Origin of the sequence: Pseudomonas sp. NPDC089408, from assembly GCF_044749445.1 — a bacterium.
Classification (GTDB): Bacteria; Pseudomonadota; Gammaproteobacteria; order Pseudomonadales; family Pseudomonadaceae; genus Aquipseudomonas.
The window spans coordinates 106,196-163,866 of record NZ_JBIVHY010000001.1; the positions used below are offsets into that span (position 1 = coordinate 106,196).

The 57,671-nt window shown below is 63.2% G+C and carries 46 protein-coding genes and 1 riboswitch (1 of these 47 cut by a window edge); of the genes, 19 read left to right on the forward strand and 27 right to left on the reverse strand.

The genetic code is table 11. From position 1 onward, the window contains the following. Positions 1-383 precede the first annotated feature (383 nt). From hldE to ACIP02_RS00510, 3 genes are all read right to left on the reverse strand, one after another. The gene (hldE, locus tag ACIP02_RS00500; protein WP_400612179.1) at positions 384-1,805 is read right to left on the reverse strand and encodes a bifunctional D-glycero-beta-D-manno-heptose-7-phosphate kinase/D-glycero-beta-D-manno-heptose 1-phosphate adenylyltransferase HldE; all 1,422 of its coding nucleotides are present in this window, start codon (positions 1,803-1,805) and stop codon (positions 384-386) included. Between the two features lie 130 nt (positions 1,806-1,935). Further along, positions 1,936-3,744, reverse strand: coding sequence for a lipid A export permease/ATP-binding protein MsbA (msbA, locus tag ACIP02_RS00505; protein ID WP_400612181.1), 1,809 nt, complete (start codon positions 3,742-3,744; stop codon positions 1,936-1,938). Between the two features lie 15 nt (positions 3,745-3,759). After that, a complete protein-coding gene (locus tag ACIP02_RS00510; RefSeq protein WP_400612183.1) occupies positions 3,760-4,935 on the reverse strand; it encodes an O-antigen ligase family protein in 1,176 nt (391 codons plus the stop codon). 101 nt (positions 4,936-5,036) lie between these two features. On the opposite strand from ACIP02_RS00510, the gene ACIP02_RS00515 reads away from it, so the two are divergent. Beyond that, positions 5,037-5,642, forward strand: coding sequence for a toluene tolerance protein (locus ACIP02_RS00515; protein WP_201205637.1), 606 nt, complete (start codon positions 5,037-5,039; stop codon positions 5,640-5,642). Between the two features lie 3 nt (positions 5,643-5,645). Here ACIP02_RS00515 and ACIP02_RS00520 read toward each other — a convergent pair whose 3' ends face one another. The 9 genes from ACIP02_RS00520 to putP form a co-directional block, all read right to left on the reverse strand. Beyond that, a complete protein-coding gene (locus ACIP02_RS00520) occupies positions 5,646-6,737 on the reverse strand; it encodes a glycosyltransferase (protein ID WP_400612185.1) in 1,092 nt (363 codons plus the stop codon). Between the two features lie 37 nt (positions 6,738-6,774). After that, positions 6,775-7,548: a glycosyltransferase family 2 protein gene (locus tag ACIP02_RS00525; protein ID WP_400612187.1), complete on the reverse strand. Its 774-nt coding sequence runs from the start codon at positions 7,546-7,548 to the stop codon at positions 6,775-6,777. A 64-nt stretch (positions 7,549-7,612) separates the two neighbouring features. After that, positions 7,613-8,569 (reverse strand): glycosyltransferase, encoded by a 957-nt coding sequence (locus ACIP02_RS00530; RefSeq protein WP_400612189.1) that lies wholly within the window; start codon positions 8,567-8,569, stop codon positions 7,613-7,615. A 37-nt stretch (positions 8,570-8,606) separates the two neighbouring features. Beyond that, positions 8,607-10,010: a PIG-L deacetylase family protein gene (locus ACIP02_RS00535; RefSeq protein WP_400612191.1), complete on the reverse strand. Its 1,404-nt coding sequence runs from the start codon at positions 10,008-10,010 to the stop codon at positions 8,607-8,609. Then, positions 10,007-10,903: an antimicrobial resistance protein Mig-14 gene (locus tag ACIP02_RS00540; protein WP_400612193.1), complete on the reverse strand. Its 897-nt coding sequence runs from the start codon at positions 10,901-10,903 to the stop codon at positions 10,007-10,009. The genes ACIP02_RS00535 and ACIP02_RS00540 overlap by 4 nt, the downstream gene beginning before the upstream one ends. Then, on the reverse strand, positions 10,903-12,033 hold the full coding sequence (locus ACIP02_RS00545; protein WP_400612195.1) for a glycosyltransferase: 1,131 nt from the start codon (positions 12,031-12,033) through the stop codon (positions 10,903-10,905). Before ACIP02_RS00545 ends, ACIP02_RS00540 begins: the two co-directional genes overlap by 1 nt. Continuing rightward, on the reverse strand, positions 12,017-13,774 hold the full coding sequence (locus ACIP02_RS00550) for a carbamoyltransferase (RefSeq protein ID WP_400612197.1): 1,758 nt from the start codon (positions 13,772-13,774) through the stop codon (positions 12,017-12,019). The genes ACIP02_RS00545 and ACIP02_RS00550 overlap by 17 nt, the downstream gene beginning before the upstream one ends. A 189-nt stretch (positions 13,775-13,963) precedes the next feature. Beyond that, on the reverse strand, positions 13,964-14,800 hold the full coding sequence (locus ACIP02_RS00555; RefSeq protein ID WP_346645262.1) for a 23S rRNA (adenine(2030)-N(6))-methyltransferase RlmJ: 837 nt from the start codon (positions 14,798-14,800) through the stop codon (positions 13,964-13,966). Positions 14,801-14,986: 186 nt separating this feature from the next. Then, positions 14,987-16,465 carry a sodium/proline symporter PutP gene (gene putP, locus ACIP02_RS00560; protein ID WP_400612200.1) on the reverse strand — a complete coding sequence of 493 codons (1,479 nt, stop codon included), beginning with the start codon at positions 16,463-16,465 and terminating at the stop codon, positions 14,987-14,989. 359 nt (positions 16,466-16,824) lie between these two features. On the opposite strand from putP, the gene putA reads away from it, so the two are divergent. Continuing rightward, positions 16,825-20,778, forward strand: a complete 3,954-nt coding sequence (gene putA, locus ACIP02_RS00565; RefSeq protein ID WP_400612202.1) for a trifunctional transcriptional regulator/proline dehydrogenase/L-glutamate gamma-semialdehyde dehydrogenase — start codon at positions 16,825-16,827, stop codon at positions 20,776-20,778. 433 nt (positions 20,779-21,211) lie between these two features. Here putA and ACIP02_RS00570 read toward each other — a convergent pair whose 3' ends face one another. Beyond that, a complete protein-coding gene (locus tag ACIP02_RS00570; RefSeq protein ID WP_019473937.1) occupies positions 21,212-21,475 on the reverse strand; it encodes a DUF3077 domain-containing protein in 264 nt (87 codons plus the stop codon). Between the two features lie 784 nt (positions 21,476-22,259). On the opposite strand from ACIP02_RS00570, the gene ACIP02_RS00575 reads away from it, so the two are divergent. From ACIP02_RS00575 to yccS, 8 genes are all read left to right on the forward strand, one after another. After that, positions 22,260-22,751, forward strand: coding sequence for a hypothetical protein (locus ACIP02_RS00575; RefSeq protein WP_400612204.1), 492 nt, complete (start codon positions 22,260-22,262; stop codon positions 22,749-22,751). 334 nt (positions 22,752-23,085) lie between these two features. Beyond that, a complete protein-coding gene (locus tag ACIP02_RS00580) occupies positions 23,086-24,888 on the forward strand; it encodes an acyl-CoA dehydrogenase (protein ID WP_400612206.1) in 1,803 nt (600 codons plus the stop codon). Between the two features lie 31 nt (positions 24,889-24,919). After that, entirely contained in the window at positions 24,920-26,362 is a 1,443-nt protein-coding gene (locus ACIP02_RS00585) for a TldD/PmbA family protein (RefSeq protein WP_400612208.1), read from the forward strand. After that, a complete protein-coding gene (locus tag ACIP02_RS00590; RefSeq protein ID WP_400612210.1) occupies positions 26,362-27,681 on the forward strand; it encodes a TldD/PmbA family protein in 1,320 nt (439 codons plus the stop codon). The genes ACIP02_RS00585 and ACIP02_RS00590 overlap by 1 nt, the downstream gene beginning before the upstream one ends. Before the next feature lie 109 nt (positions 27,682-27,790). Next, a complete protein-coding gene (mdtD, locus tag ACIP02_RS00595; protein WP_400612212.1) occupies positions 27,791-29,218 on the forward strand; it encodes a multidrug transporter subunit MdtD in 1,428 nt (475 codons plus the stop codon). A gap of 112 nt (positions 29,219-29,330) precedes the next feature. Next, positions 29,331-30,668 carry an ATP-dependent RNA helicase DbpA gene (gene dbpA / locus ACIP02_RS00600; protein ID WP_400613220.1) on the forward strand — a complete coding sequence of 446 codons (1,338 nt, stop codon included), beginning with the start codon at positions 29,331-29,333 and terminating at the stop codon, positions 30,666-30,668. Between the two features lie 137 nt (positions 30,669-30,805). After that, a complete protein-coding gene (locus ACIP02_RS00605; protein ID WP_400612214.1) occupies positions 30,806-31,987 on the forward strand; it encodes an NAD(P)/FAD-dependent oxidoreductase in 1,182 nt (393 codons plus the stop codon). Between the two features lie 213 nt (positions 31,988-32,200). Then, the gene (yccS, locus tag ACIP02_RS00610) at positions 32,201-34,384 is read left to right on the forward strand and encodes a YccS family putative transporter (RefSeq protein ID WP_400612216.1); all 2,184 of its coding nucleotides are present in this window, start codon (positions 32,201-32,203) and stop codon (positions 34,382-34,384) included. 130 nt (positions 34,385-34,514) lie between these two features. Here yccS and ACIP02_RS00615 read toward each other — a convergent pair whose 3' ends face one another. Continuing rightward, positions 34,515-35,252, reverse strand: a complete 738-nt coding sequence (locus ACIP02_RS00615; RefSeq protein WP_400612218.1) for a substrate-binding periplasmic protein — start codon at positions 35,250-35,252, stop codon at positions 34,515-34,517. Positions 35,253-35,406: 154 nt separating this feature from the next. Here ACIP02_RS00615 and ACIP02_RS00620 point away from each other — a divergent pair, with 154 nt between their 5' ends. Further along, positions 35,407-35,859 (forward strand): GNAT family N-acetyltransferase, encoded by a 453-nt coding sequence (locus ACIP02_RS00620; protein ID WP_400612220.1) that lies wholly within the window; start codon positions 35,407-35,409, stop codon positions 35,857-35,859. 125 nt (positions 35,860-35,984) lie between these two features. Here the strand turns inward: ACIP02_RS00620 and ACIP02_RS00625 are convergent, their stop codons facing one another. The 9 genes from ACIP02_RS00625 to tkt form a co-directional block, all read right to left on the reverse strand. Further along, positions 35,985-36,281 (reverse strand): helix-turn-helix domain-containing protein, encoded by a 297-nt coding sequence (locus ACIP02_RS00625; protein WP_016395304.1) that lies wholly within the window; start codon positions 36,279-36,281, stop codon positions 35,985-35,987. 12 nt (positions 36,282-36,293) lie between these two features. Next, the gene (locus ACIP02_RS00630) at positions 36,294-36,794 is read right to left on the reverse strand and encodes a M48 family metallopeptidase (protein WP_400612223.1); all 501 of its coding nucleotides are present in this window, start codon (positions 36,792-36,794) and stop codon (positions 36,294-36,296) included. Between the two features lie 39 nt (positions 36,795-36,833). After that, positions 36,834-38,960: a putative bifunctional diguanylate cyclase/phosphodiesterase gene (locus ACIP02_RS00635; RefSeq protein WP_400612225.1), complete on the reverse strand. Its 2,127-nt coding sequence runs from the start codon at positions 38,958-38,960 to the stop codon at positions 36,834-36,836. A 214-nt stretch (positions 38,961-39,174) separates the two neighbouring features. Then, positions 39,175-40,239 (reverse strand): class II fructose-bisphosphate aldolase, encoded by a 1,065-nt coding sequence (fba, locus tag ACIP02_RS00640; protein ID WP_201206955.1) that lies wholly within the window; start codon positions 40,237-40,239, stop codon positions 39,175-39,177. A 100-nt stretch (positions 40,240-40,339) separates the two neighbouring features. After that, entirely contained in the window at positions 40,340-40,669 is a 330-nt protein-coding gene (locus ACIP02_RS00645; RefSeq protein WP_400612227.1) for an MliC family protein, read from the reverse strand. Between the two features lie 64 nt (positions 40,670-40,733). Continuing rightward, positions 40,734-40,988: a hypothetical protein gene (locus tag ACIP02_RS00650; protein ID WP_400612229.1), complete on the reverse strand. Its 255-nt coding sequence runs from the start codon at positions 40,986-40,988 to the stop codon at positions 40,734-40,736. Next, a complete protein-coding gene (locus tag ACIP02_RS00655; protein WP_400612231.1) occupies positions 40,988-42,151 on the reverse strand; it encodes a phosphoglycerate kinase in 1,164 nt (387 codons plus the stop codon). The genes ACIP02_RS00650 and ACIP02_RS00655 overlap by 1 nt, the downstream gene beginning before the upstream one ends. 12 nt (positions 42,152-42,163) lie before the next feature. Continuing rightward, complete coding sequence (gene epd, locus ACIP02_RS00660; RefSeq protein WP_400612233.1) at positions 42,164-43,225, reverse strand: erythrose-4-phosphate dehydrogenase; 1,062 nt, start codon at positions 43,223-43,225, stop codon at positions 42,164-42,166. A 150-nt stretch (positions 43,226-43,375) separates the two neighbouring features. Continuing rightward, positions 43,376-45,373, reverse strand: coding sequence for a transketolase (tkt, locus tag ACIP02_RS00665; RefSeq protein WP_400612235.1), 1,998 nt, complete (start codon positions 45,371-45,373; stop codon positions 43,376-43,378). A gap of 250 nt (positions 45,374-45,623) precedes the next feature. Between tkt and ACIP02_RS00670 the strand changes: the two genes are divergently transcribed. From ACIP02_RS00670 to ACIP02_RS00685, 4 genes are all read left to right on the forward strand, one after another. Continuing rightward, the gene (locus tag ACIP02_RS00670; RefSeq protein WP_400612237.1) at positions 45,624-46,616 is read left to right on the forward strand and encodes an ArsR/SmtB family transcription factor; all 993 of its coding nucleotides are present in this window, start codon (positions 45,624-45,626) and stop codon (positions 46,614-46,616) included. An 18-nt stretch (positions 46,617-46,634) separates the two neighbouring features. Continuing rightward, on the forward strand, positions 46,635-47,825 hold the full coding sequence (gene metK, locus ACIP02_RS00675) for a methionine adenosyltransferase (protein WP_400612239.1): 1,191 nt from the start codon (positions 46,635-46,637) through the stop codon (positions 47,823-47,825). A gap of 147 nt (positions 47,826-47,972) precedes the next feature. Then, positions 47,973-49,661 (forward strand): NAD-dependent DNA ligase LigB, encoded by a 1,689-nt coding sequence (gene ligB, locus ACIP02_RS00680; protein WP_400612241.1) that lies wholly within the window; start codon positions 47,973-47,975, stop codon positions 49,659-49,661. 133 nt (positions 49,662-49,794) lie between these two features. Beyond that, a complete protein-coding gene (locus ACIP02_RS00685; protein WP_400612243.1) occupies positions 49,795-50,187 on the forward strand; it encodes a DUF1090 domain-containing protein in 393 nt (130 codons plus the stop codon). 168 nt (positions 50,188-50,355) lie between these two features. Here the strand turns inward: ACIP02_RS00685 and ACIP02_RS00690 are convergent, their stop codons facing one another. Further along, positions 50,356-50,694, reverse strand: coding sequence for a c-type cytochrome (locus ACIP02_RS00690; protein WP_400612245.1), 339 nt, complete (start codon positions 50,692-50,694; stop codon positions 50,356-50,358). A gap of 239 nt (positions 50,695-50,933) precedes the next feature. On the opposite strand from ACIP02_RS00690, the gene ACIP02_RS00695 reads away from it, so the two are divergent. After that, the gene (locus tag ACIP02_RS00695; protein ID WP_400612247.1) at positions 50,934-52,085 is read left to right on the forward strand and encodes a murein transglycosylase A; all 1,152 of its coding nucleotides are present in this window, start codon (positions 50,934-50,936) and stop codon (positions 52,083-52,085) included. A 103-nt stretch (positions 52,086-52,188) separates the two neighbouring features. Here ACIP02_RS00695 and ACIP02_RS00700 read toward each other — a convergent pair whose 3' ends face one another. Continuing rightward, positions 52,189-52,575: an MAPEG family protein gene (locus ACIP02_RS00700; protein WP_400612249.1), complete on the reverse strand. Its 387-nt coding sequence runs from the start codon at positions 52,573-52,575 to the stop codon at positions 52,189-52,191. 28 nt (positions 52,576-52,603) lie between these two features. Next, positions 52,604-53,437 carry an EamA family transporter gene (locus ACIP02_RS00705; protein WP_400612251.1) on the reverse strand — a complete coding sequence of 278 codons (834 nt, stop codon included), beginning with the start codon at positions 53,435-53,437 and terminating at the stop codon, positions 52,604-52,606. 534 nt (positions 53,438-53,971) lie between these two features. Here ACIP02_RS00705 and ACIP02_RS00710 point away from each other — a divergent pair. Continuing rightward, positions 53,972-55,207: a cation:proton antiporter gene (locus tag ACIP02_RS00710; protein ID WP_400612253.1), complete on the forward strand. Its 1,236-nt coding sequence runs from the start codon at positions 53,972-53,974 to the stop codon at positions 55,205-55,207. A gap of 115 nt (positions 55,208-55,322) precedes the next feature. Here the strand turns inward: ACIP02_RS00710 and ACIP02_RS00715 are convergent, their stop codons facing one another. Then, entirely contained in the window at positions 55,323-55,724 is a 402-nt protein-coding gene (locus ACIP02_RS00715; protein WP_009682837.1) for an acyl-CoA thioesterase, read from the reverse strand. Positions 55,725-55,902: 178 nt separating this feature from the next. Then, a riboswitch (S-adenosyl-L-homocysteine riboswitch) is annotated at positions 55,903-55,999 on the forward strand. 20 nt (positions 56,000-56,019) lie between these two features. On the opposite strand from ACIP02_RS00715, the gene ahcY reads away from it, so the two are divergent. Both ahcY and metF read left to right on the forward strand, forming a co-directional pair. Further along, positions 56,020-57,429 carry an adenosylhomocysteinase gene (ahcY, locus tag ACIP02_RS00720; RefSeq protein ID WP_172228723.1) on the forward strand — a complete coding sequence of 470 codons (1,410 nt, stop codon included), beginning with the start codon at positions 56,020-56,022 and terminating at the stop codon, positions 57,427-57,429. 202 nt (positions 57,430-57,631) lie between these two features. Continuing rightward, positions 57,632-57,671 carry the start of a methylenetetrahydrofolate reductase [NAD(P)H] gene (metF, locus tag ACIP02_RS00725; protein WP_400612256.1) on the forward strand. The gene runs 806 nt beyond the window's last position, so the window shows 40 of its 846 coding nt (coding positions 1-40); it begins with the start codon at positions 57,632-57,634; the stop codon falls past the right edge of the window.

The window sequence follows — 57,671 nt, forward strand, 5'->3', positions numbered from 1 at the left end:
CAGCACTTGTAGGAGCGGGTTCACCCGCGAAGAATGCAACTCGGTGCATGGCACCGGCATAGCCGGTGTTCGGGGCTAAAGCCGCTCCTACAGGTATTGCGTAAACCCGAAGCCAACACAGCACTTGTAGGAGCGGGTTCACCCGCGAAGAATGCGACTCGGTGCATGGCACCGGCGTAGCCGGTGTTCGCGGCTGAAGCCGCTCCTACAGGTATTGCGTAAACCCGAAACCAACACAGTATGTAGGAGCGGGTTCACCCGCGAAGAATGCAACTCGGTGCATGGCACCGGCGTAGCCGGTGTTCGCGGCTAAAGCCGCTCCTACAGGTATTGCGTAAGACCGAAGCCTGCGCAGTACCTGTAGAAGCGGCCCCTGGGTTCGCTCAGTGCTTGCGGATCTTCTCGACAATGGCAGTGGTCGAGCTGTTCTCGACCAGCCCCAGCACCTTCACGGTGCCGCCATAGGCCTTGACGATGTCAGCGCCGACCACCTGGTCGATGCCATAGTCACCACCCTTGACCAACACATCCGGCTTGACCTGGCTCAGCAGGTTTTCCGGGGTGCCTTCGGGGAAGCTGATCACCCAGTCCACTGCCCCCAGGCCAGCCAGCACAGCCATGCGCCGGTCAACACTGTTGATCGGCCGGCCCGGCCCCTTCAGGCGGCTGACCGAAGCGTCGTCGTTGACCGCGACGATCAGCCGGTCGCCCTGGGCTCGCGCCTGCTCCAGGTAAGTCACGTGCCCGGCATGCAGGATGTCGAAACAGCCGTTGGTGAAGACGATCTTCTCTTTGTGTGCCCGCGCGTCATCAATGGCCAGCAGTAGCTGCTCAAGGCCCAGCACACCGCGCTCGGAGCCTTCCTCACGCTGGATGGCACGGCGCAGTTCAGGGGCGCTGATGGCAGCGGTACCCAGCTTGCCGACCACGATGCCCGCTGCCAGGTTGGCCAGGGCCACTGCGTGGGGCAAATCCTCGCCCGCGGCAATGGCTGCGGCCAGGGTAGAGATAACCGTATCGCCGGCACCGGTCACATCAAATACTTCACGCGCCCGCGCTGGCAGGTGCAGCGCCGGCTGGCCAACACGCAGTAGGGTCATGCCATGCTCGCCACGGGTGACCAGCAAAGCACCCAGGTCCAGGTCCTGCAGCAGTTGCAGGCCCTTTGCGACCAGTTCGGCCTCATCGGCGCAACGGCCGACAATGGTCTCGAACTCACTGAGGTTAGGCGTGATCAGGCTGGCGCCGCGGTAGATGGAAAAGTCCTTGCCCTTCGGGTCGGCCAGCACCGGAATGCCCTTGGCCCGCGCTGCCTGGATCAGGCTCTGGTGATTCTTCAGTGCACCCTTGCCGTAGTCGGACAGGACCAGCACCTTGACGCCTTCGAGCAGGCTGTCGACTTCAGTGGCGAGCGACAGCGGGTCGGTAGCGAACGGCTCTTCGAAATCGATGCGCAGCAGTTGCTGGTGACGGCTCATGACCCGCAGCTTGACGATGGTCGGCTGGTGCGCGATGCGCTGGAACACCGAGCGCACGCCAGCAGCCTGCAGGCTGTTGGCAAGGCTGTCGGCAGCCTCGTCCTGGCCGGTGACACCGACCAGCGAAGCCGGCGCACCCAGCGCGGCAATGTTCAAGGCAACGTTGGCCGCGCCGCCGGGGCGATCCTCGATCTGATCGACCTTGACCACCGGAACTGGCGCTTCAGGCGAGATACGCGAAGTACCGCCATGCCAGTAGCGGTCGAGCATGACATCGCCGACCACCAGTACCGGGGCTTGATCGAAACGCGGCATGGACAACTTCATGGGCAACCCATATGGAAATAATGAACAGGGGCAGGATATTAGCACAGGGTAGTCGACGGCTTTACGGCCAGATCGTCCCCGGAAAATTCCCGTGACAATCGAGGCCATGACGGCCCCGATCAAGGAGGGTTCAGGTGATATCGGCCTTGGTCGGCTCATCCAGGCCCATGGCATGCAGGCGGGCATAATGGCCATTAGCCGCAAGCAGCTCGGCATGCGTGCCGCGCTCGACCAGACGGCCTTGGTCCATGACCAGGATCTGGTCGGCCTTCTCGATGGTCGACAGGCGGTGGGCGATCACCAGCGTGGTGCGGCCTTGCATCACGTGGTCCAGCGCCGCCTGGATGTGCCGCTCCGACTCGGTATCCAGCGCCGAGGTGGCTTCGTCGAGGATCAGCAGCGGCGCGTTCTTGAGCAGCGCACGGGCAATGGCCAGGCGCTGGCGTTGGCCGCCGGAAAGCAGCACACCGTTTTCACCCACCTCGGTATCGAAGCCCTTCGGCAGACGGTCGACGAACTCCTTGGCATAGGCATCGGCCGCAGCGGCTTCAATGTCTGCGCGCGGGGCGCCAGCCAGGTCGCCATAGGCGATGTTGTTGGCCACGGTGTCGTTGAACAGGGTGACGTGCTGGGTCACCTGCGATACATGCCGACGCAGGTTGCGCAGGCGGTAGTGCTCGATCTCCACGCCGTCGAGCAGGATCTGCCCCTGGTCATGGTGATAGAAGCGCGGGATCAGCGCAGCCAGGGTCGACTTGCCGCTGCCGGAACGGCCAACCAGGGCGATCATCTGCCCAGGTTCGGCGGTGAAGCTGATATCACTCAGCACTTCGCGCTCGGTACCCGGGTAGGTGAAGCTTAGGTTACGTACCTCCAGGCGCCCGTCCACGCGCTCCTTCTCGACCGTCCCCGTGTCCACTTCAGGCGCTTCGTCCAGTTGTTCGAAGATGCTCTCGGCACCAGCCAGGCCCTTCTGGATGGTCGAGCTGACTTCCGACAACTGGCGAATCGGCTTGGGCAACAGACCGGCAGCGGTGATATAGGCAACCAGGTCACCGGCAGTGGACTCGCCACGCAAGAACAGCACGAGGAACATCAATGCGGCCATGGCGCTGTAGATCACCAGCTGCAGCATCGGCGTGTACAGCGAGCCGGTCTTGGTCATGCGCAGCTGCTTGTCGGTGTTGCTCTGGCTGGCCTTGCCGAAACGCTGCTGCTCGTAGGCTTCGCCACCGAAGCTGCGGACCACGCGGTAACCCTGGATGGTTTCCGAGGCCACATGGGTAACGTCGCCCATGGCCACCTGGATCTTCTTGCTCTGCTTGCGGAATTTCTTGCTGGCAACGCTGACCATTACCGCGATCACCGGCAGGATGGCGACCATTACCAGGGTCAGGTGCCAGTTCATCCACAGCAGGTAGGCGAACAGGAACACCACGGTCAGGCCTTCGCGGATCACCACCTTGATGGCGTCGGTGGCGGCACCGGTGACCATGGTCACGTTGAAGGTAATACGCGAAATCAGGTGCCCGGAGTTGTGGTTGTCAAAGTAGCGGTTAGGCAACACCAGCAGCTTGTTGAACAACTCCACGCGCAGGTCGTGCACCAGGCACAGGGAAACCTTGGCCAGGAAGTAGTTGCCGAGGAACGAGCCCAGGCCCTGCCAGGCCGCGATCAGGATGATAAGCAACGGCACTGCCTGCAGCAATTGCAGGTCGCGCAGGTAGGGAACGTTGGGGAACAACACCGCTTCGGGGTTGCTCAGCCCATCGACGAAGTACTTGAGAATGCCGGCCAGCATCGGCTGGGTCGAGGCAAAGATCACAAAACCGACAATGCTCAGCAGGAAAATGCCGACATAGGGTTTCACATAACTCAGCAGCCGGAAGTAGATCTTCAGGCTGGAGGTGTGCTCCGCCGGTCGCGGTGTTTCGGCCATTATCGAGCTCGCTGTTCAGGTTGAACCGGAAATTTTACCACAGGCGCCATTTTCGGCACGCCCCCATGGCAGCATCATGGCAAGGCCCACCGGCAGCCAGCTGATGAACCACTCGGCACGCGGCGTACCGGTGAGGCTGGCGGCATCGAACTGCATGGCCAGGGTCGAATACACCCACAAGCCGAGCAGGATCTTGCCGAACAGGGTGCCACGGGCGCGGACGATTTCAGCCAGGGTGTACAGCCACACGGCCACCCACAGCAGCATCCCCGGCAGCCCCACTTCCAGCGCAACGTGGGTGAACATGTTGTGGGAATGATCAAACTGCAAGCCTGCGGCCTGCACGACGTAAGGGCTACCCATTCCCAACCCCGTCCAGGGGTGCTGCGAAATCATGTTGATGACGGCGCCGAAAATTTCCGGACGGAAGGAGGAGCCTCGCTGCGCGATGACATTGTACATCGCGAAAAACGCCAGCCCGGTGGCGATCACTGCCAGTAGCGAAAACAGCCGGCTGTGCCGGTCGCGGTACCACAATGGCGCAATCACCACGGTGAGCACCAGCGCAAGCACTGCACCCCGGCTCTGGCTGAGGATAACGAACGCCCCCAGGCAAGCCAGCGCCGCCGCCCAGCCTAGCTGCGCGGCACGATGAGAAGGCCGGTCGTAGAGCATCAACAGCACCGCGGCGCCGATCACATAAGCCCCCAGGATCGGGTGTGCAATCTCGCCGATCCCCGTCAGCCGGGCGATCAACGGGAAGCCCTTGAAACCATAGAGGTAAATGATCGACATCAAGGCAGCCAGCGCCAACAGTGCGCTGCCCATGCGCAACAACCGACGTATCTGAGCCTGGCCCAACTGGGCCAGCAGCGGAAACGCCAGCAGGAACACCAGGATATAGAGCATGCGCTTGAGTTCACGACCTGGGTCTTCTGTCGCCGACCAGGCCAGGGTGACCCCGCTCCACACCATCAGTAACAGCACGCTCCCCCACAAGGCCGGCTGGCGCTTCCAGGCCTGCACCAGCACGCGGCGGGCAGACCACGCCAACACCAGCGTCGGCAACCACAGGAACAACACCAGGCCTTGTTGATAAAGCTTGTTGCTCGGCGCCAGGGCAATCGCCGCCAGGAACCAGACCAGACCAAATCCCAACCAGGCCCGCGCCCAGTCTTTTTGATACAACATCCTTCCTCCCCGATGAATCAAACACACCATCCATGGTGCTACCGCATTATTTTCGGCATTATTGCCGGTCATTTTGCTCGCCAGACGACAAGGCTCTATTCATGCAATGCTCCCGGCTCACCCAGGTCGACTTCGACCAGCTGACACTTGGCGCACAGGTGCTAGAGGCAGACAGCCATGGCGCCAAAGTCTACCTGCTCGCAGATGGAAATTTCCTCAAGGTTTTTCGTAGGAAAAGGCTGATTTCATCTGCGCTGCTGCGCCCTTACTCGCAGCGCTTCGTCGATAATGCCGCACGCCTGGCGCAACTGGGCATCCCCACCCTCGAGGTCATCAGCCAGCACAAGCTCGACCTGCCAGGCCGCACAGCCGTGCTCTATCGCCCGCTGCCCGGGCGCACGCTGCTGCAGATGTCACGCGATGAAGGTTTCAGTTGGGACATTTACCTGCCGCGCCTGGTCGAATTGATTCGCCAGCTGCACCGCAGCGGTGTGTACTTCCGTTCGCTGCACCTGGGCAACGTGGTGGTCACCCCCGACCAGCGCCTGGGCCTGATCGACGTGGCTGACATGCGCTTCCTGCGCCCGCCACTGTCGGCGCGCATGATTCGGCGCAATGTGCAGCATATGGTGCGTTACATTGAGCGGGAGAACCTGGGCGACCGGTTCCCCCTCGCTGCATTCGAAGCGGCCCTGCTGGCGCGCTGAACGTCAGTTGCGCAACAGGCTCTGGGAACCGTTGCAGAAGGCTTGCCAGGCCTGTTCCGGCGCCAGTGCCTGGCGCTGCCTCGCGGCCACCGCCGAGGCACTGAGCGCCGCGCAATGCTCGATCGCCTCGGCCCAGGCGCCCTCGTCGGCAACAGGCAGGTAGCCACCGGTGTCCCGCAGCTGCTCGCGAAACACCTGCAGGTCGCTGCACACCACCGGCACATCGGCCATCACCGCCTCTTGCACCACCAGCCCCAGGCCTTCTGAACGCGAAGGCACTAACAACCAGTCAAACGCCCGGTACAGTTGCTGCAGGTCTTCGCGGTATCCGCGCAGATGAACGCGCCCCGCCAGCCCCAGTGCATCGATTCGCGCTTCCAGCACGGCGTGCTGGGGGCCCTCACCAATGATCGCCAGCTGCAAGTCTGGCTGCCGTGCACTGGCCTTGGCGAAGGCCCCGATCAGCATTTCGAAGCCTTTGCTTTCCACCAGGCGCCCTACTGCACCCAGCATCACGGCGGCATCCTGTGGCAACTGCAGCGCCGTTCTGGCCTGCTCCCGGCTGCGCAACGGCTCGACGAACGCCAGCGGGTCAAGCGCCATACGCAAGGTTTGCACCGGCCTGCCCAGATCACGCTCCAGCGACTCGGCCAACGTCTGCGACACCGCCGCAATACTCAGGCGTTCAGGCGCAAGCATGCGCAACAGGCGGATATCGCCGCCGTTCAGCCGCGTCTTGCCATGGAACAGCACCTTGGCCCGCAGCTCGGGAATGCTTTGCAGCAGCGGCAATACCAGGCGTGCAACGCCAATGCCGTCGAGCAGGACGACTTCAGCCCTGGCCTCGGTCAGCGCCTTGCGCAAGCGCATGCGCAGCCACGGCCGCAGCAGGCGCCACAAGTGGCGCCCCTTCAGTGCACGTGACGGCATGTGCCACTCCCGGGTCGAGCCAAGCCCACAGCAGAGCCCGCTTCCCAGCAGTAGCCAGTTACTGATTCGGGCATCGGCACCCGCGTTGGACAGTACCTGCCGATGTACTTTATGGATGGACACATACGGCGTTCCACCCGCCCACATCATATTGACGATGTTCATGGGCCCTCTCCCGCTCAAGTCAGGTGGGACAGCGACTTCATTGAACAAAAATGGTGATACCCATGCCGATCAAGGCACCCGTCACCAGCGTCAATGCCAGCTTGATGCGATCACGTTGACGACGCTTGGCCTTACGTTCCACTTCGATGGGCAAGGTCACGTGATTGCCAAATCCAGTGTGCAATACTGCATCACCCTCCAAGGTGACCGCTGTCAGATTTAACTCAGCGTAGCGTCGGGAAAGCGCCTTCTCTCCAGCATAGGCGGCAAATGGCGCACAGCGCTGGTAATCGCTCAAACGACGCAGGCCGGGGTTCAACGAAAACGCCTGCCATTCCGCCTTTTCCGACAACAATGGGTAGCAAGGCACGCCAGCGATCACCTGGCGATCGCCCAGGTGGATGTACGGGCTGTGCACAGCCAGGTCATGGGCATGACTGCGCAACCACACCTGCAGCAGGTTGGGGCTTGCCTCCAGAATGGCCTGCGAGTCTTCGACAAACCCCTGGCGGTAGAAATGCCAGTCGTCTTCGCAGTGGAAGATGTACGGCGTCTTGACGTGGCTGTACGCCAGGTCGATAGACGGCAACTGGCCCAGCTTGGGCCGGTTGACGAACACCTTGCAGTGCGGTTTCCAGTGCTCCGGCACAGCGCCATACACAGCATCGTCACCGGAGTCTTCGGTGATGAACACCTCGCGGATGGGCGCCGTGTTGTAGCGATCGAAACTCTCAAGGGTGTCTTTGAGCAGATCAAACCGCCCACAACTGGTCACGACGAGCGTGACGTCACTCTCATTTGAAAAGCGCACCGGACTCCCTCCGCATTGCGACTATCGGCTTTCAACCCCGCTCCTGGGCGCGAAAGCACTTATGTTAGATGCCCAGCTTCAAGCGCAGCCGCTGCCATGCTGACAATGGCGGGTGGGGCCTGAGTGCCGGGCGCATGTGGTCGACGATGCTACGTCCAACTGCGCCGAAACTGAAACGGGAAACCGCCAGGTGGCGGCCATTTTCTGCGATCTGCCGCGCCAGTTCAGGTTCCGCACGCAAGCGCCGGAGCTTGTCCTGAAGGGTCGGGATGGTGTCATAGAACACCACGTTGTGCATGTCCTGCAGGCCCAGCGCACGGTTTTCTTCTTCGCCCTGGTCGTACGCCAGCAATACACAGCCACAGGCCATGGCTTCGAAGTTCTTGATCATGTACTCGCCCATGCCGACATCGGCACTGACAAAGAACCGGATACGGTTGAGCGTGTTGCAGTAGTCCTCGCCCGACTTGGTGCGGGTTACCAGCAGGTTCTCGACTTGCCCCAACTCGTCCAGCAGCGCCTTGCGACCGCTGTAGGCCACGCTGTTGACACTGCCGACGAAGGCCAGTTCGATATCGCGCTCGCGCCCTTGGTCGGCCAGCAACTGCTCGTCATAACCCTTGGGCACGAACACCGCATCGAAACCTTCCTGGCGCAGGCGCTCGCTGACCATGTAGCCGGAACTGATCACCCGCGCCCAGGGCAACTGGCGATAATGGGCGCTGAACTTGCCGGTGTACTTGCACGGGATGTAGTTCTGGTAGGCGTCGTGCTCGAGGATGACCAGGTTGGGTACGGTGCGAATGAACGCCACCTGGCGGATTTCCTGCTTGAAGCGCAGGAAGAACACGATGCGGTCATAACGCTCGACCTGCACCTCACGCTTGAAATAGCGGCGCAGGTTGCGCTGGTCTTCGCTGGTCAGCCAGCGCAGATCGCATTCACAGTTGGCCGCGACGCCGTCGTACAGGCGGTCGAGAATCGCCCGCTGCTCTTTCTGTACCAGAAATAGGACTTTCATTACGTTCCTTGGGCGCTCTGCGCCATCGCGGTCAGGTTTACAGCTCACGCCGCCAGAACAGCTCGTGCCGGCGCACCGCCTTGCGGAAGAACTCGTTCTCCCCGTAAGGCGACGGACGGCGCCCGGCCAGCCAGCGTTGCAGCAACCGGCGCAGGCGGCGCTTGAACGGGGCGGCCGGCTGCAGGTCATGCATCATGCCCAGGGCCATGGCCTTGTCACGCTGAGTGGCCAGGTCCAGCACCAGGCTGCACGGGGCCCACGCCTGCGCGGCGCTCAACTGCGGCGGCAAGGCCACGCCATCGCCACTGTCGCCCATCGGCCAGCGGTCGTTGTCATGCAGGTGGTTGGCATAGCAAAGCAGCGTTTTCGGCTGCCAGGCCAGGCCCTGCAGAACCTCAAGCACGGCGGCCTGGGCGCAGATGTGGTCGGGGTGTGGGTCGAGCTGCGGGTGCGGCATCACCAGTACCTCGGGCCTGGCCATTTCCAGCAGCGCGCGCAGGTCGGCCAGCAGGTTGTGCCAGGTGGGGGCGCCATCCTGATCGGCCGGCAGCGGGAATGGATTGAACTGGCGGAACGGGCGGATATCGGCCATGTCGGCTTCACGGGACACCGCAGGCTGGTCGGGCGCCGCCTGCATGGTCGGCAACTGCAGACAGAAGTAGCCCAGCTGCACGCAGCGCGACTCCGGCACACCGGCCCAACGCGGAACGGCGATGCTGTCCCACGCGCGCAGGCGCCCTTTCAGCCGGGCGGCCTCGGCCTTGGCCAGGCCCATCTGCTGATAGTGCTCGGCCTCGATTTCGCCGGCGGTCAGGGTTACCACCCAGGTTTCGTCAGCCTGGCTGTACAGGCCATAAGCGGCCAGCTCGGCGTCGTCAGCATGCGGGGCAATCACCATTACCCGACGCCGCTGCAGCTCGACCGCTGGCGTTATCCACAGGCGCGGCTGGCCTGCCAGCCGGCAATGCCGGCCGCGCAGGCGCAACGTGCCCGCCTGAAGCGAGGCTGCCAGGCCAGTCAGGTTGAGGAAACGCAGGCCATCGACACCACGCTCGAAGGTTTGCCGGTCTGCCTGTTCAACAGCCAGCAGCTCGACCCGCGGGTCGAGGAAACGTCCCAGCCCGCTGCTTTTTACCTGCAGTTCAAGGATCAGGGTTTCATTGCCCTGCAACGTGCAGTCGGCCTTGAGCACGCCATCGTGCAGGCTGGCAGCAACCGGTCGCGCCTGCTCGCCGAAGTCGTAGGCGTAGTCTTCGCCTGGCGCATAGAACAGGTGGTCGGCGAACCAGGCTTCGTGGGCGGCCCAGAGCAGTGGCAACAGCAGCAGTGGCAACCACCACCAGCTGAATACTCCCAAGGCGACCAGCGCGACCAGCCCCGCCAGCAAGCCCAGGCGCTTGTTGCGCCGGTGGCGCCTGAGCAACTGCTGCTTGCGACTCACGCCTGATACACCGGCACGGGGTTGCACCAGCGGTCCTTGTACTCGCGGTCGGCACGGCCGAACGAGAAGCGCAGCGGCTTGTTGCGCGCGCGGGCGTCTTCCCAGGCGGCCTGGGTGTTGAGGAAGCTCAGCACGCTGCCGGGGCTGAAGGCCTTGGTTTCAGGGTCGACACCGCCATTGATGTACTCGACGCTGATCCATTCCGGCGCTTCGACGCGGTACACCAGCTGGATGGCAATCGGCTTGCCGTCCAGCAGCAATACCGAACCGATCAGCAGCTCACGCAAGCGCTGCAGCACATCGGCCATGCGCTCGGCACCGGTGGCCGGGAAGCCCCAGCGGCGCTGGAACAGGTCGCAGTACATGCTGGCGATTTCCTGCGCGCTGAAGTCACTGATCGGGCGCACCACGCCGCCCGCCTCTTCCAGCAGGCGCAGTTCGCGGCGCTGGTTGTAGCGAAACTTCTTCGACAGGTCTTCATGTGCCCGGGCCATGGCCAGCTGTTCCTTCTGCGCCTTCAGGCCGCTGAAACGGCCTTGGTTCAGTTCGGACAGGTAGCGCACGGTATGGCGCAACGGGGCGGCAGCATCGGCCGCCGCCGGCAGGATGATTTCGGCATTGCCGAGGTCGAACAGGGCTTTCTTGCCGGCGCGCTTGAGCACGTCCTTGGACAGCGCCAGGTGGCGGCCCCAGGCCGGAATCGCGGCCTTGAGCTCACCCGCCTGATGCCAGCCCAGGTAACGCACCGGGATCTGCGCCAGGTCGGCCAGTTGCTCGACTACCAGCGGGTGGGTGGCGACGCTGCCGCCAAAGCGGGCCCACGCCTCGGCGTAAGCCTTGGCATCGATGACTTGCCAACCGCGTTCGCGGAAGGCCTGGATACGATTGAGCATCAGGCTTGCCCCACCAGCGCACGCACTTGCGGCAGCTGCCAGAAGGCCTCGCGCACGGCCTGATCAGAGAAGCGCTCGCGCAGGCGCTGCAGCATGAGCTGTGCACACACTTCGCGCTGTTCGGCACTCAGGACAGCCATGTGCTTCAGGCCTTGGGCCAGTTGCTCGGCATCGCCCAGCGGGAACAGCACGCCAACGCCCTCGACCACCTCGCGCGCGCCGCCACAGGCCGTGGCCAGCACCGGCACACCGGCAACCATGGCTTCGAGCAGGACCATGCCGAACGGCTCATGGTCGGAACTCAGGGCAAACACATCGAAGGCCTGGAAGTAACGGCGCGCATCCGGCACCTGGCCAAGGAAGTCCACCTGCCCGGCAATGCCCAGCTCGGAGGCCAGGGCCTTGAGTTTTTCTTCCAGGCGGCCCTTGCCGAGAATCGCCAAGCGCGCACCGGCCGGCAGCCCCGGCAGCGCCTGGGCAAAACCACGCAACAGGGTGGCCTGGTCCTTGTCCGGGTGCAGGCGCCCGACGTTGCCGACGACCCACGCCTGTGCATCCAGGCCCAGCGCCCGGCGCGCCTCGGCACGCGGCACCAGGGCTGCTTGCAGGGCGTCGATGTCGATGCGGTTGTACAGGGTCTGGATGCGCTCGGCCGGCCACTGCGGCAGGCAGCGGCGCATGTCGTCGCGCACCGCGTCCGACACGCCGAGCAGGCTCAGGCGCTTGCTGAACAGGTTGGCGAACAGGCGCCGCCCCTTGCGCTGGTAGTCACCGAAGGCATGGTGCACGCCGACAACCGGCAGGCCGGTACCCAGCAACGCCACATAGATCGGCTTGAAGCGGTGGGCGATGCAGAAGGCGAAATTACGCTCGGCCGCTATCCGCCGCAACGCGCGGATCGCCCCAAGCTTCAGGCCACGCACGGCCTTGGAGCTGAACTCCAGGAACAGCACCTCGTCCGAGGCGCAGCCGGCCGCCACCTGCGGGTCGGCGGCGCCGGTGAGGAACACCGTGGTGACCTGGTAGCCACGCCCCTGGAACAGGCTGGCGTACTGACGGGCGCAATCCAGGAAAGGCCCGTCATAGCCATGGCAGAACTGCAGGATGCGCGGCTCAGAGCGGCTGGTCATAGGCGGCGGCGCCGTCCTTCACGACCAGGATGTCTTCCATGATCAGGTACTGCAGGTCCGAGCCGAAGAACATGTTCAGGGCATCGGTCGGCGAACAGATCATCGGTTCGCCACGGCGGTTCAGCGAGGTGTTCAGCGACACGCCGTTGCCCGTCAGGTCTTCCAGCGCCTTCATCATGTCGTAATAGCGCGGGTTGTACTCGCGCTTGAGCACCTGGGCACGCGAAGTACCGTCCTCGTGGACCACCTCCGGCACGCGGGTTTTCCACTCTTCAGCCACTTCAAAGGTGAAGGTCATGAACGGCGCCGGGTGGTCGACCTTGATCATCTGCGGGGCGACGGTGTCGAGCATCGACGGGCAGAAAGGTCTCCAGCGCTCACGGAACTTGATCTGGTGGTTGATGCGGTCAGCCACGCCTTCGACGCTTGGGCAGCCGATGATCGAACGGCCACCGAGGGCACGCGGGCCGAACTCCATGCGGCCCTGGAACCAGGCCACCGGGTTGCCATCGACCATGATCTGAGCGATCTGCTGCGGCATGTTGTCGAGCTTGCGCCATTTTGGTGCATTCGGGTGACGGGCGCAGGCGGCGATCACGTCTTCGTTGGAGTACGACGGCCCGAGGTAGACGTGTTCCATCTTCTCGACCGGCACACCACGAGCGTGGGAAACATAGGCTGCGGCGCCTACGGCAGTACCGGCGTCGCCGGAGGCCGGCTGCACGAACAGCTCTTTCACATCCGGGCGGGCGATGATCTTCTGGTTGAGCTTGACGTTCAGCGCACAGCCGCCGGCAAAGGCCAGCTTGCCGGTTTCACGCAGGGTGTCGCCCAGGTAGTGGTCGATCATCTGCAGCGCCAGCTTCTCGAACAGCGCCTGCATGCTGGCCGCGTAATGGATGTACGGTTCGTCGGCGATGTCGCCTTCGCGCTTTGGACCCAGCCATTCGATCAGCTTCGGCGAGAAGTAGAAGCCCTTGCCCTTCTCTTTATGACGGCGCAGGCCGATAACGTTGGCGTACTCGGTGTTGATCACCAGCTCACCGTTTTCAAAGCTGGCCAAGCGCGAGAAATCGTATTTGCTGGCATCACCATACGGCGCCATGCCCATGACCTTGAACTCGCCGTCGAGCATCTCGAAGCCGAGGAACTCGGTGATTGCGCCGTACAGGCCACCCAGCGAGTCCGGGTCGAAGAATTCCTTGATCTTGTGGATCTTGCCGTTTTCGCCGTAGCCAAAGAAGGTGGTGGCGTATTCGCCTTTCCCGTCAATGCCGAGGATGGCGGTTTTTTCCTTGAAGCCCGAGCAGTGGTAGGCGCTGGAGGCGTGGGCCAAGTGGTGCTCGACCGGCTCGATCTTGACCTTTTTCGGGTCGAAGCCCAGCTGCTCCAGGCACCAAACGATCTTTTTACGGTAGCGCTTGTAGCGACGGTTGCCCATCAGGATGGCGTCGAGGGCGCGATCCGGGGCGTACCAGTAGCGCTTGGCATAGTGCCAGCGCGCCTTGCCGAACAGGCTGATCGGGGCGAACGGGATGGCTACCACGTCGACGTCGGATGGCTTGATGCCTGCCTGTTCCAGGCAGAACTTCGCCGACTCGTAGGGCATGCGGTTCTTCGCATGCTTGTCACGCACGAAGCGCTCTTCTTCGGCGGCGGCAATCAGCTTGCCGTCAATGTACAGGGCCGCGGAAGGGTCATGGCTAAGGGCGCCGGACAGGCCAAGAATCGTCAATGCCAAGGGATTAGCCTCTTCATTCGGTAGAAATGCGCCAGCGGCCGCTTGGGCGGGTGGCGACTAAAGGGCGGGATTATAACGCAAACATGTAAGAGCGGGTTTACCCGCGAATCAGCCAAACCGGGCAACTATGTCGCCTGATCGGGCGCATTCGCGGGCAAGCCCGCTCCTACACAGGTTTGTAGTGCTTGCTTATTCGGCGATCAGCCAGTCCATGCGGTAGCTACCGGCAGTCTGCGCCAGCTCCTTGGCCAGCCACGGCAACAGCTCTTTCAGCTCTTCTTCCAGCCCCCACGGCGGGTTGGCGATGGCCAGGCCGGAGCCGTTCAGGCCCTGCGGGCTGTCCTGGTGGTGCACATACAGCTCGACCCGCAGCAGCTTCGGGGCGCCGGTGCTGGTCAGGTCCTGGTAATAGCGGGTCAGCGAGCGCTGGTCCTTGATCGGGTACCAGATGGCCGCGACGGTCTGGCGCATGCGGCCAATCGCCTCTTTCATGGCAGTGGTGCAGCGCTTGAGCTCGTCGGCCTGCTCGAACGGCGGGTCGATCAGCATGATCGCGCGCTTTTCCTGTACTGGCAGCAAGGCCCGGGGCACATGCCAGCCTTCGCCCAGGTGCACGGTCACGCGCGGGTCTTTCTTCATGTTCTCTTTGAGCAGCGGCCCGTCTTCGGGGTGCTTCTCGTTGAGCAAGGCGCGGTCCTGCTGGCGCATCAGGCGGCGGGCCAGTTCGGGCGACCCCGGGTAGTAACGCAGCTCGCCGTCGGCGTTCAGGCGCTTGATGATGCGCAGGTAGTCGTCAGCCATGGCCGGCAGGTCATCGCGGTTCCACAGGCGGGCGACGCCTTCCAGGTATTCGCCGGTGCGGCTTGCCTGGTCGCCTTGCAGGTCGTACAGACCAAGCCCTGCGTGGGTATCGATGTAGGCGAACGGCTGCTCCTTGCGCGACATCAGGGCGATGAGGCGGGTCAGCACGATGTGTTTGAGGACGTCGGCGTGGTTGCCGGCGTGGAAGGCGTGACGATAGTTCATGGCAACTCCTGCGAAGGCGGCAAGTTTACCTTGCCTTGCAGGCGGAGTCAGGCCTGGCTGCTGGTCGGTGCTGGCTTCTTCGCGGGTGAACCCGCTCCCACAGAGGCCTGCACAGGTCTCAAACCCAGTGCAGAACCTGTGGGAGCGGGTTCACCCGCGAAGCAGGCGCCGCCGACTCAGCGGGTATTACTTGTCAGCGTGATACGCCGCATCAGCCGTCTCGAAGCGCTGCACCATCGCCTGCGAAGGGCTGCCCAGCTTGCTCACCACGAAAATGGCAATGCTCGCCAGCAGGAAGCCCGGGATGATTTCGTACAGGCCCCAGACATCAATCTGCTTCCACACAATCACGGTCAGTGCACCCACCACGATACCGGCCAGTGCGCCGTTACGGGTCATGCCCTTCCACAGCACTGAAATCAGCACCACCGGACCGAAGGCGGCACCGAAGCCGGCCCAGGCGTAGGCCACCAGGCCCAGCACGCGGTTTTCCGGGTTGGCCGCCATGGCGATAGCGATCAGGGCCACGGCCAGCACCATCAGGCGGCCGACCCACACCAGCTCGCGCTGCGAAGCGTTCTTGCGCAGGAAGGCTTTGTAGAAGTCTTCGGTCAGGGCGCTGGAGCACACCAGCAGCTGGCAGCTGAGGGTGCTCATTACCGCCGCGAGGATGGCCGACAGCAGTACACCGGCGATCCATGGGTTGAAGAGAATCTTCGCCAGCTCGATGAACACACGCTCGTGGTTCTCGGTAACTGGGCCGGCCAGGTCAGGGTTGGCCGAGAAGTAGGCGATACCGAAGAAGCCCACGGCGCAGGTACCGGCCAGGCACAGGATCATCCAGGTCATGGAGATGCGGCGGGCGTTGGCGATCGACTTCACCGAGTCTGCCGCCATGAAGCGCGCCAGGATGTGCGGCTGGCCGAAGTAGCCCAAGCCCCAGCCCATCAGGGAGATGATGCCGATGAAGGTTGCGCCCTTGAGCATGTCGAAGTTGGCAGGGTTGACCGCTTCGATGGCCGCGAAGGTAGTGTCGAAGCCGCCGGTGGAGATCAGCACGATCACCGGAGTCAGGATCAGCGCGAAGATCATCAGCGAGGCCTGCACGGTATCGGTCCAGCTCACCGCCAGGAAACCACCGACGAAGGTGTAGGCAATGGTGGCCGCAGCGCCAGCCCACAGGGCTGTTTCGTATGGCATGCCGAAGGTGCTTTCGAACAGACGGGCACCGGCAACAATGCCGGAAGCGCAGTAGATGGTGAAGAACACCAGGATGACGATCGCCGAAATGATACGCAGCAGGCCGCTGTTGTCTTCGAAACGGCTGGAGAAGTAGTCCGGCAGGGTCAATGCGTCGCCGTTGTGCTCGGTCTGCACCCGCAGGCGACCGGCCACGAACAGCCAGTTCAGGTAGGCACCAACGGTCAGGCCGATGGCGATCCAAGCTTCGGACAGGCCGGAGAAGTAGATGGCGCCCGGCAGGCCCATCAGCAGCCAGCCACTCATGTCGGAGGCGCCGGCAGACAGCGCGGTAACCACGCTACCCAGGCTGCGACCGCCCAGAATGTAATCGGAAAGGTTGTTGGTGGAGCGATAGGCGGCGAAGCCGATCAGCACCATTGCCGCGATGTAGATCACGAAGGTGATCGTTAGAGGATTGCCCATGCGTGTGCCCTGGCGTTTGTTTTTATCTCATGCGCAACCACAGCGATGGCGGTTGCACCCAGGCGACGAATGCTATGCAACAACACAAAGCGGGTGCAACCATTTTTCATTTGCAAGTTGCACCTGCCCGTACACTTTTCCGATAAAGCCGCTTTTTTGCTCCTTTTTGGAGCATAGGCGTCGTTTTTAAGACAAATACGCACCAAAAACGACCCTTTATCAGGTGTGGAAATATCTGTCAGACGAGTTGCACCTCTTACACAAAAAAATGGGGTTGCACCTGGTTGCACCCGAATTGTCCTACAGGCTAATCTTGGCGTCAGCTTAGGCCACAGCCGTGGCAATAACGAGGATAAGAAATGGCGACGACCACCCTTGGGGTCAAACTCGATGACCCTACCCGTGAGCGACTCAAGGCAGCAGCGCAGTCGATTGACCGCACGCCGCACTGGTTGATCAAGCAAGCGATCTTCAACTACCTGGAGAAGCTCGAGGGTGGCGCCACCCTGACCGAACTCAACGGTCATGCCAGCAACCTGGCCGATGATGCCGGCGAAGTTCAGGCCGACCACAGCCATCAGTGCTTCCTCGAATTCGCCGAGAGCATCCTGCCCCAGTCGGTACTGCGCTCGGCGATCACGGCCGCCTATCGCCGCCCTGAGCAGGAAGTGGTGCCGATGCTGCTGGAGCAGGCCCGCCTGAGCGCGCCGCTGGCCGAGGCCACCAACAAGCTGGCCGCCGGCATCGCCGAAAAACTGCGCAACCAGAAGAGCGCTGGCGGCCGCGCCGGCATTGTCCAGGGCCTGCTGCAGGAGTTCTCGCTGTCGTCGCAGGAAGGCGTGGCGCTGATGTGCCTGGCCGAAGCCCTGCTGCGCATTCCCGACAAGGGCACCCGCGACGCACTGATCCGCGACAAGATCAGCACCGGCAACTGGCAGCCGCACCTGGGCAACAGCCCGTCGCTGTTCGTCAACGCCGCCACCTGGGGCCTGCTGCTGACCGGCAAGCTGGTCAGCACCCACAACGAATCCGGCCTCACCTCCTCGCTCACCCGCATCATCGGCAAGAGCGGCGAGCCGATGATCCGCAAGGGCGTCGACATGGCCATGCGCTTGATGGGCGAGCAGTTCGTCACCGGCGAGACCATCGCCGAAGCCCTGGCCAACGCCAGTCGCTTCGAGGCCAAGGGCTTCCGCTATTCCTATGACATGCTGGGTGAAGCGGCACTGACCGAGCATGACGCACAGAAGTACCTGGCGTCCTACGAGCAGGCCATCCACTCGATCGGCAAGGCCTCGCATGGCCGCGGCATCTATGAAGGCCCGGGCATCTCGATCAAGCTGTCCGCGCTGCACCCGCGCTACAGCCGCGCCCAGTACGAGCGCGTGATGGAAGAGCTGTACCCGCGCCTGCTGTCGCTGACCCTGCTGGCCAAGCAGTACGACATCGGCCTGAACATCGACGCCGAGGAAGCCGACCGCCTGGAGCTGTCGCTCGACCTGCTCGAACGCCTGTGCTTCGAGCCGTCGCTGGCCGGCTGGAACGGCATCGGCTTTGTTATCCAGGCCTACCAGAAGCGCTGCCCGTACGTGATCGACTACGTCATCGACCTGGCCAAGCGCAGCCGCCACCGCCTGATGATCCGCCTGGTGAAAGGCGCCTACTGGGACAGCGAAATCAAGCGCGCCCAGGTCGAAGGCCTGGAAGGCTACCCGGTCTACACCCGCAAGGTGTACACCGACGTGTCCTACGTTGCCTGCGCCCGCAAGCTGCTGGCCGTGCCGGAAGCCATCTACCCGCAGTTCGCCACCCACAACGCCCACACCCTGTCGGCCATTTACCACATCGCCGGGCAGAACTATTACCCAGGCCAGTACGAATTCCAGTGCCTGCACGGCATGGGCGAGCCGCTGTACGAGCAAGTGGTCGGCAAGATTGCCGATGGCAAGCTGAACCGCCCTTGCCGCGTCTATGCACCGGTCGGTACCCACGAAACGCTGCTGGCCTACCTGGTGCGCCGCCTGCTGGAAAACGGCGCCAACACCTCGTTCGTCAACCGCATCGCCGACCACTCGATCTCGATCCAGGAACTGGTCGCCGACCCGGTCGCCAGCATTGAGCGTATGGGCACCCAGGAAGGCAGCCTCGGCCTGCCGCACCCGCGCATCCCGCTGCCGCGCGACCTGTATGGCACTGAGCGGGCCAACTCGGCCGGCATCGACATGGCCAACGAACACCGCCTGGCGTCGCTGTCCTGCGCCATGCTGGCCACCGCCCACAACGACTGGAAGGCCGCCCCGCTGCTGGCCTGCGCTGCCAGCGAGTCTGCTGCTGTGCCTGTACTGAACCCGGCAGACCTCCGCGATGTTGTCGGCCATGTGCAGGAAGCCACCGTTGCCGACGTCGACAACGCCATCCAGTGTGCGATCAATGCGGCACCCATCTGGCAGGCTACCCCGCCGGCAGAACGTGCTGCGATCCTGGAGCGCACCGCCGACCTGATGGAGGCTGAGATCCAGCCGCTGATGGGCTTGCTGATCCGCGAAGCAGGTAAAACCTTCGCCAACGCTATCGCCGAAGTACGCGAGGCCGTGGACTTCCTGCGCTACTACGCGGTGCAGGCCCGCAACGACTTCAGCAACGACGCCCACCGCCCGCTGGGCCCGGTGGTGTGCATCAGCCCGTGGAACTTCCCGCTGGCGATCTTCTCCGGTCAGGTGGCCGCAGCCCTGGCCGCCGGTAACCCGGTGCTGGCCAAGCCTGCCGAACAAACGCCGCTGATCGCAGCCCAAGCTGTGCGCCTGCTGCTGGAAGCGGGCATTCCGGAAGGCGTGCTGCAGCTGCTGCCAGGCCGCGGTGAAACCGTCGGTGCCGGCCTGGTCGGTGACGAGCGCGTCAAAGGCGTGATGTTCACCGGTTCCACCGAGGTGGCCCGCCTGCTGCAGCGCAATGTCGCCGGTCGCCTGGACAACCAGGGTCGCCCAATCCCGCTGATCGCCGAAACCGGTGGCCAGAACGCGATGATCGTCGACTCCTCGGCACTGACCGAGCAGGTGGTGATCGACGTGGTGTCGTCGGCCTTCGACAGTGCCGGCCAGCGTTGCTCGGCCCTGCGCGTGCTGTGCCTGCAGGAGGACTCCGCCGACCGCGTGATCGAAATGCTCAAAGGCGCCATGGCCGAAAGCCGCCTGGGTTGCCCGGACCGCCTGGCCGTGGACATTGGCCCGGTGATCGACGCCGAAGCCAAGGCTGGTATCGAGAAGCACATCCAGGGCATGCGCGAGAAAGGCCGTTCGGTCTATCAGGTTGCCATCGCCGATGCGGCCGAGATCAAGCGCGGCACCTTCGTCATGCCGACCCTGATCGAGCTGGACAGCTTCGACGAGCTGAAGCGCGAAATCTTCGGCCCGGTGCTGCACGTGGTGCGCTACAACCGCCGCAACCTCGACCAGCTGATCGAGCAGATCAACAACTCCGGCTACGGCCTGACCCTCGGCGTGCACACCCGCATCGACGAGACCATCGCTAAAGTTGTGGAAACCGCCAACGCCGGCAACATGTACGTCAACCGCAACATCGTCGGTGCAGTAGTAGGCGTGCAGCCGTTCGGTGGTGAAGGCCTGTCCGGCACCGGCCCGAAAGCCGGTGGCCCGCTGTACCTGTACCGCCTGCTGTCGACCCGCCCGGCCGACGCGATCGGCCGCCACTTCCAGCAGCAGGACGGCGAAGGCAAGCCGGACCGTACCCTGCACGAACAGCTGGTCAAGCCACTGCACAGCCTGAAAGCCTGGGCGGAGAGTAACCAGCTGGCCGACCTGGCGGCGCTGTGCAGCCAGTTCGCCGGTCAGTCGCAGAGCGGCATCGCCCGCCTGCTCCCAGGCCCGACTGGAGAGCGCAACAGCTACACCATCCTGCCGCGCGAGCACGTGCTGTGCCTGGCTGACAACGAAGCCGACCTGCTGGCGCAGTTTGCCGCGGTATTGGCTGTTGGCAGCTCGGCAGTATGGGCTGACGGCGAGCCGGGCAAAGCCCTGCGCGCCCGCCTGCCGCGTGAGCTGCAGGCCAAGGTGAAGCTGGTGGCGGACTGGAACAAGGATGAAGTGGCGTTCGACGCCGTGATCCACCATGGCGATTCGGACCAACTGCGTGGCGTTTGCCAACAGGTGGCCAAGCGCGCCGGGGCGATTGTGGGTGTGCACGGGCTGTCCAGCGGGGATCACCAGATTGCGCTGGAGCGACTGGTGATTGAGCGGGCGGTGAGTGTGAATACCGCGGCGGCGGGGGGGAATGCTAGTTTGATGACTATTGGCTGAGGCTGAGGGTTGTTGAGGAAAAGGGAGAGCTTTGGCTCTCCTTTTTTTATGGGTGCATGTCTTGAGATTGGGGTTGGGCTGACAGGTGCTTGCCACAACATTTTCAGCACCTATGAGATCGAGCGCCGCCCGCGCGGCGCTTCGCGGGGCAAGCCCGCTCCCACAGTCTGTTTCGGGCCAGTTACTCCTGCCTCCTCCGCACTCGCACCCTGGGTGCATGGCTGGACATTGCAGAAAAGCAGCGGCGACACCTTCAATATCGAATGGGACAGACAAGGGGGCGCGCGCCAATGGCACAGGCGGGACTGGCCCGAAACAGATGTGGGAGCGGGCTTGCCCCGCGAAGCGCCGCGCGGGCGGCGCTCGATCTCATAGGCGCTGCAAAACTGTCGGCATACACCTGGCAGCCTTCATGCAATCTAAAGCCACCCCCTCACTGCTTCATCCCCAACTCAGCATCATCCATCAGCGCCTTGGCCATCGCACTCAGGTAATGGGCAGCCCAGATCATCATCGGCTTCTCATCCATCAGCCCGGTGATGGTCAACTCGCGCACATAACCCATCAACTCCGAAGACTGCTCGCGGGCGTCTCTGCACGGGATACCGGGCTCGATGCGGAACAACGGGTGGGTACCGTTTTCGCCTTGGTAGAACGTGGTCTTGCCGACGGTGAATTGGGTGTCTTCTGTTGTCATTGTTCAATCCCCTGATGATTCTTGGCTGCCTGGGCCGGCCTCTTCGCGGGTAAACCCGCTCCTACAATGACCACCGCAGGCCCTGGCATGTGATGCCCGTTGTAGGAGCGGGTTTACCCGCGAAAGGGCCAGCCCAAGCGACATATCAACAAAGCCTTACAGCAGGCATCTGCCCCGGCATCGGGCTGTCTTCAGAAAAAGGGGATCGTGGGGTGGATCGGGGACATTCTTCAGCATCATGGTTCACCTGGTAATGAGGGCTACCACACACCTGCTGTCAAACAAGAGGGTGGCAGCTGTACATGGGTTGACAGACCGGTAGGCAAACCAAAACCCGGCGCACACGAGGTGCCCCATGCACAGCTGCCATAAAGGCAAAGCCATGCGGTTTGACCTGGTCGGCCTGTCAAAGCCGGTCACTGATTCGCCAGCGACCACCCGAGACTAGGGCCCTACCCAGAGCACCGCAATGGCTAGAAGGGGGTTGGGAGTATGTTTGGGAAATGGACTACATGGAATAGGCAAATACTTAAAAAAAATGTAGGAAATCCGGCTGAAAAATCTTTGGCCTCGTAAATGTGCGTCTCCTATATCACAAGGTGCAGTAGACCAAGCCATGGATGACTCACCCCCTTAAACCACATCCAAGACGATATCTACCCTACAGTTCCCTGCCTCAAGTAAGAAACTTCCCATAGACATTCAGCGACAATATTGAACACTAAGCTCATTGACCTCTAGCCTCGCGCATAATTTCATATGCCACTCTCAAAGGGTGGTCTTCATGCGCTGGAAGAATTTAATCATCGACGGCAGGGAACGCTGTATGGCGCATCTAAGGCCTACCACCCATTCGTTCGAAATCAGCTCGCGTGTCATCAGCGTAGACTTCACATTTGGATTCCACTGTTTCACAGATAACAAGAACGAAGGTCCGCTTATCACCAACCCTCGCTCGAACGAAAAGCGAAACTTCAGCCAGAGCCGCTACGACTGCTCAAAGCTACTTCCGGAATTCGTTGCTCGCAGGTTCGTCGACGCCAAGGTTCGCGCCCACTTCGCGGGCAGAAACAATCGCCGATATTTTTGCCTGGACACTTTTGATTACGCGATATTTTTCGAAGTACGCAAATTGGCGGGCAAAGAAAACCACCTAAGGGTGAACGTTATATCCGCCTATCAAGTAGATGCTTGGGGGCGGACGAGCATGCCCAAGGGGCAGCTTTTTAATGTTCGCTACATACTGGAAAAGCGAAATGAAGGCTTGATCATCTAAGCAGCTGCGAACTATTCGAACCCCATAAACAAAAAGCCCCAAAACCATTCGTCTTGGGGCTTTTTGCTAAATCTGAATATCGGCCTGGCCTTTCGAATCCCGCTCACTGGCTGGGAGAAATCAGCATCAGCTGGTTCCCGGCATTGCTACCCCCTGATCCAGGGTTCCGGTCTGTAGCAACACCGCAATGTTATCCAAGCGAAGCAACGACGTCAAAGGGATGAACACTCAAAAATGTTTCCGTCTGTTCCTCAACATCAACCTAATCAATCATGGTATCCACCTGTAACTGGCAAAACCTACACTCGCAGCATCCCGCCTCAGGACCGCCCCCATGCCCGAGACCCTACTCAGCCCCCGCAACCTCGCCTTCGAGCTCTATGAAGTCCTCGACGCCGAAGCCCTCACCCAGCGCCCGCGCTTCGCCGAGCACAGCCGTGAAACCTTCGATGCCGCGCTGACCACCGCGCGCACCATCGCCGAAAGGTTCTTCGCCCCGCACAACCGCAAAGCCGATGAAAACGAGCCCCGCTACGTCGATGGCCGCGCCGAGCTGATCCCCGAAGTGAAACCTGCCGTCGATGCCTTCCTCGAAGCCGGTTTCCTCAACGCCAACCGTGACTTCGAGGTGGGTGGCATGCAGTTGCCCAGCCTGGTCTCGCAGGCTTGCTTCGCCCACTTCCAGGCCGCCAACGCCGGCACCACGGCCTACCCGTTCCTGACCATGGGCGCAGCCAATTTGATCGAAAGCTTCGGCAGCGACGAACAGAAGCGCCTGTTCCTGCAGCCCATGATCGAGGGCCGCTACTTTGGCACCATGGCCCTGACCGAACCCCACGCCGGCTCGTCGCTGGCCGATATCCGTACCCGCGCAGAACCGGCAGGCGACGGCAGCTACCGGCTCAAGGGCAACAAGATCTTCATCTCCGGCGGCGACCACGAGTTGTCGGAAAACATCGTGCACATGGTGCTGGCCAAGCTGCCGGACGCACCACCCGGGGTGAAGGGTATATCGCTGTTCATCGTGCCCAAGTACCACGTCAACCCGGACGGCAGCCGTGGCCCGCGCAACGACGTGCTGCTGGCCGGGTTGTTCCACAAGATGGGCTGGCGCGGCACCACTTCCACGGCGCTGAACTTCGGCGACAACGGCCAGTGCGTCGGCTACCTGGTCGGCCAGCCGCACCAGGGCCTGGCCTGTATGTTCCAGATGATGAACGAGGCGCGTATCGGCGTCGGCATGGGCGCGGTGATGCTCGGCTACGCCGGTTACCTGTATTCGCTCGAGTACGCTCGCCAACGCCCGCAGGGCCGGCGGCCAGACAACAAGGACCCGCACAGCCCGGCAGTACCGATCATCGAACACACCGATGTGAAACGCATGCTGCTGGCCCAGAAAGCCTACGTCGAAGGCGCCTTCGACCTTGGCCTGTATGCCGCTCGCCTGTTCGACGACACCCAGACCGTCAGCGATGAAAGCGCTCGCAAACAGGCACAGGAACTGCTCGACCTGCTGACCCCGATCGTCAAGTCCTGGCCCTCGGCGTTCTGCCTCAAGGCCAACGAGCTGGCGATCCAGATCCTCGGCGGCCACGGCTACACCCGCGAATACCCGGTTGAGCAGTACTACCGCGACAACCGCCTGAACCCGATCCACGAAGGCACCGAGGGCATCCAGTCGCTCGACCTGCTCGGCCGCAAGCTGACGCAGAACAACGGCGCCGGCCTAAAGCAACTGATCCGCCTGATTGCCGTCACCGGCGAGCGCGCCAGCCACCACCCCAACCTCGACCCGCTGCGCCAGCCGCTGGAGCAACTGGTCAACCGCCTTCAGGGCGTAACCCTGGCCCTGCTCGGCGACCTGGCCCAAGGCAAAGTCGCTGGCGCCCTGGCTAACTCGGCGCTGTACCTCAAGGCCTTCGGCCACTGCGTAATCGGCTGGCGCTGGCTGGAACAGGCGATACACGCCGAACTCGGACTGCTCAAGGGCAGCCCTGCTGATCGCGACTTCTACCTCGGCAAGCTGCAAGCCGCACGTTATTTCCTGACCTGGGAAGTACCGGGCTGCCATAATGAGCTGGCATTGCTCGAGGCACGCGACGATACCTGCCTCGGCATGCAAGACGGGTGGTTCTAGGGGGAGCCACCGTTTACACGGAGACTTCCGCATGTTCGATTCCAGCGCCCTGCTGCGCCAGCGCTTTGCCGCGCTGCGCAGTACGGCCGAGTTGTTTTCCCTGCGCCATGTGAAGCAGTCGCACCAGGCGCTGTCGGTTCGCCGCAATGTTGCCGAGCCGCCTTTTTTCAGCCAGGACGAAGGCGCCATGCTCACCGTGCGGGTCAATGGCGTGGAGGCCTATGCGGCCACCGCCGACCTGTCCCAGGCGGGCCTGCAGCGCGCCCTGGAGCAAGCCGAGGCACTGGCCCGGCAGATCGCCCGGCACAGCCTGCTGGACCTGAGCGAGCAGCCGGTGACCAGCGCCCGCCACGATCACATTTCGCCCAACTTCGACCACCCCGTGCCCAACCTTGCCGACTGCCTCGGCCTGCTCGCTGCCGAATCGGCCAGCGTACCCAAGGACAGCCGACTGGTGGACTGGCAGGCCAGCCTGGGCCTGACACTGGTCGAGCAGACCTACCTGAATTCGGCCGGCGCCGAACTGCGCCACGCCCAGCGCTTCCTGTTCCCAGGTTTGAGCGTGACCGCCAGCGACGGCCAGGACAGCCAGAGCCGCAGCCTGGGCCGCGATAACTTCGGCCAGCAGGGCGGCTTCGAGGTCATCGAGCGCTGCGGCCTGGTCGGTGCGGCCAGCCGGGTTGCCGACGAGGCACTGCAGCTGCTGCTGGCACCGAACACGCCCAGCGGCCCACGCGATCTGCTGCTGATGCCGGACCAGATGATGCTGCAGATCCACGAATCCATCGGCCACCCGCTGGAAATGGACCGCATCCTCGGCGACGAGCGCAACTACGCAGGCACCAGCTTCGTCAAAGCCAGCGACTTCGGCCACCTGCAATACGGCTCCAGCCTGCTCAACGTGAGCTTCGACCCGACCATCGGCGAAGAGCTGGCCAGCTACAGCTTTGACGACGATGGCACCGCCGCCAGCAAGCAGTTCCTGATCCGCGACGGCCTGCTGCTGCGCCCGCTGGGGGGTGCGCTGTCGCAGTTCCGTTCCGGCCTGGACGGGGTGGCCAACAGCCGCGCCTGCGGCTGGAACCGCGCGCCGATCGACCGCATGGCCAACCTCAACATCGAGCCGGGTGACCAATCCCTTGAGCAACTGATCGGGGGCATCGAGCACGGCATCCTGATGCGCACCAACCGTTCCTGGTCCATCGACGATGCGCGCAACAAGTTCCAGTTCGGCTGTGAATGGGGCCAGTTGATCGAAAACGGCCAGCTCAAGGGCATCGTCAAGAACCCCAACTACCGCGGCATCTCCGCACAGTTCTGGCGCAACCTGGCGGCAGTCGGCGACCGCAGCACCTTCCAGGTACTGGGCACGCCCAACTGCGGCAAGGGCGAACCCAACCAGGTGGTGCGCGTGGGCCATGCCTCGCCAGCCTGCGTGTTCCGCCAGATCGACGTATTCGGAGGAGACGCCTGATGCAACACGCATTCGAAACCCTGGTCGGGGATGTGCGCGCCGCGCTGCAGGTGGGCGAGCAGTTCACCCTCGGCTACAGCGCCGAACAGTCGCAATTCGTGCGTTTCAACCATGCCAAAGTGCGCCAGGCCGGCGAAGTGAGCCAGGCCAGCGCGCAGCTACGGCTGATTCGCGACGGCCGCCAGGCCGAACAGCAAGTGACCTTGAGTGGCGATGCCCAACTGGACCGCCAACGCCTGGCCGATGCGCTAAAACAACTGCGCCAGACCCTGCCGCTGCTGGCCGTCGACCCTTACCTGCGCCTGGACGAAGGCGCCTGGCGCAGCCACAGCCAGCAAGCGCAGCCGCTGCCCGAGCTGAGCGAAGTGCTGGCCCTGCTCGACCGCGAAGCCGGTGACCTTGACCTGGTCGGCATCTACGCCGCCGGCCCGATCTGCCGGGGCTTCGCCAGCTCGTTCCACGCCTTCGGCTGGCACCAGGCCAACAGCTTCAACTTCGACTGGAGCCTGTTCCACGAAAACGGCGAAGCAGTGAAGGCCAATTATGCCGGCCAACTGTGGAGCGCCGACGACTTCACTGCACGCTTGCGCCAGGCACGCGAGCAGCTGGGTTTCCTCGACCTGCCTGCTGTTACCCTCAAGCCCGGCAGCTACCGCGCCTACCTGGCGCCGGCAGCCATGGACGAGATTGCCGGTATGCTGTGCTGGGGCGGTTTCTCGGCTCAGGCCCTGGCCACCGGCAACAGCGCCTTGCAGCGCCTGTACAACGGTGATGCGCGGTTGAGCCCGCTGGTGAGTTTCACCGAGCAGGTCAGTGGCTCGTTGAGCCCGGCGTTTTCCGATGAAGGCTCGCCGCGCCGGGATGTGCCGTTGATTCAGCACGGCCAGGCGCTGCAGCGGCTGATCAGTGCGCGCAGCGCGGCCGAGTTCGAGCTGCTGGCCAATGGTGCTGACAGCTACGAGTCGCCGTGTGCGCTCAGCCTGGCGCCGGGTGGCCTGCCCAGTGAGCAGATCCTGAAGCGCCTGGGCACCGGGCTGTACATCAGCAACCTGTGGTACCTGAATTACTCTGACCTGCCGGCGGCGCGCATGACCGGGCTGACGCGGTTTGCCACCTTCTGGGTGGAAAACGGGCAGATTCAGGGGCCAGTGAGCACCATGCGCTTCGATGACAGCCTGTACAGCTTGCTGGGTAGCCAGTTGGAGGACCTGACCCAGGAGCGCGAGATGATTTTGTCGACCAGCACCTATGGACATCGCAGTACCGGGTCGAGTCATTTGCCGGGGGCGCTGGTCAAAGGCCTGACATTGACATTGTGATTGGACTTGCCGGCCCTTTCGCGGCTAAAGCCGCTCCTACAACGAACGCGTAACCCTTGTAGGAGCGGCTTTAGCCGCGAAGAGGCCGGCACTGACAAACGAGGAAGTCATGCCCGAACGTACCCCGCTGGACCCCGTCACCGCCCGCTGGATCCCCTGGGTGGTGGCGATCGCTTTCTTCATGCAGTCCCTGGACGGCACTATCCTCAACACCGCGCTGCCGGCCATGGCCCGTTCGCTGGCCGAAGACCCGCTGCGCATGCAGGGCGTGATCATCGCCTACATGCTCACCGTGGCCCTGCTGATTCCCGCCTCGGGCTGGATCGCCGACCGCTTCGGCACCAAGCGCATCTTCTTCAGCGCCATCCTGCTGTTCAGCTTCGGCTCGCTGCTGTGCGCCGCCGCCAACAGCCTCGGTTTCCTGATTTTCGCCCGCGTGGTGCAGGGCCTGGGCGGGGCGCTGATGCTGCCGGTCGGGCGGCTGGTGGTGCTGCGCGCCTACCCGCGCAGTGAACTGGTGCGGATCATGAGTTTCATCACTATCCCCGGCCTGCTCGGGCCGCTGCTGGGGCCAACGGTGGGTGGCTGGCTGGTGGAAATCCTCAGCTGGCACTGGATCTTCTTGCTCAACCTGCCGGTCGGCCTGATTGGCTGCTACGCCGTCTGGAAGTTCATCCCTGACCTGCGCGGCACCGAACGCACCCGCTTCGACACCCCCGGTTTCCTGCTGTTTGGCGCGGCGATGGTGCTGATCACCATTGCCATGGAAGGCCTGGGCGAACTGCACCTGCCACACCTGCGGGTGATGTTGCTGCTGTTTGCCGGCATGGCGTGCCTGGCCGCCTACTGGCTGCGCGCCGGGCGCGACCCCGAGCCGCTGTTCTCGCCCAGCCTGTTCCGCGTGCGCACCTTTGCCATCGGCATCCTCGGTAACCTGTTCTCGCGCCTGGGCAGCGGTGCCCTGCCGTTTCTGGTGCCGTTGCTGCTGCAGGTGGCGCTGGGTTACTCGCCGGCCCAGGCCGGCATGAGCATGATCCCGCTGGCGGCGGCGGCGATGCTGGCCAAGTCCGTCGCCAGGCCGCTGATCGAGCGGTTCGGCTACCGCATCATCCTCACCGGCAATACCTTGATGCTGGGCCTGATGCTGGCTAGCCTCGGTCTGGTCGATGAACAAACGCCCTACGCCGTGCTGCTGATTCAGTTGGGCCTGCTCGGCGCGATCAACTCCATGCAATTCACGGCGATGAATACAGTAACGTTGATCGACCTCGACGACGCCAGCGCCAGCAGTGGCAACAGCCTGCTGTCGGTGGTCGCGCAACTGGCATTGAGCCTGGGCGTGGCCTGTGCCGGCGCACTGCTCGGTGGCTTTACCGCAGCGGGCGGCGCCGAGGACGTCGAAACCACGCTGGGCGCGTTCCAGCTGACGTTCGTCACCATCGGCATTATGTCGATGCTGGCCGCGGCCATCTTCCTGCAGCTGGCGCCGACAGACGGAAGGCGTGCCCGTCGTCCGGAAGAGCACGTAGAGTCTTAGGGCGAATAGCCATGAGGCTGGTAGACTGTGCGGCATTTTTAGCTTCGCACCGCAGGCCCGCCTCGTGACCACCGAATCCACCGCCTTTGCCACCTTGCCGCTGTCCACTGCCATGCTGGCCAACCTGGACGCCCTCGGCTATGCCTCGATGACGCCGATCCAGGCCCAGAGCCTGCCGGTCATCCTCAAGGGCCAGGACCTGATCGCCCAGGCCAAGACCGGCAGCGGCAAGACCGCCGCCTTCGGCATCGGCCTGCTCAACCCGATCAACCCGCGCTACTTCGGCTGCCAGGCGCTGGTGCTGTGCCCTACCCGCGAGCTGGCCGACCAGGTGGCCAAGGAACTGCGCCGCCTGGCCCGGGCCGAGGACAATATCAAGATCCTGACCCTGTGCGGCGGCGTATCGCTGGGCCCGCAGATCGCTTCGCTGGAGCACGGTGCGCACATCATCGTCGGCACCCCGGGGCGCATCCAGCAGCACCTGGACAAGGGCACCCTGGTGCTCGACGGCCTGAACACCTTGATCCTCGACGAAGCCGACCGCATGCTCGACATGGGCTTCTTCGACGCCATTGCCAGCATCATCGGCAAGACCCCGTCGCGCCGCCAGACCCTGCTGTTCTCGGCCACCTACCCGGCCGGCATCAAGCAGCTGGCCGCCGACTTCATGCGCAACCCGCAGCAGGTCAAGGTCGAGAGCCTGCACACTGACAACCAGATCGAGCAGCGCTTCATCGAGATCGATGCAGCGCAACGTCTGGATGCCGTTACCCGCGTGCTCGGCCACTACCGCCCGCAGTCGTGCGTCGCGTTCTGCTTCACCAAGCAGCAGTGCGAGGACGTGGTTGCCCACCTGACCGCCAAGGGCATCGTCGCCCAGGCGCTGCACGGTGATCTGGAGCAGCGCGACCGTGACCAGGTGCTGACCATGTTCGCCAACCGCAGCAGCTCGGTGCTGGTGGCTACTGACGTGGCCGCACGCGGCCTGGATATCGATGGCCTGGACATGGTCATCAACGTCGAGCTGGCGCGTGATGCGGAAATCCACGTGCACCGTGTGGGCCGTACTGGCCGTGCCGGCGAGAAAGGCGTTGCAGTCAGCCTGGTGGCCCCGGCTGAAGGGCACCGCGCCCAGGCTATCGAAGCGTTGCAAAAGAGCCCACTGCGCTGGGACCAACTGGACAGCCTGAAGAACAAAGGCGGCGAGCCGCTGCTGCCAGTGATGAGCACCCTGTGCATCGCCGCCGGGCGCAAGGACAAGCTGCGCCCGGGCGATATTCTGGGTGCGCTGACCGGTGATGCCGGTATTCCGGGCAAGCAGGTGGGCAAGATTGCGATCTTTGACTTCCAGGCGTTTGTGGCGGTGGAGCGGGCGCTGGCCAAGCAGGCCATGCAACGCTTGAACAGCGGCAAGATCAAGGGTCGGTCCCTGAAAGTCCGCATCGTCTGACCTATTTTGGGGCCGCTTTGCGGCCCGATCGCGACACAAGGCCGCTCCTACAGGGGATCGCGTATCTCCTGTAGGAGCGGCCTTGTGTCGCGATTGGGCTGCGCAGCAGCCCCCTGCAATCTCGAAGAGGTAACACCGTGCACTCCACCGACGTGATCATCCTCGGCGCCGGCGCCGCCGGCCTGATGTGCGCCCAGCTCAGCGCTCGCCGTGGCCGCCGGGTACTGCTGCTCGACCACGCCAACAAGCCAGGCAAGAAAATCCTCATGTCTGGCGGCGGGCGCTGCAACTTCACCAACCTGTACACCGAGCCAGCCAACTTCCTCTCGCACAACGCACACTTCTGCAAGTCGGCGCTGGCCCGCTACACCCAGTGGGACTTCATCGAACTAGTGTGCAAGCACGGCGTGGCCTACCACGAGAAAAAGCTCGGCCAGCTGTTCTGCGACAACAAGGCCAGCGACATCCTCGACATGCTGCTGGCCGAATGCGACGAGGCCGGCGCCGAGATCCGCATGCATACCAGCATCGAACAGATCGAGAAGACCGAAAACGGCTACCTACTGCAGACCAGCGGTGGCCAGTTCGCCTGCCAGTCGCTGGTGATCGCCACCGGTGGCCTGTCGATCCCGACCCTGGGTGCCACCGGCTTCGGCTACCAGGTGGCCCGCCAGTTCGGCCATACCCTACTGCCAACCCGCGCCGGCCTGGTGCCGTTCACCATCACCGAGCCCCAACTCAAGGCACTGTGCACCGAGTTGTCGGGCACCTCGCTGGATTGCACCGCCAGCTGCAACGGCACCCGCTTCCGCGAGAACCTGCTGTTTACCCACCGCGGCCTGAGCGGCCCGGCGATTCTGCAGATTTCGTCGTTCTGGGAAGCCGGCGACACGGTCGAAATCAACTTGCTGCCCGATCGCGACGCATTGACCTGGCTGCAACAGATGCAGGCCGAGCGCGCCAACGCCGAACTGAAGACCGTGCTGGGCGAGGTGTTCACCCGCAAGCTGGCCAACCTGCTGGCCGAGCAGTGGTTCGAGTCCCGCCCGATGAAGCAGTACACCCCGGCGGAGTTGGCACAGATCGCCGAGAAGCTGGCGAACTGGCAGGTGGTGCCGGCCGGCACCGAAGGCTACCGGACTGCCGAAGTGACTTTGGGTGGTGTGGATACCCGCGAAGTGTCGTCCAAGACCATGGAATCGCTGAAAAGCCCCGGGTTGTACTTCATCGGTGAAGTGCTGGATGTGACCGGCCACCTGGGCGGGTTCAACTTCCAGTGGGCCTGGGCATCGGCCAACGCCGCAGCGCAGTTCGTGTAGAGTAGAATCCATTCAGCAGCACGGAACGCTTCTTGCTGGCCCGTGCTGGAGTGCCGTTATTGGGGGCGCTTTGCGCCCCTTCGCGGGCAAGCCCGCTCCTACATGGATCTGTGTAACCTTTGTAGGAGCGGGCTTGCCCGCGAAGGGCCGCAAAGCGGCCCCAATAGCACGGCCTCGAAAGGTATTCCTCTGATCACTGCCTAGCAGGCCATCATGTCATCGAGCTCGTTCCGTCAGTCACTGCGTCGCCTGTGGGGCCAAGACAAGTTCAGCTATAGCATCCGGGTCACCATCGCCCTTACCGGCAGCCTGGCCCTGTGCTGGTATCAGAACGAGATGGCCCTACTGATTCCGCTGTTCCTCGGCATCATCGCCAGCGCCCTGGCCGAAACCGATGACAGTTGGCAGGGCCGCCTCAGCGCTCTGGCCGTTACCCTGGTATGTTTCGCCATCGCCGCGCTGGCGGTCGAGTTGCTGTTCCCCTATCCCTGGATATTCGCCGTCGCGCTGGCCCTGGCGGCGTTCGGCCTGACCATGCTCGGCGCCCTGGGCGAGCGCTACGGCGCCATCGCTTCGGCCACCCTGATCACCGCGGTGTACACCATGATCGGCGTGGACCAGCGTGGCGGCCAGGTGACGGACTTCTGGCACGAGCCGATGCTGCTGGTGGCGGGCGCCGCCTGGTACGGGCTGTTGTCGGTGCTGTGGCAGGCACTGTTCTCCAACCAGCCTGTGCAGCAGAGCCTGGCCAAGCTGTTCTTCGAACTGGGCAGCTACCTCAAGCTCAAGGCCAGCCTGTTCGAGCCGGTGCGCACCCTTGACGTCGAGGCGCGGCGCCTGGAGCTGGCCCAGCAAAATGGCAAGGTAGTGGCAGCGCTGAATGCGGCCAAGGAGATCATCCTACACCGGGTCGGCAATAGCCAGCCGAACGCCAAGGTCAGCCGCTACCTCAAGCTGTATTTCCTGGCCCAGGACATCCATGAGCGGGTCAGTGCTTCGCACTATCCCTACAACGGCCTGACCGAGGCGTTTTTCCACAGTGACGTGATGTTCCGCTGCCAGCGCCTGCTGCGTAAACAGGGCTCGTCCTGCCAGGAGCTGGCCCGTTCGATTCGCCTGCGCCAGCCGTTTGTGCTGGCCAGCGGTTACCCCGAAGCCCTCGAAGACCTCAACGCTTCGCTGGAACACCTGCGTACCCAGAACAACCCGGCCTGGCGCGGCCTGCTGCGCTCGCTGCGGGCGCTGGCCGCCAACCTCGCCACGCTGGACCGCCTGCTCAGCGCCGCCAGCAACCCGGACAGCCTGGCCGACGCCAGCGACAGCAGCCTGCTCGACCGCTCTCCGCGCTCGCTGACAGACGTGTGGACACGCTTGCGAACCCAGCTCACGCCTACGTCGCTGCTGTTCCGGCATGCCTTGCGCCTGCCGCTGGCGCTGTCGATCGGTTACGGCATGGTGCACCTGATCCACCCGACCCAGGGCTACTGGATCATCCTCACCACGCTGTTCGTCTGCCAGCCCAACTACGGTGCTACCCGACGCAAACTGGTGCAGCGCATCTTCGGCACCGCCGTCGGCCTGACGGTCGGCTGGGCCTTGTTCGACCTGTTCCCCAACCCGGTCATCCAGTCGTTGTTTGCCGTGGTCGCCGGGGTGGTGTTCTTCGTCAACCGCACCACCCGCTACACCCTGGCCACCGCCGCGATCACCTTGATGGTGCTGTTCTGCTTCAACCAGATCGGCGATGGCTACGGCCTGTTTCTGCCACGCCTGTTCGACACCCTGGTGGGCAGCCTGATTGCCATCCTGGCGGTGTTCCTGTTCCTGCCTGACTGGCAGGGCCGGCGGCTGAACAAGGCGCTGGCAAATACCCTGGCCTGCGCCAGTGTGTACCTGCGCCAGATCATGCAACAGTATGCCCATGGCAAGCGTGACGACCTGGCCTACCGCCTGGCCCGACGCAACGCCCACAACGCCGATGCGGCGCTGTCCACTACCCTGGCCAACATGCTGATGGAGCCGGGGCATTTCCGTAAGGAGGCCGACGTCGGTTTCCGCTTCCTGGTGCTGTCGCATACCTTGCTCAGCTACCTCTCTGGGCTGGGCGCACACCGTGACACGGCGTTACCGGCAGAGGTGCAGGAACAGTTGATTGAAGGTGCCGGGCAAAGCCTGGCCAGCAGCCTGGACGAGATTGCCAATGGCCTGGCTGCGCGGCTGCCGGTGGCGATTCATAGCGATGCCGAAGAGGCGCTGGCCAATGCCCTGGAGCAGATGCCGGAAGAGCTGGATGAACATCAGCGGCTGGTGCAGACGCAGTTGGCGTTGATCTGCCGGCAGTTGGGGCCGTTGCGGACCTTGGCGGCGCATTTGATCAAGGAAGGTGCGCCGGCCTGAGCCTTGTGTTGCCTGTGCTGGCCTCTTCGCGGGTAAACCCGCTCCTACATTGAATACGCACTTCCTGAGCCGGCGCACGCCCTTGTAGGAGCGGGTTCACCCGCGAAGAGGCCGGCACAGGCAATACAGATCAAAACCCATGCTGACGCAGCAGCCGCGCATAGCTGCCATCGGCCTTCATCGCCGCAATTGCCTGTTCGAAGCGCGCGACGATCCGCCTATGCTCCGGGTGCTTCAGGCTGACCAGAATGTGCAAGGTGTTCTCCCCCAGCGGCGGTTCCACCAGCACTACCCCATCACGCACCTCCTGCGGCTCGCGCTGCAGGTTGTAGCGGGCCACGAATTCGTCTTCCACCGCCAGGTTCACCCGCCCTGCCGCCAGCATGCGCACCGCCGAAGAAAAGTTGCGCACCGGCACCTTGTGCAGACGGGTATCACCGTCAAATTCGGGTGAATAGGCGTAATCACGCACCACGGCAATGCTGTAGGGGTAAAGGTCCGACTGGCGCTTGTAACGGAACGCCTCACCCTTGCGCTGCAGCAGGCGCACACGGTTGGTCAGGTAGGCTTCGGAAAACTGCCCGATGTTGGCACGCGCATCGTTGTACCAGGCATTGATCAGCACGTCGTAGCGCCCTTCTCCTACGCCTAGTAGCGCCCTGGCCCAAGGCACCTCTTCGTAGACACTGCCGTAGCCGGCGCGCGCCAGGGCTGTGGTGACAATGCTGGTGGCCAGGCCGCCACCTGGCATGTTGGCATCGTTGAACGGTGGCCAGCTGTCAGCCACCAGGCGCAACCTGTCGTTACCCGGGGCGGGTGTTGCAAGCATCATTGCCAGCATTCCCAGCACACAAAGCAGTGGCCGCATGCTCAGGTCCTTTCGCAATGGAGGGCACACACTGCCGATGAGATTACACAAAGCCGTTGCAGAGGGCAGCGGCCAATAGTGTCATTTAGCCTCTATTTTGGCCGAAACCTGTGCAGCATGCGATGATCGAGGCCCATTCAAGGAGTTCGCGCCAATGTCCATCGACTGGCTCTGCAAGCACCACACCGACCTTGGCAAAGAGCAGCTCTACGCCATTTTGCAATTGCGCACCGAAGTGTTCGTGGTCGAGCAGCGCTGCGCCTACCAGGAAGTCGATGGCCAGGACCTGAATGGCGACACCCTGCACCTGATGGCCTGGCAGGAAGACAAACTGGTCGCCTACCTGCGCCTGCTCGACCCGCAGTCACAGGGCGGGGACGTGGTGATCGGGCGGGTGGTGACATCGCCTGAGGCACGCGGGCTGAAACTGGGGCACACGCTGCTGCTCAAGGGGCTGGAGGCGGCGGAGCATTGCTGGCCGGGGATGCCGGTGTACCTGTCGGCGCAGGCGCATTTGCAGGCGTTTTATACCGGGCATGGGTTTGTGGTGGTGGGTGAGGAGTACCTGGAGGACGACATTCCGCATATCGGCATGCGCAAGGGCTGAAATTGCCACGATCCCTGTGGGAGCGGGCTTGCCCCGCGAATCAGACGACGCGGTGCATGGCACCGGCTTTGCCGGTGTTCGCGGGACAAGCCCGCTCCCACAGCCCGCAGAGCGGCCCCATGTTTTCAGGGGTAACCCAGCACTTCACGAATCTGCCGCAAATGCTGGATGATCCACTGCTTGTCGATCGCGCCCCAGTCATGAATGCGGTAATGCCCGGCGTGGTTGCGGGCGCCTTCCTGCTGCTCGAACTCGCAGACGATATCCAGGTCGGCCAGCGCAGCGATGGTGTCCTGGGCGGTGCGCCGCGGCATGCCAGTGGCCTCCATCAGGGCGGGCACGCTGGTCGCGGTCTGGCTGTCGATCAGCCAGGCCACGTACAGGCGGCGGTAGAAGCTGCTCTTGGTCTTGCTCACTTCCATGCTGCATGTTCCTTAGAGGTTGCCCGGCAGCTCCCGATAGGTCAGGTAGACGCGCAGGTCGAATTCCAGTTGGTGATAGTCCGGCTCCATGTGCTGGCAGAGCTGGTAGAACGCCTTGTTGTGGTCGCGCTCGCGCAGGTGCGCCAGCTCATGCACCACGATCATGCGCAGGAACTGTGGTGCGGCCTCCTTGAACAACGAGGCAATGCGGATTTCCTTCTTGGCCTTGAGCTTGCCGCCCTGCACCCGCGACACCGCGGTATTCAGGCCCAGGGCCCGGTGGGTCAGGTCGAGGCGGCTATCGAACAACACCTTGTCCAGGCCCGGCGCGCTGCGCAGGTACTGCTGGCGTAAATCCTGGGCATAACCATACAGCGCCTTGTCGCTTTGAACGTCATGGCGGTCGGGGTAGCGGCGCTGCAGGTAGTCGCCCAGGCGGTCGCTGTCGATCATCTGCCGCACCTGCTCCTGCAGGTGCGGCGGGTAAGCTTGCAAGTAGCGTAATACGGTCATGGCACTGCATTCGGCGTAACGAATGCCGATTCTAGCCAATCAGGGCCCTGGCCAGGGGAAAATCACCGGAAAGCCGCTGGCATCTGCTGCAGTCATTGGCCTGGCGACCAGAAACCCCTGCACGTATTCGCAACCGTTGGCCCGCAGCCAGGCCGCCTGGGCCGGGGTTTCCACGCCTTCGGCAATGACCGTGATGCCGTAGTCGGCACACAGGCCAATGACGCTGCGCACCAACGCGGCATCCACCGCCGAATCGGGCAGCCGTGCCACCAGGTGGCGATCGAGCTTGAGGGTATCGATCGGCAGGTCACGCAGCATGCGCAATGAACAATCGCCTGCGCCAAAATCATCCAGCGCCACCCTTACCCCCAGCTCGCGCAGGCGGTGGATCGCCTTCACCGCCGCATCGATGTTGTACATCAGCGACGTTTCCGCAACTTCCACCTCTATCTGTGCCGGCGCCAACTGGTAGAGCTGAATCACCCGCTGCAGCTCTTCAACCAGGCTGGGCATGGCGAATTGTGCCCGGCTCAGGCTGATGCCCAGTACCAGGTCTGCCGGAAAGCGCGGGTACCAGGCCTGTCGCTGAGCCGCCCCCTGGCGGTAGATCCAGCTGGCCAGGCGATTGATCAGGCGCGCTTCTTCGAGCAAGGGGATGAACAGGCCTGGGGGCACATCGCCGACGCTGGGGTGCTGCCAGCGCAGCAAGGCCTCGAAGCCACGCAAGTGGCCATCGATGAAGCTGACCTGCGGCTGGTACACCAGGCTGAAATCCTGCTGCTCGATGGCCGTGCGCACGCTGTCTTCAAGCATCAACCGCGAGCGCGCCCGACCGTTGAGTTCCTGGTCATAGAAGCGGTACTGCTGGCGCCCGGCCTGCTTGGCCGCATACATCGCCGCATCTGCCGCCCGCAGCAGGCCTTCGACATTGGCCCCGGATTCCGGGTAAGTCGCGATGCCGATACTGACCCCAAGGCACACATCAAGCCCGTCTACCTCATGGCTGATGGACACCCGCTCCAGCAGGCGTTCGGCATAACGCCCGGCCTGCTCCGGGTAAGGCAAGCTGTCGAACAGCGCGGTGAACTCATCGCCGCCCATGCGCGCCAGCAAGGCCTCGCTGCCCAGGCAGTCCTTGAGCTGCTCGGCGACCCAGCGCAGCACCCGGTCACCCGCGTCGTGGCCAAGCGAATCATTGATGCGCTTGAAGCCATCCAGGTCCATGTACATCAACGCTTGCGCCTTGTCCGAGCGCTCGTTGCGCAGCAGCGCGCCTTCGGCCGCCTGGTAGAACCCGCGGCGGTTGAGCAGGCCGGTGAGCGGGTCGGTGACGGCCTGGTACTCCAACTGCTGATGCAGGTTACGCACCACCGACATGTCCAGCACGGTCACCACCATGGCCTGCTGTTCGGCCGGCAGTGGTGCACAGGACAACGCCACCGGCACCCGTTCGCCGCCAAGGGTACACAGATGGGCATCGTGCACGCGGAAGATGCGTCGGCCCAGGTAAGCCTGGTAGAAGTCCGATTCGCGCCACAGGCTGGCACTGGCCAAGTGCACCAGGTCGAGCAGGTGGGTGCCTTGCAGTTGCTGCACGGGGGCCGCCAGCAAGCGGGAAATGGCCGGGTTGGCAAAGCTGATGATGCCCTGGGCATCGACCACCAGGATGCCTTCGGCAGCGTTCTCCAGAATTGACGCATTGAACGCCCTGGCCGCTTCCAGCTCACGGGTCAGCCGCTGCAGCATGCGTCGGTTACGCTGCTGATCGAGCAAGGCCTGGATCTTGGGCTTGAGAATTTGCGGGTCAAACGGTTTGAACATGTAGTCCACGGCGCCACTGGCGTAGCCTTTGAGTACGGCCGCTTCGGACTGTTCGTTGGCGGTGAGGAAAATGATCGGTGTCAGCCGCGTACGCAGGCTGCCGCGCATCAGCCGGGCGACTTCGAAGCCGTCCATTTCCGGCATTTGCACGTCGAGCAAGACCAAGTCGACATCGTGCTCAAGCAACACGCCCAAGGCTTCCGTCCCCGAGCTTGCCGTCAACACTTGCCAATCCTGACGGGCCAGCAAGGCCCGCATGCTGAGGAGGTTCTCGGGGTAATCGTCTACCACCAGTAGAACCGAGCTGCCATCCAGTGGCTGTGGTTGAGGGTGAGCGACATCCATGCTGCTTCTCTATTATGTGACCAACTTCAACATGCGGTTGGATCCATCATTACTCTAGACCTGAGCGGATAACACGCAATGCAATCAGAACGCTATCAGTGACTGAACTGTACGGTAGCCGACCAACGGTTGTTCTGCCGAGAATATGCGCTGGCTCTAATACCCAAAAATAAAAAACCCGCATTTCTGCGGGTTTCTTGTGTAGCCGGGTGGCTTAGTTGACCTTGGCGGCCAGCTCACCTTTGGCATAGCGCTGGAACATGCCTTCCAGGGAGATCGGCTTGATCTTCGAGGCATTACCGGCGGTGCCGAAGGCTTCGTAACGGGCGATGCACACGTCACGCATGGCCTTCACGGTTTCAGCGAAGAACTTGCGAGGGTCGAACTCGCTCGGGTTCAGGGCCATGTGACGGCGCATGGCACCGGTGGACGCCAGACGCAGGTCAGTGTCGATGTTGACCTTGCGCACGCCGTACTTGATACCCTCGACGATTTCTTCAACCGGTACGCCGTAGGTCTCTTTCATCTCGCCGCCGTACTGGTTGATGATCGCCAGCCACTCTTGCGGTACCGAAGAAGAACCGTGCATCACCAGGTGAGTGTTGGGAATGCGCTTGTGGATTTCCTTGATGCGCTCAATGGCCAGGATGTCACCGGTTGGCGGCTTGGTGAACTTGTAGGCACCGTGGCTGGTACCGATGGCAATGGCCAGGGCGTCGACCTGGGTCTTCTTGACGAAGTCGGCGGCTTCTTCCGGGTCGGTCAGCATCTGGCTGTGATCCAGTACACCTTCGGCGCCGATGCCGTCTTCTTCACCGGCCATGCCGGTTTCCAGCGAGCCCAGGCAGCCCAGCTCACCTTCTACCGAAACGCCGCAGGCGTGCGCCATGGCAACGGTCTGCTGGGTAACACGGACGTTGTATTCGTAGTCGGTCGGGGTCTTGCCGTCTTCGCCCAGCGAGCCGTCCATCATCACCGAGCTGAAGCCCAGCTGGATCGAACGCTGGCAGACGTCAGGGCTGGTGCCGTGATCCTGGTGCATGCACACCGGGATGTGCGGGAATTCTTCGATGGCCGCCAGGATCAGGTGGCGCAGGAACGGCGCGCCAGCGTACTTGCGGGCACCGGCCGAAGCCTGAACGATCACCGGGGAGTCGGTCTTGTCGGCCGCTTCCATGATGGCGCGCATCTGCTCGAGGTTGTTGACGTTGAAAGCCGGTACGCCGTAACCGAACTCGGCGGCGTGGTCCAGCATCTGGCGCATGCTAATGAGTGCCATTGTGTATCTCTCTCCCGACAAGCGTCGTTTGTTTCGTGCAAGCCTGCCGCAGGGGCGGTTGCTGTTCAAGTAGTGTGGGCCACCGTTGCGGCCCGGCCAGTCACGGTGCCTTGCAGCCCCGCCCAATCAGGTCGTTGGTTGCCACCCAGTACACCAGGCCTTCTTCGCCCTTGGTGTGGAAGGCCAGCATGCCATCGCTGTACAGCGCACCCGAGGCACCCGGTTCGGCCTTGAGCCGGTAGACCTGGTCACCGCCGCCAAGGCGTACATCAACCTGGTCGCGTTGCGCATCGGCGAAGCGCCACAGCACTTCGGCCTGGTTGTCACAGACCCAACGGGTCCAGTTGTCTGCCGGGGCGGGTTGCGCCGGCTGCAGCAGTGAGCATCCTGCCAGTGTCGCCAGGGCCGTTACGGCCAAGAGCGCTTTCATTGCATATCCTCTAGATGACCACACAGCGGTCGCTTGGTTGCCTGACCTGACGAAACGCCGGGGGTCACGGGCAGCCCGGCGCCTTGCGCTGGTGGTCTTCATCGTACTTTTCCAGGCCCTCCGGGCCCACGCGCTTGCTGATGACCGGCACGGTCTCGGCCTGCCACTCGGACTGGTAGCAACCGCCCTTGGGCGGCTGCGCCGGGTCGTCGGCACTCGAGGACGGGCTGCCGGAACACGCACTCAGCAAACCCGCCAGCATCATCACAGGCAATTGCTTGACCATCAGGCCACTCCCTTTGCCAAGCGCCGACTTCATCAGGCCTTGGCCCGCTCTTCCAGGATTGCCACGGCTGGCAGGACCTTGCCCTCAACGAACTCGAGGAAGGCGCCACCACCGGTAGAAATGTAGGAGATTTCCTTGCTGACGCCATATTTGTCGATGGCTGCCAGGGTGTCACCGCCACCGGCGATGGAGAACGCAGCGCTGTCGGCGATGGCCTTGGCCAGCACTTTGGTGCCGTTGCCGAACTGGTCGAACTCGAACACGCCAACCGGGCCGTTCCACAGGATGGTTTTCGACGACTTCAGCAGCTCGGCGAAGTTGGCTGCGGTTTGCGGGCCGATGTCCAGGATCATGTCGTCAGCGGCAACGTCGGCAATGGCCTTGACGGTGGCTTCGGCCGTTTCGGCGAATTCCTTGGCGACCACCACGTCGACCGGCAGAGGTACGCTGACCTTGGCGGCGATGGCCTTGGCGGTGTCGACCAGGTCAGGCTCGTACAGAGACTTGCCCACCGGGTGGCCGGCAGCAGCCAAGAAGGTGTTGGCAATGCCGCCGCCGACGATCAGTTGGTCGCAGACCGAGCTCAGGCTGTTCAGTACGTCCAGCTTGGTCGATACCTTGGAGCCGGCGACGATGGCCGCCATCGGCTTGGCCGGGGCCTTCAGGGCCTTGCCCAGGGCATCCAGCTCGGCAGCCAGCAACGGGCCGGCAGCCGCGACCTTGGCGAACTTGGCCACACCATGGGTCGAACCTTCGGCGCGGTGAGCAGTGCCGAACGCGTCCATGACGAACACATCGCACAGGGCGGCGTACTTCTGCGCCAGCTCGTCAGCGTTCTTTTTCTCGCCCTTGTTGAAGCGCACGTTCTCGAACAGCACCAGCTCACCGGCCTGTACTTCGACGCCGTCGAGGTAGTCGGCAACCAGCGGCACGTCACGGCCCAGCGCCTTGCTCAGGTACTCGGAAACCGGCTTCAGGCTGTTCTCGGCCGAGAATTCGCCTTCGGTCGGGCGACCCAGGTGCGAGCAGACCATTACCGCCGCGCCCTTCTCCAGGGCCAGCTTGATGGTCGGCAGCGCTGCCAGGATACGCGCGTCGCTGGTTACCACACCGTCCTTCACAGGCACGTTGAGGTCTTCGCGGATCAGTACGCGCTTACCTTGCAGGTCGAGGTCGGTCATCTTCAACACGGTCATGAATGCAGTCCTTCAGGGCTGTTTGTTGCGGATTGGTTGAACGACGTGCAGAAAGTGTTCGGCAACGTCGAGCATACGGTTGGCGAACCCCCATTCGTTGTCGAACCAGGCCAGCAGGTTCACCAGGCGGGGGCCGGAAACGCGGGTCTGGCTGGCATCGACAATCGCCGAATGCGGGTCATGGTTGAAATCACAGCTGGCGTGCGGCAGCTCGGTGTAGGCCAGCAGGCCTTTCAGCGGGCCTTCCAGCGCTGCCTCGCGCAGCACCCGGTTGACCTCGGCCGCGCTGGTGTCGCGGGCGGTCTGCAGGGTGATGTCCAGGCATGAGACGTTGACTGTCGGCACGCGTACCGCTTTGGCCTGGATTCGCCCGGCAAGTTCCGGAAGCAGTCGCTCGATACCGCGCGCCAGGCCGGTGGACACCGGTATCACCGACTGAAAGGCCGAACGCGTGCGGCGCAGGTCTTCGTGGTGGTAGGCATCGATCACCGGCTGGTCGTTCATCGCCGAGTGAATGGTGGTGATCTGCACGTATTCGATGCCGAACGCCTGGTCCAGCACGCGTAGCAGTGGCACGCCGCAGTTGGTGGTACAGGAGGCGTTGGACACCAGTCGCTCGTTGCCGGTCAGGCAACCCTGGTTGATGCCGTAGACCACGGTAGCGTCGACATCGGCCTCGCTGGCCATCGGCTGCGAGAACAGCACCCGCGGCGCACCAGCATCGAGGAAGCGCTGGCCATCGGCACGGGTGTTATAGGCACCGGAGCACTCCAGCACCAGGTCGATGCCCAGCGCGGCCCAGTCAATGCCCTCGGGGGTGGCGCTGCGCATCACTTTCACGCAATCGCCATTGATATGCAGGCAGTCGCCATCGACCTTCACCTCGCCGGGGAAACGCCCGTGGGTGGAGTCGAAGCGGGTCAGGTATTCCAGGCTGGCTTGGTCGGCCAGGTCGTTCAGCGCGACGATCTCGAAACCGGCCTTTGCCCCCCGCTCGAACAGCGCGCGCAGGACACAGCGGCCGATACGGCCATAACCGTTGAGTGCAACTTTGTAGGGACGCAGGTGGGGCATAGGTAGCTCTTGAACTCCGGCAGTTATACGGGGCCGCTGCGCGGCCCATTCGCGGCACAAGGCCGCTCCCACAGGGGACGGCGTGCGCAATACCCTGTGGGAGCGGCCTTGTGCCGCGAACGAGGGCCAAAGGCCCTCGCCTTCCTTGTATCAGTCTTCCAGCAGCTCTTCGGCAGTACCCAGGATGTTCTCCAGGGTGAAACCGAATTCTTCGAACAGTGCCGAAGCCGGCGCCGACTCACCGTAGGTGGTCATGCCGATGATACGACCTTCCAGGCCGACGTACTTGTACCAGAAGTCGGCGTGGGCAGCTTCGATGGCGATGCGCGCACCCACTTCCAGCGGCAGCACGGACTGCTTGTAGGCAGCATCCTGGGCATCGAACACGCTGGTGCATGGCATGGAAACCACACGCACCTTGCGGCCTTGCTCGGTCAGCTTGTCGAAGGCCTGAACCGCCAGGCCCACTTCGGAACCGGTGGAGATCAGGATCAGCTCAGGCTCGCCAGCGCAGTCCTTGAGCACATAGCCACCACGGCTGATGTCGGCGATCTGCTGGGCATTGCGGTCCTGGTGCTGCAGGTTCTGGCGCGAGAAGATCAGCGCCGAAGGGCCACCCTTGCGCTCCAGGGCGTTTTTCCAGGACACGGCAGATTCCACCGCGTCGGCCGGGCGCCAGGTGTCCAGGTTCGGCGTGCTGCGCAGGCTGGTCAGCTGCTCGATCGGCTGGTGAGTCGGGCCATCTTCGCCCAGGCCGATGGAGTCGTGGGTGTACACGTGGATCACGCGCTGCTTCATCAGTGCCGACATGCGCACGGCGTTGCGGGCGTATTCCATGAACATCAGGAAGGTCGCGCCGTAAGGCACCAGGCCACCGTGCAGGGCAACGCCGTTCATGATGGCGGTCATGCCGAACTCGCGCACGCCGTAGAACACGTAGTTGCCGCTGGCGTCATTGGCTTCGACACCCTTGCAACCCTTCCACAGGGTCAGGTTGGAGCCGGCCAAGTCAGCCGAACCGCCGAGGAACTCGGGCAGCAGCGGGCCGAAGGCGTTCAGGGCGTTCTGGCTGGCCTTGCGGCTGGCGATAGTCTCGCCCTTGGCAGCCACTTCTTCGATGTAGGCCTGGGCCTTGGCGCTGAAGTCAGCCGGCAGCTCGCCGCTGTCACGGCGCTTGAACTCGGCAGCCAGCTCCGGGAAGGCCTTGGCGTAGGCGTCGAAGCGCTGGTTCCAGTCGGCTTCGGCCTTGGCACCGGCAGCTTTGGCATCCCATTCGGCGTAGATGTCGGCCGGGATTTCGAACGGGCCGTGGTTCCAGTTCAGGGCCTGACGGGTCAGGGCGATTTCGTCGTTGCCCAGCGGTGCGCCGTGGCAATCTTCCTTACCCTGCTTGTTCGGCGAACCGAAACCGATGGTGGTCTTGCAGCAGATCAGGGTCGGGCGGTCGCTCTTGCGCGCCGTCTCGATGGCCATCTTGATTTCTTCGGCATCGTGGCCGTCGACGTTGCGGATCACCTGCCAGTTGTAGGCTTCGAAACGCGCCGGGGTGTTGTCGGTGAACCAGCCGTGCACTTCGCCGTCGATGGAGATGCCGTTGTCGTCGTAGAAGGCGACCAGCTTGTTCAAGCCCAGGGTGCCGGCCAGCGAGGCGACTTCATGGGAGATGCCTTCCATCATGCAGCCATCGCCCAGGAACACATAGGTGTTGTGGTCGACGATGGTGTGGCCGTCACGGTTGAACTGGGCGCCCAGGACTTTTTCTGCCAGGGCGAAGCCCACGGCGTTGGCCAGGCCCTGGCCGAGCGGGCCAGTGGTGGTCTCGACACCTGGGGTGTAGCCGTATTCCGGGTGGCCCGGGGTGCGGCTGTGCAGCTGGCGGAAGGCCTTGAGGTCGTCGATCGACAGGTCGTAGCCGGTCAGGTGCAGCAGCGAGTAGATCAGCATCGAGCCGTGGCCGTTGGACAGCACGAAGCGGTCACGGTCGGCGAAACTTGGGTTGCTCGGGTTGTGCTTCAGGTAGTCACGCCACAGTACTTCGGCGATATCCGCCATGCCCATGGGGGCACCTGGGTGGCCGCTATTAGCCTTTTGCACGGCATCCATGCTGAGGGCGCGAATGGCGTTGGCACGTTCACGACGGCTGGGCATCGCTGGTCTCCTGGGGGCTTGTATAGGTGGTGTCACGAAAAAGGCGGCCATTTTCGCCCACTGGGGGGGCCTGGGGCAAACATTTAAGCGCCAAGCGGCAAGCTTTAAGCTGCAAGAAAGAAGCAGAAGCTGACGCAGACTGCTCTGTAGCTTGTAGCTTGAAGCTTACGGCTTGCAGCTCATCGCCAATATCAAAACTTTTTGATATTGGCCTTGCGAGGGCAACGATGCCTGTCTAGACTGCCGCCCCATGAACCTCCGTGCGCAATCGATCCCCGAGCAACGCGAAGCATTGGCCGCCCTGTGCAAGGCCAGTGGCGACGAGCTGCGCCTGAACGTGCTGCGCGCCCTGGCCAACGATTCGTTCGGCGTGCTGGAACTGGCACAGATCTTCGACGTCGGCCAATCGGGCATGAGCCATCACCTGAAGGTGCTGGCCCAGGCCGAACTGGTGGCCACCCGCCGCGAAGGCAATGCCATTTTCTACCGCCGCGCCCTGCCCGACAGCCTGCGTCTGGGTGGCCGCCTGCATGCGGCGCTGCTCGATGAAGTCGATGACCTGACCCTGCCGCCAGACGTGCAGGCGCGTATCGCCCAGGTCCAGCAACGCCGCGCGGCCACCAGCCAGGACTTTTTCTTGCGCGTGGAAGAAAAATTCCGCGCCCAGCAAGACCTGATCGCCGGCCTGCCGCAGTACCGCGAAAGCCTGCTGGCGCTGCTCGACAAATTGCATTTCGACCCGGCTGCCAGTGCCCTGGAGGTCGGCCCCGGTGACGGGGGCTTCCTGCCCGACCTGGCCCGGCGCTTTGCCCAGGTCACCGCCCTGGACAACAGCGCGACCATGCTCGAACTGGCGCGCCAGGTGTGCCAGCGCGAAGGGCTCGACAACGTGAACCTGCAGTTGGCCGATGCACTGGGTGCAACGGATGTGGCCGCCGACTGCGTTGTGCTGAACATGGTGCTGCACCACTTCAGCGACCCGGCCCTGGCCTTGCGCCAGCTGGCCAAACGGGTGAAGGCAGGCGGTAGCTTGCTGGTCACCGAATTGTGCAGCCATGACCAGGGGTGGGCACGCGAAGCCTGCGGCGACCTCTGGCTAGGCTTCGAACAGGACGACCTGGCCCGCTGGGCCAACGCTGCCGGGCTGACTCACGCAGACAGCCTGTACGTGGGCTTGCGTAACGGTTTCCAGATCCAGGTCCGCCATTTCCAGCGGACGGCTGGCGACATACACCATCGGTAAATTTCAGGAACCTTCGAGATGAGCGAATACTCCCTTTTCACCTCCGAGTCCGTGTCCGAAGGGCATCCGGACAAGATCGCCGACCAGATTTCGGACGCGGTCCTCGATGCCATCATCGCCCAGGACAAATACGCTCGCGTAGCGTGTGAAACCCTGGTCAAGACCGGTGTCGCCATCATCGCCGGCGAAGTCACCACGTCGGCCTGGGTCGACCTGGAAGACCTGGTGCGCAAGGTCATCATCGACATCGGCTACAACAGCTCCGACGTCGGCTTCGACGGCGCCACCTGCGCCGTCATGAACATCATCGGCAAGCAATCGGTGGACATCGCCCAGGGCGTCGACCGCTCCAAGCCGGAAGACCAGGGCGCCGGTGACCAGGGCCTGATGTTCGGCTATGCCAGCAACGAAACCGAAGTGCTGATGCCGGCACCGATCTGCTTCTCGCACCGTCTGGTCGAGCGCCAGGCCGAAGCACGCAAGTCCGGCCTGCTGCCATGGCTGCGCCCGGATGCCAAGTCGCAGGTCACCTGCCGTTACGAAAACGGCAAGGTCGTCGGCATCGACGCCGTGGTGTTGTCGACCCAGCACAACCCTGAGGTTTCGCAGAAAGACCTGCAAGAAGCCGTGATGGAGCTGATCGTCAAGCACACCCTGCCGGCCGAGCTGCTGCACAAGGGCACCCAGTTTCACATCAACCCGACCGGCAACTTCATCATCGGTGGCCCGGTGGGCGACTGCGGCCTGACCGGCCGCAAGATCATCGTCGACTCCTACGGCGGCATGGCCCGTCACGGTGGTGGCGCGTTCTCCGGCAAGGACCCGTCCAAGGTCGACCGTTCCGCCGCCTACGCTGGCCGCTACGTGGCCAAGAACATCGTTGCTGCCGGCCTGGCCGAGCGTTGCGAGATCCAGGTGTCCTACGCCATCGGCGTGGCCCAGCCGACCTCCATCTCGATCAACACCTTCGGTACCGGCAAGGTCTCCGACGACAAGATCATCCAGATCGTGCGCGAGTGCTTCGACCTGCGTCCATACGCCATCACCACCATGCTCGACCTGCTGCATCCGATGTACCAGGAAACCGCTGCCTACGGCCACTTCGGCCGTGAGCCGCAGCAGAAGACTGTCGGCGACGACACCTTCACCACCTTCACCTGGGAACGCACCGACCGCGCCCAGGCGCTGCGTGACGCTGCCGGCCTGTAATTTTCCTACAGCGGTAAATGAAAGCCCCTGCCGAGTGATCGGCAGGGGCTTTTTTTGTGAAATATCGGCTGACAACTGCGCGGCAGCAGGGACCCGCAAACCTGCCTAGGCTGGGAAGCTCCCTCCCGCCACGCAAGGATGCTGGCCATGCCATACACACGCTTGCTCACCCTGTTGCTGTTGCTGCAGGCCCCACTGGCTTGGGCCGACCCCTGCCCAGACTGGAACCCGCAACACGTCGAAACCGAGGTTACCCAGCTTCGCGCCACGCTTGCCCAATGGGACGACCACTATCATCGCCAGGGCATGGCCCTGGTGCCCGATGAACTCTACGACCAGAGCCGCCAGCGCCTTGAGCACTGGCAGCAGTGCTTCGGCCTGGCGCCCGGGCCATCGCCCTTGGCCAGCGCCAGCGGCCCTGTCCCTCACCCGGTGCCCCACACCGGCATCGACAAACTGGCCGACCGCCAGGCCGTGCAACGCTGGCTGTCCGGCAAGGCCGACGTGTGGGTACAGCCCAAGGTCGATGGCGTTGCCGTCTCCCTCATCTATCGGCAGGGCCGCCTGGTGCAACTGATCAGCCGGGGAGACGGGGTGCAAGGGCACGACTGGAGCCGCCACATTCCCCGGCTCGGCGCCATCCCCCGGCAGCTGCCGCAGGCCATCGACCTGCAACTACAGGGCGAGCTGTACCTGCGCCTGGGTGCGCATGTGCAAGCCCAGGCAGGCAGCGCCAACGCCCGTGGCACGGTGGCCGGGCTGCTCGCACGCAAGCAGCTCGATAACCAGCAGGGCAACCGTATCGGCCTGTTTGTCTGGGACTGGCCGCAGGGGCCCGAGCCGCAAGCCGAGCGCCTCGCGCAGCTGGCACAGCTGGGCTTTGCCGACACCCAGCATTACAGCGTCGCCATCAATACACTGGAGCAGGCAGCCCATTGGCGCGAGCACTGGTACCGCTCTGCCCTGCCCTTCGCCACCGATGGCGTGGTGTTGCGCCAAGGCCACCGGCCGCCCGCCGAGCGCTGGCAGGCCAAGGCACCGTACTGGATTGCCGCCTGGAAATACCCGTACGCACAGGCTTTGGCCGAGGTGCGCGCAGTGCACTTTCGGGTTGGCCGCACCGGCCGGGTCACACCGGTGCTGCAGTTGCTGCCGGTCACCCTCGATGACCGGCGCATCACCCAGGTCAGCCTGGGTTCGCTGGCGCGCTGGCATAGCCTGGACATCCGCCCCGGTGACCAGGTGGCCGTCAGCCTTGCCGGGCTGACCATCCCGCGGCTTGAGCAGGTGGTGCACCGCGCCGTCGAGCGCCATCCTGTGACCGCGCCCGAGCCCAGCCAGCATCACGCCCACAGCTGCTGGCAAGCCCGTACAGGCTGCGAGGAACAGTTCATTGCCCGCCTCAGCTGGCTCAGCGGCAAAAAGGGGCTGGCATTGCCGCGCACCGGGCCAGGTACATGGCGCCGCCTGGTCAGCGCCGGGCAGGTAACCTCGCTGACCGACTGGCTGCAACTGGATACCCAGCGCCTGAGCCGGGTGGCGGGCATCAGCGAGGCGACGGCGGCGCAGTTGCGGGGCACTTTCGATGACGCTCGCATGCGGCCGTTTGCCCAGTGGCTGCGAGGGCTTGGCGCGCCCCTGCCTCCCGGCCTGCCGTTGACCGGCGGGTGGGCAGCGCTGGCGGCGCGCACACCTGGCGAGTGGCAAACAGCGCCCGGAATCGGCGAAACGCGCGCGCAAAAACTGGCCAGCTTTTTTGCCAGCGAGGAGGTACAGGCGATTGCAGCGCAGCTGGCCGATGCCGGCGTTGATGGCTTTCAAAACAACAAGCAATGATTTTTTACCAATTTACTTGTAGGAAAACCCTGAGTTTCAAGCGGAAAACCCCGACGAGGGTTCCTAAATGGACAAAACCAAGGCAGGATTTCACCCTACTTTTTGCTGCCCCGCCCCGTCCAGGAGGCTTTTCATGAAACGTATTTCGACCCTTTTCCTGCTCGCGACCCTTGGTTTTGCTTCGAGCGCCGCACAGGCCGCCCAGCCGGATGCCGGCCTGACCGGCTGCGCCGCCAAGCGCAGCGCCATCGAGAACCAGTTGAAGATTGCCCGTGACCACGGCAACACCGCCCAGGTCGCCGGGCTGGAAGCAGCGCTGCGCGGGGTCGACAACTGCACCGATGCCAGCCTGCGCAAGGAACGTGAGCAAAAGGTGCTCGACGCCCGTCACGAAGTGGCGCAGCGGGAAAAGGACCTGAAGAAAGCCGAGAAGAAAGGCGATTCCGAGAAGATCAACAAGCGCAAGGACAAGCTGGCCGAGTCGCGTAAAGAGCTGCAGGAAGCAGTGGACGAACTCGACCGCTGAGGTATCTGACTGACAAGCGCGGTCAATGTAGGAGCGGCCTTGTGTCGCGATCGGGACGCGCAGCGGCCCCAAGATAACAGCCTTGATGCATAAAATGCTGGGGCCGCTGCGCGGCCCATCGCGACACAAGGCCGCTCCTACAAGGATCTGGGCAAGCTGCCCAAGCCATCAATGATTGCGGAACTCGCTATGACAGGCCTTGCACGCCGCCTCGACCTTGTCCATCGGTGCCTTCAGCTGCGTAGCGTCCATCGGCTGGTTCCGGGTTACATCAACCAGTTCGCCGGTGACGCCTTCCAACTGCCGGGCCAGGTCATGAAAACGCGTCTGCCGCTCCCACACTTCAGCACGCGCACTGCTGTCACCGCCATCGCGCACCTGCGGAAAGTGCTGCCAGGGCTGGTGCGAGAGGTTGTCCAGTTTCAGCGCACCGTCGGCAAACTTCACCCCGTCGAACGGCAAGCGGCCACGCAACATGCCGCCCAGGTCTTCGCTGGTCTTGAGCATGTCCTTGAAGATCACCTAGCGCTTGCCCAGCGGCGAGTTCGGGTCAACCCCGTCGCAGCCACTCAGGGCCCCGCCCAAGGTCAGTGCTGCCAGCAGAACAACGGTCAATTGCTTCAACATCACGCTCACTTCGGCCTACGCAAATGGGCGGCCAGTATCGCTGGGCAAAGGCCAAAGACCAATAGCCATACAAAAAACAGGGGTGAACATTCATGTTCGCCCATGACAGGAATGCACACATGAAATCTGCCCTGCGCCACCTGGCCTGGACACTCCCGGTGCTGGCCTTGCTGGCCGGCTGCAACGGCGGCGAGAACGCCAAGCCCGAACCCCACGCCATCGCCACCTACGCGCCGGCAACCTGGAAAGACCTGCCGGCAGTCAGCGATGCAGACCTGCTGGCCGGCTTCTACGCCTGGCGCAGCGGGTGCGAAAAGCTCAAGCGCGACAAGGTATGGGCTGCCACCTGCGAAGCGGCCGGCAGTGCCACCGCCAGTGCCACCCAGGTACGCACGTTCCTGGAGCAGAACCTTGAGGTCTACGGCCTGCGTTCTGCCGAGAACAACGCCAACGGCCTGATTACCGGGTACTACGAACCGGTCTACCCCGGCAGCCTGAGCCAGTCAAAAACCAACCCTGTAGCGGTCTACGGTATCCCCGACGACATGATCGTGGTCGACCTGGCCAGCGTGTACCCCGAACTCAAGGGCAAGCGCTTGCGCGGGCGCCTGGATGGCCGGGTGCTCAAGCCTTACGACACAGCCGAGGTCATCAACCGTGACGGCGTCAAGGCGCCGGTGCTGGCCTGGCTGACCGACCCGATGGACCTGCAGTTCCTGCAGATCCAGGGCTCTGGCCGGGTACAACTGGAAGACGGCCGCCAGCTGCGTCTGGGCTATGCCGACCAGAACGGCCACCCTTACCGGCCAATTGGCCGCTGGCTGGTGGAACAAGGCCAGCTGAAGAAAGAAGACGTGAGCATGGGCGCCATCCATGCATGGGCCCAGGCAAACCCGCAACGCGTGCCTGAGCTACTGGCCAGCAACCCCAGCTACGTGTTCTTCAGCACCCGCCCGGACAGCAACGAAGGCCCGCGCGGCTCGCTGAACGTGCCGCTGACCGCAGGTTATAGCGTGGCCATCGACCGCAAGGTGATTCCGCTGGGTAGCTTGTTGTGGTTGTCCACCACCCGCCCGGATGGCTCGCCAGTGGTGCGCCCGGTGGGCGCTCAGGACACGGGCGGGGCGATTGCCGGTGAGGTGCGTGCTGACTTGTTCTGGGGTACCGGGCCGCAGGCCGGTGAGCTGGCCGGGAACATGAAGCAGCAGGGGCAGATCTGGATGCTGTGGCCCAAGGGCCAGCCACTGCCAGAGGTACCCAAGGTTCCCTGACCGCTCGCGCGCACCCTGTAGGAGCGGCTCTAGCCGCGAAGAAGACCACGCGGTGCATGGCACCGGCTTTGCCGGTGTTCGCGGCTAAAGCCGCTCCTACAGGTCAGATGGAAACCACAAAAAACGCCACAATGATCGCGACCCCGGCAAACCACACCAGCGAGCGCAAGGCAGCCCAGTCGGCCAGGTAGCAGATGATGTAGAGCAAGCGGCTGGTGATGTACATCACCCCCAGCACATCCTGGGTTACCTGCTCGGCATTACCGACGATATCCGCCACCAGCACCGCCGCGGCGAATGCCGGGAAGGCCTCGAAGCTGTTTTGCTGGGCCGCATGCGCGCGCCGTGGTAGCCCGGACAGGGTATCGAGGAAGGCACGCGGGTCGTGATTGTCCTTCAAGCCGAAGCGGCCGCTACTGACCTTGGCGATCAACGCACACAGCGGCGGCAAGAACAGCGCAATCAGGATGCACCACAGGGCAACGGTCATAGGCAGGACTCCTTGTTCAGTCTTGAGGTCAAAGCTTCATTACCAGCATGCCGGCCAACACCAGCCCGCAAGCTAGGAGTCTCGGCCCGCCAAAAGGTTCTTTCAGGTAGCGCATGCCCAGCAATACCACCAGAATCACGCTCAACTCCCGCAGTGCCGCCGCCTCGGCCACCGAGCCCAGGTGCATGGCCCACAGCACCAGGGCGTAGCTGAACAGTACGCAGAACCCTACCGCCAGCCCCAGGCGCCATTGGGTGCGCCAGAACAATACGAACGGTGCCCGCCGCGCAACAGTGGCCAGCAGCGGGAATTGCCAGGCACTGAGCAGGGTCAGCCACACCAGGTAGTCCCAGGGTTTACCCCAAAGCGTTACCGCCTGCCCGTCGAACCAGGTGTAGCAACCGATGCACAGGCCAATCAGGGCCACTACCGGTAGCATCGACCAGGGCAGCCGGTCACCGCCACCGCCCTGCCACAGCAGGCACGCCATGCCACAAGGGATCAGCAGGATGCCGATGATCTGCTGCTGGCTCAGCGACTCCCCGGCAAAGGCCAGGGTCAGCCCCAGCACCACCAGCGGCGACAGCCCGCGCATCAGAGGATAGACCAGCCCCAGGTCACCCACGCGGTAGGCCTGGATCAGCAGGTAGCGGTACAGCTGCTCGGCCAGCGCCGAGGCGATCAGCCACGGCCAGATATTGCCTGGTGGCACCTCGACGAAGGGCACGGCCAGCACTGCAAAGGCCAGTGCGACGGTGTCCATGCTGGCGATTACCAACAGGCGCTCGCCGCTGAATTTGATCAGGGTATTCCAGGTCGCATGCAGCAGGGCGGCGACCAGCACCAAGGATGTTGCCAACACGCCTTTGTCCTTATGGCTTTTTTATAGCAGTGAATATATAGCGTTGGGCTGCGGGTTGCCTGCGATGTGTACGCTGGGAGAATTTCAGCGCCTGTGAGATCGAGCGCCGCCCGCGCGGCGCTTCGCGGGGCAAGCCCGCTCCCACAGTCTGTTTCGGGCCAGTTACTCCTGTGAGGCCTCCCCTGTCCGCCTTGGTGCATGACTGAAGGCAGAAGAAAAGCAACGCGCCCACTTCAATATCGAAGGGAACAAACCAGACGGACAGTGGTGAAATCACAGGATTGACTGGCCCGAAACAGACTGTGGGAGCGGGCTTGCCCCGCGAAGCGCCGCGCGGGCGGCGCTCGATCTCACAGGCGCTGCAAATGTTATGGCAGGCACCTGGCCGCCTTAAGGCACCCTCCAGCGGTGAAAACCCGGAACGTTTCCGACAATTCTGGTCAAACCCTGTGTCCCGAACCCCTCGCCAGGTCATCAAAGAACTGCCCGAGCCATTCGGGTTACGACTTGGAAGCCACTGTTACAGGATTCGGGATGCTTGAATTAGTTGCCGCGTTTATCTGCCTCACCACCCTGCTCACCTATGTGAACTACCGTTTCATCGGCCTGCCCCCCGCCATCGGCGTGATGGTCACGGCGTTGCTGTTTTCGCTGATTCTGCAAGGCCTGAGCCTGATCGGCTTCCCTGGCCTGGAAGAACGCGTCGAAGGCTTGATGAACCAGATCGACTTTAACGACCTGCTGATGCACTGGATGCTGGCGTTTCTGCTGTTTGCCGGCGCCCTGCACGTCAACCTCACCGACCTGCGCAGCTACCGCTGGCCGATCGGCCTGCTGGCCACCGTCGGCGTGCTGATTGCCACCGTGGTCATCGGTTACCTGTCGCACTGGGTGTTTGCCCTGTTCGGCTGGCAAGTGCCACTGATCTATTGCCTGCTGTTCGGCGCGCTGATCTCGCCGACCGATCCGATTGCCGTGCTCGGCGCACTGCGTACTGCCAATGCGCCCAAACCGCTGAAAACCACCATCGTTGGCGAGTCGCTGTTCAACGACGGCACCGCAGTGGTGGTGTTCACCGTGTTGCTGGGCATCATCCAGCTGGGTGAAACGCCAAGCATGACGGACACGGCGATCCTGTTCGCCCGCGAGGCCATTGGCGGCGTGGTGTTTGGTGGCCTGATCGGCTACGCCACCTACCGCATGATCAAGAGTGTCGAGCAGTACCAGGTGGAGGTCATGCTGACCCTGGCACTGGTGATCGGTGGCTCGGCGATGTGCTACGAGCTGCACGTGTCGGCGCCGATCGCCATGGTGGTGGCCGGCCTGATCATCGGCAACCTGGGGCGCAACCTGGCGATGAACGACATGACCCGGCGCTACATGGACGGCTTCTGGGAGCTGATCGATGACATGCTCAATGCCCTGCTGTTTGCCTTGATCGGCCTGGAACTGTTGCTGCTGCCGTTCAACTGGATGCATCTGGCGGCCGGCGGCGTACTGGCATTGGCGGTGCTGCTGTCGCGCTTGCTGACCGTGGCGCCGGCGATCGTGCTGCTGCGCCGTTGGCGGCCAGTGCCCAAAGGCACGGTGCGGGTGCTGACCTGGGGCGGCCTGCGTGGCGGGGTGTCGGTGGCCCTGGCGCTGTCGCTGCCATTGGGCGAGGAGCGAGACCTGCTGCTGTCGATTACCTACATCGTGGTGCTGTCGTCGATTCTGGTGCAGGGGTTGAGCATTGGGCGGGTGGTGCGCAAGGTCAGTGCCCAGCCTTGAGATTTTGGGGCCGCTTTGCGGCCCATCGCGACACAAGGCCGCTCCTACAAGAGATCGCGTTCCCCTGTAGGAGCGGCCTTGTGTCGCGATGGGCTGCGCAGCAGCCCCAAGATGTCTATTCCACCGCAGAATCCGGGAACTGGTCCTGCACATACTTGATCGCAGTCCGCCCATGGGCCGCCGGCAAGCCGTCTTCACCCAGGTTGACGAACACCATCTTGTCGACGGTCAGGATGCTCTTGCGGGTGATCTTGTTGCGCACTTCGCACTTGAGGGTGATCGAGGTGCGGCCGAACTCGGTGGCGGTGATGCCCAGTTCGATGATGTCGCCCTGGCGCGATGCACTGACGAAGTTGATTTCCGACATGTACTTGGTCACCACGCGCTGGTTGCCCAGCTGGACAATGGCGTAGATGGCCGCCTCTTCATCGATCCAGCGCAACAGGCTGCCACCGAACAGGGTGCCATTGGGGTTGAGGTCTTCGGGTTTAACCCACTTGCGGGTGTGAAAGTTCATCTGTACTCCTGACCTGCTTGGCTAACGTGTAGCAATGATGGCAGAGCGGCCGCCATCGCTCCATTGAACATCGACTATCGTCGCGATTAATCGACAGAAAACCTTGGGCAAGCCGGCGGGCGCGGCTATAATTTCCGCCGCTTTACATGGTTGCCCTCAGCGGTGCCATGCCCGCCACCTGTCCGAGGGGCGCTGCAGCAGGCTAGGCCTGTCAGGCTCGGATGGGGCGTTGCTCGCTCTCGCGGGCGCTTAACGCACAACGGCGCCCATTCGCACACTACGAATGGAGGCTCTCATGAGCGCTGCAAACATGCCTGCTGGTTTTACCGATTTCAAAGTCGCCGACATCTCCCTGGCCGCCTGGGGCCGTCGCGAAACCATCATCGCCGAATCGGAAATGCCTGCACTGATGGGCCTGCGTCGCAAGTACCTGACCGAGCAACCGCTCAAGGGTGCGAAGATCCTGGGCTGCATCCACATGACTATCCAGACTGCCGTGCTGATCGAAACCCTGGTTGCCCTGGGTGCCGAAGTGCGCTGGTCGTCCTGCAACATCTTCTCCACCCAGGACCAGGCCGCCGCCTCCATCGCCGCCGCCGGTATCCCGGTGTTCGCCTGGAAAGGTGAAACCGAAGAAGAGTACGAGTGGTGCCTGGAGCAGACCATCCTGAAGGATGGCCAGCCATGGGACGCCAACATGATCCTCGACGACGGTGGCGACCTGACCGAACTGCTGCACAAGAAGTACCCACAGGTACTGGACCGCGTGCACGGCGTGACCGAAGAAACCACCACTGGCGTACACCGCCTGCTGGACATGCTGGCCAAGGGCGAGCTGAAAGTCCCGGCAATCAACGTCAACGACTCGGTCACCAAGAGCAAGAACGACAACAAGTACGGCTGCCGTCACAGCCTGAACGACGCCATCAAGCGTGGTACCGACCACCTGCTGTCGGGCAAGCAGGCCCTGGTGATCGGCTACGGCGACGTGGGCAAGGGTTCGGCCCAGTCCCTGCGCCAGGAAGGCATGATCGTCAAGGTCACCGAAGTTGACCCGATCTGCGCGATGCAGGCCTGCATGGACGGCTTCGAGCTGGTTTCGCCGTTCATCGACGGCATCAACGACGGCACCGAAGCCAGCATCGACAAGGCCCTGCTGGGCAAGATCGACCTGATCGTGACCACTACCGGTAACGTCAACGTCTGCGACGCCAACATGCTCAAGGCCCTGAAGAAGCGTGCCGTGGTGTGCAACATCGGCCACTTCGACAACGAGATCGACACCGCTTTCATGCGCAAGAACTGGGCCTGGGAAGAGGTCAAGCCGCAGGTACACAAGATCCACCGTACCGGCGCTGGCAGCTTCGACCCGCAGAACGACGACTACCTGATCCTGCTGGCCGAAGGCCGCCTGGTCAACCTCGGCAACGCCACTGGCCACCCAAGCCGCATCATGGACGGTTCGTTCGCCAACCAGGTGCTGGCCCAGATCTTCCTGTTCGAGCAGAAGTTCGCCGACCTGTCGGCCGAGAAGAAAGCCGAGCGCCTGACCGTAGAAGTGCTGCCGAAGAAGCTCGACGAAGAAGTGGCCCTGGAGATGGTCCGCGGCTTCGGCGGCGTGGTCACCCAACTGACCAAGCAGCAAGCCGACTACATCGGCGTGACCGTCGAAGGCCCGTTCAAGCCGCACGCTTACCGTTACTAAGCGGCAGGCTTGAAGCTGCAAGCTGCAAGCTGCAAGCTGCAAGCTGCAAGCAAAGGCAGACCGTGCTGTTGCTGCTTGTAGCTCAAGCCTCTAAAAATCTTGAACGATGACCAAGCCAGACCGGCCATCACCGATCTGGCTTTTACTTGCAGCTTGAAGCTTGAAGCTCGAAGCTCGAAGCTCGCTGCCAGAGGAACGCCTGATGTCACAAGAACGCCGCTACAGTTTCGAGTTCTTCCCGA

Bases quoted from the DNA above. Each gene is read 5' to 3' on its own strand.
- hldE (WP_400612179.1), bottom strand. From the start codon at position 1,805: ATGAAGTTGTCCATGCCGCGTTTCGATCAAGCCCCGGTACTGGTGGTC.
- msbA (WP_400612181.1), bottom strand. From the start codon at position 3,744: ATGGCCGAAACACCGCGACCGGCGGAGCACACCTCCAGCCTGAAGATC.
- ACIP02_RS00510 (WP_400612183.1), bottom strand. From the start codon at position 4,935: ATGTTGTATCAAAAAGACTGGGCGCGGGCCTGGTTGGGATTTGGTCTG.
- ACIP02_RS00515 (WP_201205637.1), top strand. From the start codon at position 5,037: ATGCAATGCTCCCGGCTCACCCAGGTCGACTTCGACCAGCTGACACTT.
- ACIP02_RS00520 (WP_400612185.1), bottom strand. From the start codon at position 6,737: ATGAACATCGTCAATATGATGTGGGCGGGTGGAACGCCGTATGTGTCC.
- ACIP02_RS00530 (WP_400612189.1), bottom strand. From the start codon at position 8,569: ATGAAAGTCCTATTTCTGGTACAGAAAGAGCAGCGGGCGATTCTCGAC.
- ACIP02_RS00540 (WP_400612193.1), bottom strand. From the start codon at position 10,903: ATGCTCAATCGTATCCAGGCCTTCCGCGAACGCGGTTGGCAAGTCATC.
- ACIP02_RS00545 (WP_400612195.1), bottom strand. From the start codon at position 12,033: ATGACCAGCCGCTCTGAGCCGCGCATCCTGCAGTTCTGCCATGGCTAT.
- ACIP02_RS00555 (WP_346645262.1), bottom strand. From the start codon at position 14,800: ATGAACTATCGTCACGCCTTCCACGCCGGCAACCACGCCGACGTCCTC.
- putP (WP_400612200.1), bottom strand. From the start codon at position 16,465: ATGGGCAATCCTCTAACGATCACCTTCGTGATCTACATCGCGGCAATG.
- putA (WP_400612202.1), top strand. From the start codon at position 16,825: ATGGCGACGACCACCCTTGGGGTCAAACTCGATGACCCTACCCGTGAG.
- ACIP02_RS00570 (WP_019473937.1), bottom strand. From the start codon at position 21,475: ATGACAACAGAAGACACCCAATTCACCGTCGGCAAGACCACGTTCTAC.
- ACIP02_RS00575 (WP_400612204.1), top strand. From the start codon at position 22,260: ATGCGCTGGAAGAATTTAATCATCGACGGCAGGGAACGCTGTATGGCG.
- ACIP02_RS00580 (WP_400612206.1), top strand. From the start codon at position 23,086: ATGCCCGAGACCCTACTCAGCCCCCGCAACCTCGCCTTCGAGCTCTAT.
- ACIP02_RS00585 (WP_400612208.1), top strand. From the start codon at position 24,920: ATGTTCGATTCCAGCGCCCTGCTGCGCCAGCGCTTTGCCGCGCTGCGC.
- ACIP02_RS00590 (WP_400612210.1), top strand. From the start codon at position 26,362: ATGCAACACGCATTCGAAACCCTGGTCGGGGATGTGCGCGCCGCGCTG.
- mdtD (WP_400612212.1), top strand. From the start codon at position 27,791: ATGCCCGAACGTACCCCGCTGGACCCCGTCACCGCCCGCTGGATCCCC.
- dbpA (WP_400613220.1), top strand. From the start codon at position 29,331: ATGCTGGCCAACCTGGACGCCCTCGGCTATGCCTCGATGACGCCGATC.
- yccS (WP_400612216.1), top strand. From the start codon at position 32,201: ATGTCATCGAGCTCGTTCCGTCAGTCACTGCGTCGCCTGTGGGGCCAA.
- ACIP02_RS00615 (WP_400612218.1), bottom strand. From the start codon at position 35,252: ATGCGGCCACTGCTTTGTGTGCTGGGAATGCTGGCAATGATGCTTGCA.
- ACIP02_RS00620 (WP_400612220.1), top strand. From the start codon at position 35,407: ATGTCCATCGACTGGCTCTGCAAGCACCACACCGACCTTGGCAAAGAG.
- ACIP02_RS00625 (WP_016395304.1), bottom strand. From the start codon at position 36,281: ATGGAAGTGAGCAAGACCAAGAGCAGCTTCTACCGCCGCCTGTACGTG.
- ACIP02_RS00630 (WP_400612223.1), bottom strand. From the start codon at position 36,794: ATGACCGTATTACGCTACTTGCAAGCTTACCCGCCGCACCTGCAGGAG.
- ACIP02_RS00635 (WP_400612225.1), bottom strand. From the start codon at position 38,960: ATGGATGTCGCTCACCCTCAACCACAGCCACTGGATGGCAGCTCGGTT.
- fba (WP_201206955.1), bottom strand. From the start codon at position 40,239: ATGGCACTCATTAGCATGCGCCAGATGCTGGACCACGCCGCCGAGTTC.
- ACIP02_RS00645 (WP_400612227.1), bottom strand. From the start codon at position 40,669: ATGAAAGCGCTCTTGGCCGTAACGGCCCTGGCGACACTGGCAGGATGC.
- ACIP02_RS00650 (WP_400612229.1), bottom strand. From the start codon at position 40,988: ATGAAGTCGGCGCTTGGCAAAGGGAGTGGCCTGATGGTCAAGCAATTG.
- ACIP02_RS00655 (WP_400612231.1), bottom strand. From the start codon at position 42,151: ATGACCGTGTTGAAGATGACCGACCTCGACCTGCAAGGTAAGCGCGTA.
- epd (WP_400612233.1), bottom strand. From the start codon at position 43,225: ATGCCCCACCTGCGTCCCTACAAAGTTGCACTCAACGGTTATGGCCGT.
- tkt (WP_400612235.1), bottom strand. From the start codon at position 45,373: ATGCCCAGCCGTCGTGAACGTGCCAACGCCATTCGCGCCCTCAGCATG.
- ACIP02_RS00670 (WP_400612237.1), top strand. From the start codon at position 45,624: ATGAACCTCCGTGCGCAATCGATCCCCGAGCAACGCGAAGCATTGGCC.
- metK (WP_400612239.1), top strand. From the start codon at position 46,635: ATGAGCGAATACTCCCTTTTCACCTCCGAGTCCGTGTCCGAAGGGCAT.
- ligB (WP_400612241.1), top strand. From the start codon at position 47,973: ATGCCATACACACGCTTGCTCACCCTGTTGCTGTTGCTGCAGGCCCCA.
- ACIP02_RS00685 (WP_400612243.1), top strand. From the start codon at position 49,795: ATGAAACGTATTTCGACCCTTTTCCTGCTCGCGACCCTTGGTTTTGCT.
- ACIP02_RS00690 (WP_400612245.1), bottom strand. From the start codon at position 50,694: ATGCTCAAGACCAGCGAAGACCTGGGCGGCATGTTGCGTGGCCGCTTG.
- ACIP02_RS00695 (WP_400612247.1), top strand. From the start codon at position 50,934: ATGAAATCTGCCCTGCGCCACCTGGCCTGGACACTCCCGGTGCTGGCC.
- ACIP02_RS00700 (WP_400612249.1), bottom strand. From the start codon at position 52,575: ATGACCGTTGCCCTGTGGTGCATCCTGATTGCGCTGTTCTTGCCGCCG.
- ACIP02_RS00710 (WP_400612253.1), top strand. From the start codon at position 53,972: ATGCTTGAATTAGTTGCCGCGTTTATCTGCCTCACCACCCTGCTCACC.
- ACIP02_RS00715 (WP_009682837.1), bottom strand. From the start codon at position 55,724: ATGAACTTTCACACCCGCAAGTGGGTTAAACCCGAAGACCTCAACCCC.
- ahcY (WP_172228723.1), top strand. From the start codon at position 56,020: ATGAGCGCTGCAAACATGCCTGCTGGTTTTACCGATTTCAAAGTCGCC.